General features: G+C 63.3%; 52 protein-coding genes, 1 tRNA gene, 1 other RNA gene and 4 pseudogenes (1 of these 58 only partly in view). 24 read left to right on the top strand and 34 right to left on the bottom strand.

Going from position 1 to position 56,817, the window contains the following annotated elements; genetic code table 11:
- Positions 1-192: 192 nt before the first annotated feature.
- A pseudogene (locus CLV78_RS05415) lies at positions 193-420 on the top strand (ParB/Srx family N-terminal domain-containing protein); the annotation flags it as partial.
- A 54-nt stretch (positions 421-474) separates the two neighbouring features.
- Here the strand turns inward: CLV78_RS05415 and CLV78_RS05420 are convergent.
- The 28 genes and pseudogenes from CLV78_RS05420 to mbfA form a co-directional block, all read right to left on the bottom strand.
- Positions 475-1,181: pseudogene (locus CLV78_RS05420) on the bottom strand (IS6 family transposase).
- 240 nt (positions 1,182-1,421) lie between these two features.
- Positions 1,422-2,663, bottom strand: coding sequence for a UbiD family decarboxylase (locus CLV78_RS05425; protein ID WP_342751797.1), 1,242 nt, complete (start codon positions 2,661-2,663; stop codon positions 1,422-1,424).
- A gap of 45 nt (positions 2,664-2,708) precedes the next feature.
- Positions 2,709-2,960 carry a UbiD family decarboxylase domain-containing protein gene (locus tag CLV78_RS24850; RefSeq protein ID WP_158263444.1) on the bottom strand — a complete coding sequence of 84 codons (252 nt, stop codon included), beginning with the start codon at positions 2,958-2,960 and terminating at the stop codon, positions 2,709-2,711.
- A 29-nt stretch (positions 2,961-2,989) separates the two neighbouring features.
- A complete protein-coding gene (locus CLV78_RS05435; protein WP_106203787.1) occupies positions 2,990-3,661 on the bottom strand; it encodes a UbiX family flavin prenyltransferase in 672 nt (223 codons plus the stop codon).
- Entirely contained in the window at positions 3,658-4,335 is a 678-nt protein-coding gene (locus tag CLV78_RS05440) for a DUF120 domain-containing protein (protein WP_106203788.1), read from the bottom strand. Before CLV78_RS05440 ends, CLV78_RS05435 begins: the two co-directional genes overlap by 4 nt.
- A gap of 64 nt (positions 4,336-4,399) precedes the next feature.
- Positions 4,400-5,107 carry an IS6 family transposase gene (locus CLV78_RS05445; RefSeq protein ID WP_106203789.1) on the bottom strand — a complete coding sequence of 236 codons (708 nt, stop codon included), beginning with the start codon at positions 5,105-5,107 and terminating at the stop codon, positions 4,400-4,402.
- 31 nt (positions 5,108-5,138) lie between these two features.
- Positions 5,139-5,591 (bottom strand): hypothetical protein, encoded by a 453-nt coding sequence (locus CLV78_RS05450; protein ID WP_106203790.1) that lies wholly within the window; start codon positions 5,589-5,591, stop codon positions 5,139-5,141.
- Positions 5,588-5,962, bottom strand: a complete 375-nt coding sequence (locus CLV78_RS05455; RefSeq protein ID WP_106203791.1) for a hypothetical protein — start codon at positions 5,960-5,962, stop codon at positions 5,588-5,590. The genes CLV78_RS05450 and CLV78_RS05455 overlap by 4 nt, the downstream gene beginning before the upstream one ends.
- Before the next feature lie 243 nt (positions 5,963-6,205).
- Complete coding sequence (locus CLV78_RS05460) at positions 6,206-6,592, bottom strand: hypothetical protein (RefSeq protein ID WP_106203792.1); 387 nt, start codon at positions 6,590-6,592, stop codon at positions 6,206-6,208.
- Positions 6,593-6,808: 216 nt separating this feature from the next.
- Positions 6,809-7,045, bottom strand: coding sequence for a hypothetical protein (locus CLV78_RS05465; protein WP_106203793.1), 237 nt, complete (start codon positions 7,043-7,045; stop codon positions 6,809-6,811).
- 71 nt (positions 7,046-7,116) lie between these two features.
- Positions 7,117-7,680: a hypothetical protein gene (locus CLV78_RS05470; protein WP_106203794.1), complete on the bottom strand. Its 564-nt coding sequence runs from the start codon at positions 7,678-7,680 to the stop codon at positions 7,117-7,119.
- Positions 7,680-7,832 carry a hypothetical protein gene (locus tag CLV78_RS23810; RefSeq protein WP_158263445.1) on the bottom strand — a complete coding sequence of 51 codons (153 nt, stop codon included), beginning with the start codon at positions 7,830-7,832 and terminating at the stop codon, positions 7,680-7,682. The genes CLV78_RS05470 and CLV78_RS23810 overlap by 1 nt, the downstream gene beginning before the upstream one ends.
- A 244-nt stretch (positions 7,833-8,076) precedes the next feature.
- Positions 8,077-8,277 carry a helix-turn-helix transcriptional regulator gene (locus tag CLV78_RS05475; protein WP_158263446.1) on the bottom strand — a complete coding sequence of 67 codons (201 nt, stop codon included), beginning with the start codon at positions 8,275-8,277 and terminating at the stop codon, positions 8,077-8,079.
- Positions 8,278-8,587: 310 nt separating this feature from the next.
- Entirely contained in the window at positions 8,588-9,466 is an 879-nt protein-coding gene (locus CLV78_RS24900) for a heparin lyase I family protein (RefSeq protein WP_106203796.1), read from the bottom strand.
- 439 nt (positions 9,467-9,905) lie between these two features.
- On the bottom strand, positions 9,906-10,454 hold the full coding sequence (locus tag CLV78_RS05485) for a hypothetical protein (protein ID WP_106203797.1): 549 nt from the start codon (positions 10,452-10,454) through the stop codon (positions 9,906-9,908).
- Positions 10,441-11,658: a tyrosine-type recombinase/integrase gene (locus CLV78_RS05490; protein ID WP_106203798.1), complete on the bottom strand. Its 1,218-nt coding sequence runs from the start codon at positions 11,656-11,658 to the stop codon at positions 10,441-10,443. The genes CLV78_RS05485 and CLV78_RS05490 overlap by 14 nt, the downstream gene beginning before the upstream one ends.
- 248 nt (positions 11,659-11,906) lie before the next feature.
- A tRNA-Ser gene (locus tag CLV78_RS05495) sits at positions 11,907-11,996 on the bottom strand.
- 81 nt (positions 11,997-12,077) lie between these two features.
- A complete protein-coding gene (locus CLV78_RS05500; RefSeq protein ID WP_106203799.1) occupies positions 12,078-12,797 on the bottom strand; it encodes an alanyl-tRNA editing protein in 720 nt (239 codons plus the stop codon).
- Complete coding sequence (locus CLV78_RS05505; protein ID WP_106203800.1) at positions 12,794-15,268, bottom strand: DUF3772 domain-containing protein; 2,475 nt, start codon at positions 15,266-15,268, stop codon at positions 12,794-12,796. The genes CLV78_RS05500 and CLV78_RS05505 overlap by 4 nt, the downstream gene beginning before the upstream one ends.
- Before the next feature lie 3 nt (positions 15,269-15,271).
- Positions 15,272-16,306: a cysteine synthase A gene (locus tag CLV78_RS05510; RefSeq protein ID WP_106203801.1), complete on the bottom strand. Its 1,035-nt coding sequence runs from the start codon at positions 16,304-16,306 to the stop codon at positions 15,272-15,274.
- A gap of 821 nt (positions 16,307-17,127) precedes the next feature.
- Positions 17,128-18,246, bottom strand: coding sequence for an NUDIX domain-containing protein (locus tag CLV78_RS05515; protein ID WP_106203802.1), 1,119 nt, complete (start codon positions 18,244-18,246; stop codon positions 17,128-17,130).
- Between the two features lie 67 nt (positions 18,247-18,313).
- A complete protein-coding gene (locus tag CLV78_RS05520) occupies positions 18,314-18,757 on the bottom strand; it encodes a TrgA family protein (RefSeq protein ID WP_106203803.1) in 444 nt (147 codons plus the stop codon).
- A 299-nt stretch (positions 18,758-19,056) separates the two neighbouring features.
- Positions 19,057-20,502, bottom strand: a complete 1,446-nt coding sequence (locus tag CLV78_RS05525; RefSeq protein ID WP_106203804.1) for a cryptochrome/photolyase family protein — start codon at positions 20,500-20,502, stop codon at positions 19,057-19,059.
- 118 nt (positions 20,503-20,620) lie between these two features.
- Complete coding sequence (locus CLV78_RS05530) at positions 20,621-21,847, bottom strand: aminotransferase class V-fold PLP-dependent enzyme (protein ID WP_106203805.1); 1,227 nt, start codon at positions 21,845-21,847, stop codon at positions 20,621-20,623.
- 79 nt (positions 21,848-21,926) lie between these two features.
- Positions 21,927-23,567, bottom strand: coding sequence for a BCCT family transporter (locus tag CLV78_RS05535; protein WP_106203806.1), 1,641 nt, complete (start codon positions 23,565-23,567; stop codon positions 21,927-21,929).
- 186 nt (positions 23,568-23,753) lie between these two features.
- The gene (gene acuI / locus CLV78_RS05540) at positions 23,754-24,740 is read right to left on the bottom strand and encodes an acryloyl-CoA reductase (RefSeq protein WP_106203807.1); all 987 of its coding nucleotides are present in this window, start codon (positions 24,738-24,740) and stop codon (positions 23,754-23,756) included.
- Between the two features lie 47 nt (positions 24,741-24,787).
- Entirely contained in the window at positions 24,788-25,483 is a 696-nt protein-coding gene (locus CLV78_RS05545) for a DinB family protein (protein WP_342751798.1), read from the bottom strand.
- Positions 25,484-25,496: 13 nt separating this feature from the next.
- A complete protein-coding gene (gene mbfA / locus CLV78_RS05550; RefSeq protein ID WP_106203808.1) occupies positions 25,497-26,474 on the bottom strand; it encodes an iron exporter MbfA in 978 nt (325 codons plus the stop codon).
- 72 nt (positions 26,475-26,546) lie between these two features.
- Between mbfA and ssrA the strand changes: the two genes are divergently transcribed.
- Positions 26,547-26,899, top strand: a transfer-messenger RNA (tmRNA) gene (gene ssrA / locus CLV78_RS05555).
- An 89-nt stretch (positions 26,900-26,988) separates the two neighbouring features.
- Here ssrA and CLV78_RS05560 read toward each other — a convergent pair.
- Together CLV78_RS05560 and CLV78_RS05565 are read right to left on the bottom strand one after the other, a co-directional pair.
- Positions 26,989-27,168, bottom strand: a complete 180-nt coding sequence (locus tag CLV78_RS05560; RefSeq protein WP_211300952.1) for a hypothetical protein — start codon at positions 27,166-27,168, stop codon at positions 26,989-26,991.
- Positions 27,169-27,280: 112 nt separating this feature from the next.
- Positions 27,281-27,743: pseudogene (locus CLV78_RS05565) on the bottom strand (hypothetical protein); the annotation flags it as partial.
- Positions 27,744-28,495: 752 nt separating this feature from the next.
- Between CLV78_RS05565 and CLV78_RS05570 the strand changes: the two are divergent.
- Positions 28,496-29,419, top strand: a complete 924-nt coding sequence (locus CLV78_RS05570; protein ID WP_106203810.1) for an HNH endonuclease — start codon at positions 28,496-28,498, stop codon at positions 29,417-29,419.
- A 104-nt stretch (positions 29,420-29,523) separates the two neighbouring features.
- Here the strand turns inward: CLV78_RS05570 and CLV78_RS05575 are convergent.
- Positions 29,524-29,814 (bottom strand): annotated as a pseudogene (locus CLV78_RS05575) (transposase); the annotation flags it as partial.
- A 324-nt stretch (positions 29,815-30,138) separates the two neighbouring features.
- On the opposite strand from CLV78_RS05575, the gene CLV78_RS05580 reads away from it, so the two are divergent.
- The 8 genes from CLV78_RS05580 to yghU all read left to right on the top strand — a co-directional run bounded on the left by CLV78_RS05580 (position 30,139) and on the right by yghU (position 40,658).
- Positions 30,139-31,410 carry a hydroxymethylglutaryl-CoA reductase gene (locus CLV78_RS05580; RefSeq protein ID WP_106203812.1) on the top strand — a complete coding sequence of 424 codons (1,272 nt, stop codon included), beginning with the start codon at positions 30,139-30,141 and terminating at the stop codon, positions 31,408-31,410.
- A complete protein-coding gene (locus CLV78_RS05585; RefSeq protein ID WP_106203813.1) occupies positions 31,407-32,321 on the top strand; it encodes a UbiA family prenyltransferase in 915 nt (304 codons plus the stop codon). The genes CLV78_RS05580 and CLV78_RS05585 overlap by 4 nt, the downstream gene beginning before the upstream one ends.
- A gap of 3 nt (positions 32,322-32,324) precedes the next feature.
- Positions 32,325-34,781 carry a PEP/pyruvate-binding domain-containing protein gene (locus tag CLV78_RS05590; RefSeq protein WP_106203814.1) on the top strand — a complete coding sequence of 819 codons (2,457 nt, stop codon included), beginning with the start codon at positions 32,325-32,327 and terminating at the stop codon, positions 34,779-34,781.
- Positions 34,768-35,859 (top strand): BtaA family protein, encoded by a 1,092-nt coding sequence (locus CLV78_RS05595; protein ID WP_106203815.1) that lies wholly within the window; start codon positions 34,768-34,770, stop codon positions 35,857-35,859. The genes CLV78_RS05590 and CLV78_RS05595 overlap by 14 nt, the downstream gene beginning before the upstream one ends.
- A complete protein-coding gene (locus CLV78_RS05600; protein ID WP_106203816.1) occupies positions 35,859-37,190 on the top strand; it encodes a hypothetical protein in 1,332 nt (443 codons plus the stop codon). The genes CLV78_RS05595 and CLV78_RS05600 overlap by 1 nt, the downstream gene beginning before the upstream one ends.
- On the top strand, positions 37,187-38,035 hold the full coding sequence (locus CLV78_RS05605; RefSeq protein ID WP_106203817.1) for a hypothetical protein: 849 nt from the start codon (positions 37,187-37,189) through the stop codon (positions 38,033-38,035). The genes CLV78_RS05600 and CLV78_RS05605 overlap by 4 nt, the downstream gene beginning before the upstream one ends.
- A complete protein-coding gene (locus tag CLV78_RS05610) occupies positions 38,019-39,461 on the top strand; it encodes an AMP-binding protein (protein WP_106203818.1) in 1,443 nt (480 codons plus the stop codon). Before CLV78_RS05605 ends, CLV78_RS05610 begins: the two co-directional genes overlap by 17 nt.
- A 327-nt stretch (positions 39,462-39,788) precedes the next feature.
- Entirely contained in the window at positions 39,789-40,658 is an 870-nt protein-coding gene (gene yghU / locus CLV78_RS05615; RefSeq protein ID WP_106203819.1) for a glutathione-dependent disulfide-bond oxidoreductase, read from the top strand.
- 74 nt (positions 40,659-40,732) lie between these two features.
- Here the strand turns inward: yghU and CLV78_RS05620 are convergent, their stop codons facing one another.
- Together CLV78_RS05620 and fabD are read right to left on the bottom strand one after the other, a co-directional pair.
- Positions 40,733-41,419 (bottom strand): haloacid dehalogenase type II, encoded by a 687-nt coding sequence (locus CLV78_RS05620; protein ID WP_106203820.1) that lies wholly within the window; start codon positions 41,417-41,419, stop codon positions 40,733-40,735.
- A 203-nt stretch (positions 41,420-41,622) separates the two neighbouring features.
- A complete protein-coding gene (fabD, locus tag CLV78_RS05625) occupies positions 41,623-42,564 on the bottom strand; it encodes an ACP S-malonyltransferase (RefSeq protein ID WP_106203821.1) in 942 nt (313 codons plus the stop codon).
- Between the two features lie 214 nt (positions 42,565-42,778).
- On the opposite strand from fabD, the gene CLV78_RS05630 reads away from it, so the two are divergent.
- The 11 genes from CLV78_RS05630 to CLV78_RS05680 all read left to right on the top strand — a co-directional run bounded on the left by CLV78_RS05630 (position 42,779) and on the right by CLV78_RS05680 (position 53,407).
- Positions 42,779-44,230: a pyridoxal phosphate-dependent decarboxylase family protein gene (locus CLV78_RS05630; RefSeq protein ID WP_106203822.1), complete on the top strand. Its 1,452-nt coding sequence runs from the start codon at positions 42,779-42,781 to the stop codon at positions 44,228-44,230.
- A gap of 210 nt (positions 44,231-44,440) precedes the next feature.
- Positions 44,441-44,797, top strand: a complete 357-nt coding sequence (rpsF, locus tag CLV78_RS05635) for a 30S ribosomal protein S6 (protein ID WP_106203823.1) — start codon at positions 44,441-44,443, stop codon at positions 44,795-44,797.
- Positions 44,798-44,826: 29 nt separating this feature from the next.
- Complete coding sequence (gene rpsR, locus CLV78_RS05640; protein WP_005608650.1) at positions 44,827-45,054, top strand: 30S ribosomal protein S18; 228 nt, start codon at positions 44,827-44,829, stop codon at positions 45,052-45,054.
- Positions 45,055-45,066: 12 nt separating this feature from the next.
- Complete coding sequence (rplI, locus tag CLV78_RS05645; protein WP_106203824.1) at positions 45,067-45,690, top strand: 50S ribosomal protein L9; 624 nt, start codon at positions 45,067-45,069, stop codon at positions 45,688-45,690.
- A 180-nt stretch (positions 45,691-45,870) separates the two neighbouring features.
- Positions 45,871-46,554, top strand: coding sequence for an HAD family hydrolase (locus CLV78_RS05650; protein ID WP_106203825.1), 684 nt, complete (start codon positions 45,871-45,873; stop codon positions 46,552-46,554).
- Complete coding sequence (locus tag CLV78_RS05655; protein WP_106203826.1) at positions 46,551-47,513, top strand: sugar-binding transcriptional regulator; 963 nt, start codon at positions 46,551-46,553, stop codon at positions 47,511-47,513. The genes CLV78_RS05650 and CLV78_RS05655 overlap by 4 nt, the downstream gene beginning before the upstream one ends.
- 112 nt (positions 47,514-47,625) lie before the next feature.
- A complete protein-coding gene (locus CLV78_RS05660) occupies positions 47,626-48,927 on the top strand; it encodes an ABC transporter substrate-binding protein (RefSeq protein ID WP_106203827.1) in 1,302 nt (433 codons plus the stop codon).
- Positions 48,928-49,083: 156 nt separating this feature from the next.
- Complete coding sequence (locus CLV78_RS05665; RefSeq protein ID WP_106203828.1) at positions 49,084-49,950, top strand: carbohydrate ABC transporter permease; 867 nt, start codon at positions 49,084-49,086, stop codon at positions 49,948-49,950.
- A 10-nt stretch (positions 49,951-49,960) separates the two neighbouring features.
- A complete protein-coding gene (locus CLV78_RS05670; protein WP_106203829.1) occupies positions 49,961-50,791 on the top strand; it encodes a carbohydrate ABC transporter permease in 831 nt (276 codons plus the stop codon).
- Between the two features lie 11 nt (positions 50,792-50,802).
- Positions 50,803-51,807, top strand: a complete 1,005-nt coding sequence (locus CLV78_RS05675; RefSeq protein ID WP_106203830.1) for an ABC transporter ATP-binding protein — start codon at positions 50,803-50,805, stop codon at positions 51,805-51,807.
- Positions 51,808-51,928: 121 nt separating this feature from the next.
- Complete coding sequence (locus tag CLV78_RS05680) at positions 51,929-53,407, top strand: mannitol dehydrogenase family protein (protein WP_106203831.1); 1,479 nt, start codon at positions 51,929-51,931, stop codon at positions 53,405-53,407.
- Positions 53,408-53,714: 307 nt separating this feature from the next.
- Here CLV78_RS05680 and CLV78_RS05690 read toward each other — a convergent pair whose 3' ends face one another.
- A complete protein-coding gene (locus tag CLV78_RS05690) occupies positions 53,715-54,716 on the bottom strand; it encodes a LacI family transcriptional regulator (RefSeq protein ID WP_106203833.1) in 1,002 nt (333 codons plus the stop codon).
- 211 nt (positions 54,717-54,927) lie between these two features.
- On the opposite strand from CLV78_RS05690, the gene CLV78_RS05695 reads away from it, so the two are divergent.
- Together CLV78_RS05695 and CLV78_RS05700 are read left to right on the top strand one after the other, a co-directional pair.
- A complete protein-coding gene (locus CLV78_RS05695; RefSeq protein WP_106203834.1) occupies positions 54,928-56,175 on the top strand; it encodes an ABC transporter substrate-binding protein in 1,248 nt (415 codons plus the stop codon).
- 97 nt (positions 56,176-56,272) lie between these two features.
- Positions 56,273-56,817 carry the 5' portion of a carbohydrate ABC transporter permease gene (locus CLV78_RS05700; protein ID WP_106203835.1) on the top strand. The gene runs 334 nt beyond the window's last position, so only the first 545 of its 879 coding nucleotides appear in the window; the start codon lies at positions 56,273-56,275; its stop codon lies off the right edge, out of view.

Raw genomic sequence — 56,817 nt, forward strand, 5'->3', positions numbered from 1 at the left:
ACCCCGCAGCTTCGTTCAATCCGGCTTCAATGAGGTCCGCGACACCACTTGGCGTCGATCTCACGCACGCGGACCTCACGGAACCCTCCAGATTCCTGACCGGAATCCACCCGGAATCCACTTTGGTCAAATCCACCACCCGGAATCCTCCCGGGGAATCCACCCTGACAACGACCCAGAACGGACATCCGCATGGACCTGGTATTCTCCCCCGACCGGATCGAGACCTGGCCGGTCGAAAGGCTGCGCCCCTATGCCGGCAACGCGAAGATGCATGGGTCAGACCAGGTCGCGAAGATCGCGGCCAGCATGGCGAAGTTCGGCTGGACCGTTCCCTGCATGGTCGCTGACGACGGCGAGCTGATTGCCGGGCATGGCCGGGTGCTGGCAGCCTCAATGCTCGGCCTGAAGGAGGTGCCGGGGTGCTGTCAGACTAGTTCGAACTCGTCTCTACAAGGGCAGGATGGCTGGTCCTTATGCCGTGCCGAGTTGGCGCCACTCGGCGAGAGTGCGGCACGGTTCTTCTTGAAGTTGGCTCGTGAGTAGAAGCTGCGCTCCGAGTTGAAATGGTTAAAGACAGAGGCGTGGACGGCGGCGAACATCTGCAGACTTCGCATTCGCCGGAAGCGTTGCATTGCCCGTTCTCGTCGTCGGAACGGTAGGTGCGAATTCTCAGCCCCGTTGTTCAGCCAACGGCCGGTTTCTTGCAGCGCCGAAGCGCCAATCGCCTTCAAGGCCGCCCGGTAAGAGCGAAGCAAATCAGTGACGATGGTCTCCGGCCGACAGTAGCGGCGCATTGTTTTCTTGAGGAATTTCAATGCCGCCTTCTTGTTCCGCCGCTTCGTCACGAAACTTTCCAGGACCTCGCCTTCGTGGTCGACGGCCCGCCAAAGGTAGTGGCGCTCGCCATTGATCTTCACGAATATCTCGTCCAGATGCCATTGCCACTGCGGCCAAGAACACAGTCGCTCGGACCGTTTCTTACGGATCTCGGCAGCGAAAATCGGACCGAAGCGACGCAACCAAAACCGGACCGTTTCGTGGCTGATTTCGACACCGCGCTCGTGCAACAAGTCTTCGACGTTCCGAAGCGAAAGTGGGAAACGGATGTACAGCATCACCGCCAGGCGGATCATTTCCGGGCTGCTTTGAAAGCCCTTGAACGGGTCAAGTTTGGTCATGTTCCGACGCTACGAGACCGCCCTGCCCGTCTCAACCGTAATCCTTCTGACAAGACCTCACCGCCAGGCGGATGATCTCCTCGCTCGTGTTGAAGTATTTGAACGGGTCACATTTCTTCATTCCGGGACGCTACTCAGCCCCCTGCCCCGCCGCAAGCCAGGTTGCTCTGACATCACCCACCAGCCCGCCTCTATCGCGCGGACCGGCCGCCGATTGCGACTCAGGGTCTCTTGTCCTGATCAGTCGCTATCAAATCCCCAACGCTCCAGGTTTTTGAGCACTTTTTCCTGAAGGATTGGCGGGTAATTATCCTCAAACCGCATGATTAACGGTCGGTTGAAGCCCATACGTTCCTTCGACGCCAGGCAACTGTAGATGCAAAGGCCACTTGACGTATGGGACAGGTGCTCATTGACATTCGTATAGGCTTCGAGGCCCGTTCCGTAGAAGCCCTTATAGTCGAAGAAATAGGTGCCGTCCCTGGCATGATTGCGGGTCGCGAACGCCCATGAGATGAGATCGGGGCGGGACGGATCGATATCCTCTCCGACGACGATTATTTTCGCGACAGTGTGGCCAACATGTTTGTTCTTCTCCCAGAACACTTCGGCGATCTTCTTTATGAAATCATCGGTGTTCAACCCGGTCCGTTTGTGCCAATCGCTGTGGACGCGGACGACGGTCCAGTGCAGCGCGGACTCGAAGGTCATCAGGGCGTCGATGACCGGGAGCCCGGCATCCTGCAAAGTGTCGGTGATATCGGCGCCGCCGAAGAAGCCCATGCAGATATGGGTGGTGTCCGTCGGCACGCCAGGCAGGGCGAGCGGTAGGATCGGGTTGTTTCGAAACGTCACTGCCGTGATTTTCATTACAGGAGCGGGCCCTTTGGCATCCTCAAAAAGGTAGCCAGGAAACTCGCCAAACGGACCATCGATCTTCTTGTCGGTAATCGAGACCGTGCCCTCGATCACGATTTCGCTGTCCGCTGGAACGAGCAGTTCATTTGTTTCGCATTTGACCATATCTAGGGGAGCGTCCATCAGGGCGCTTGCAACGTCGTACTCGTCAACCCAATCGGGAATGCGCGACGCGGCCTGCGTCGCGACGGCCGGGCTGACGCCCAGCGCGATCGCGAAAGGCATGTCTTTGCCCTCCTTGTCCCACATTTCGTGGATGATGCCGTTATGCTGGGTCTTGCGCAACCAAAGCCCCGTCATGGTGTCTTTGTCGACGATGCACCCGCGATTGGTGGACCAGTTGGTCCATTTCCCATCCGGAGTTTGGCAAATATTGATCCCCGCCTGGTTGATATACCGCGCGCTGTCGCCGAGGCGGCCGAGCGGCGTCGGGAACTTGTTAAGATCGATGTCGTCGCCGAACCACTTGTTTTCCTTACACGGCGCGTCGGCCTCGCTCACAATATTCGGATCGTGCCGCTTGCCTGTCTTGACCGCGTCCCTGTAGGCTTCCAGCATATCCATCAGACCGCTGTCCGGCGGCATCCCGAGCATAACGGCAAGCCTGCCCTAAGTCTGGCCCGGCGTACCACTTTTGGCCATTCCGAAGCACGCTGCACGGAACCCGTCCGGGCTATCCTTGATCTTGTTGAAGATAGGTCCGGGCAAGCACTGCTCGGTGCAGCGGCGCAGGATGGCTCCTTCTTCGTAGTTCCAGTCAACCTCATCGTCGATCTCGCGCATTTCGCCCATGCTTTTGAGCTGGTCGAGATAGTCGCGGTACGTCCGTGGGATAGCGGTGCGATCAATAGTGAGTGACACTACGGCCTCCAATGTCATTTCATCTTACCTTAAGTATCTGTGGTTGCTTTTGGATGTTGTGGGCTGCTTTGGTCCTCTGACACAGGCTTGCCCGTGGCAGCTTCTGGTTGTGAAAGTTTCGAGCCCTCAAAATGTGGATATGGCCCCTCCCAGCGTTTAAGGAGGCCCGCATCAATATCGAAGAGATCCAGCACCCGTCCGACCCCGTGATTGACGATATCGTCAATGGTCTTTGGGCGGTTGTAGAAGGCCGGCATCGGCGGGGCGATGATCGCACCGAGTTGAGCTGCTTCAAATAACAGCTTGCAATGACCGACATGCAGCGGCGCCTCTCGGGGCATCAGGACTAGCCGGCGCTTTTCCTTGAGCACCACATCGGCCGCGCGCGTGACGAGATTGTCGGTCATTGAATGTGTTATCGCCGACAAGGTACGCATAGAGCAGGCGGTAACGATCATACCTTCCGTCTGGAATGAGCCGCTTGAAATCGCCGCAGCCTGATTGCCACTGTTGTGTACGACATCCGCAAGATCCTCGACGTACTTCGCGGTGAAATCGGTCTCGATCTCGATGTTCATACGAGCGTACCGGCTCATCACGAGATGGACTTCGTAACCACCGATCGCCTTCAGGACTTCGAGAAGGCGAATGCCGTAGATGACGCCGCTCGCGCCAGCGATACCGACAATTATCCGTTTCATGCGTCCGTACGCTCCTCTTTGGAAAACTTGTTCTCGGACGGATCGAGGACCTCGATGTCCACAAAGTCTCCGTCGCTCTTCTTCAGCAGGTCACGCAGCCTGGCCGGCGCAATGAGTTCGATCTGCAGGCGTGGATATTGCGGGACTTCGGGAAGAACGATGGCGCCTGACACCCTCCCGTCGATCAAAACCGGGTAGCAGCGCGCATCGCAGTCACGCGGTCCGTCATGTGGGTTTTCAATCCGGATTCCCGGCGTGCCGCGTAGGTTCAGCCAATTCGAGGTCGAGTCCAAATCGTCTTCAACCATCAGGTTCAGCGTCCCAGGAAACGGGTCCATCCCCAGCTTTTCGACGAACTGGGCACGCGCCCAGTCAAGCTGGGTGAAATATTGTCCCCGCCCATGACCACTTTGTATGCCGCCGCGCATGTGTCTCCATTGCGAAGAGGACGGCCGCAGCCATTCAAGATAGGTCACGGCCACACCGTCGGGATCACGCAATTGAAAAAGTCGCGCACCCCAAGACACGGTGACAATTCCCGGTGCTTCAATTGAAACTGCGTCGCGCGCACTTTCAATATCCGCGACCTCGACCACAATGTGGATCCGGTCTGCTGGTGAGCCGAGGTTCAGCGACCTGCGCTCGCGCCGATTGTCGAGGATCTCCAGACGCATGCCATCAAGGTGGTGCTGGCAGACAAATTCTAACCAGTCTCCGAATGGCCAGTGAGCATGTCCCTTATGCAGCGCAGAGTTGGCGCCACTCGTCGAGAGCAGCGGCACGGTTCTGCTTGAAGTTTGCTCTGGAAGAGAGGCTACGCTCCGAATTGAATTGGTTGAAGACAGAGGCGTGGACGGCGGCGAACATCTGCAAACTTCGCATCCGCCGAAAGCGTTGCATTGCTCGCTCACTTCGTCGAAACGGCAGGTGCGAATTCTCCGCCCTGTTGTTAAGCCAGCGGCCTGTTTTCTGCCGATCGGCCGCACCGATCTCCCTCAGCGCAGCACCATAGGATCGGAGCCGGTCAGTGACGATGACTTCTGGACGGCCGTAGCGTTTCATTGATTTTCTCATGAATTTTAATGCCGCTTTCCGGTCCCGCGTTTTTGTCACGAAGCTTTCGAGCACCTCACCCTCGTGATCGACCGCCCGCCAAAGGTAGTGGCGTTCGCCGTTGATCTTCACGAAAATCTCGTCCAGATGCCATCGCCATTGCGGCCAGGAGCGCATCCGCTCGGCGCGTTTCTGGCGGATCTCAGACGCGAACATCGGTCCAAACCGATGCCACCAGAAGCGGACAGCTTCATGACTGACATCGATGCCGCGTTCGTGCAGAAGATCCTCGACATTTCGCAGCGATAGCGGGAACCGCACGTACATCATCACCGCGAGGCGAATGATTTCAGGGCTCGTCTTGAAGTACTTGAACGGGTCGCGTTTCGTCATCCGGAGACGCTACCCAGCCCCCTGCCCGGCTTCAAGCCAACTTCCTTTGACAACACCGGTGTTGCCCGATCCAGTCGGGTGTCAGGGTGTCACTGTTTCCGACGATGAAGTCCTCGGGCGGATGGTAGCCGCGTACAGAGAGATCACTCGCAAATCCGGGGTCGATGACAACCTCGTCGGGTGTCTCTAGCCAGACATGGAAATCTTCGGGCCTTGTAAGTCCGACAGGGACGTTCGGGGCGATATCCGCTACATCTCCGCATGCGAGCACAAGGGCCTCGTCCGGCGCGTGAAGGTACAGCACCACCGCGTCACCAACGACGGGAGTGGATATCTTCCCAAGGCAGGACAGCGCGAGCGAACTGACCCCTGCCAGATAGATGCAGTTCCCTTCATGTCCGACCCTGTCAGGGTGCTGCTGGGCCAATGACATGCGCGCCACCTCTACCGCGCGTCGAATATCGATCAATGCATTCTCGCTCATGCCGCCACCTCGCTTTCCGAGGCCATGGCCTGCAGGTTCGCAAGATGCGTCCTCGCGTCAGCGAGGTGCTGCTCGTGGGCCTCTCCTATAGAGCCAGCGGCTGCACGCGCTGCGGCGATGACGAGGTCCCGCTCACCGGCGAGATCGTCGTGCTCTTCCGGCCACGGCAGGCCAAGGCCTCCCATGTGGGTGGGGGCCAGTTGATAGAGCAAGGTACTCAGGGTCTGCCGGACGTCTACGCCGCAGGCAGGATAGTCCGCGACGAGGTCACGGAGTGCGGAGGTACGGAGGGCGACCCCTTCGATACGGTGGTCGGATCGAGGGGGTCTCGATGCGGACGGCGTGCTGTCCGTGGTCTTGGTACTTTTCATGGATCATCACCCAGTTCATCGGGGATCGACGGCCAGCACCGCGTTCGGCCTCCTCCCGGATGTTGAAGGTTGCGGTGCTTTGGGTGGTGATCGGGTCGGCCCAGAGCGGCTGCTGCCGGGGCGAGATGTTGTGTTGTCTTTGCATTGTCACACTATGTCCTGTATTTCTTGGATGTCTGGCTTCATCACCCGGATTTTGGCCCGGCTCCCGCTTCATTGCGGGGCCGGGCTTTTCTGTTTCGTTCATTGGGCGGTCTCTGGCCCCGGTGTCGTCACGACCTTCGCATCGGTCAGGTCGATATCGAGCGTCTTGGCGACGAGGCCGAGGATGGCCTTCCTGCCGCGTCCTTGGGTGCATTTGGAGCAGACCGATGCGTAGAGCGCTCCGTTCGCCCCGCTGATGGGCACACGCACGCCAACGGTTGGGAAGCGCGACCCTTCGTAGGGTGCCTTGCAGCAGCAGCAGCAGGCGGCGGCTCCGTCCGTCTGGCCGGAGGCGATGGCTCTGGAGATTTGCTGGATCAGGAGGGCGTTCTGCATTGATCCTGCGCCGGTCAGGATGGCTGTTGGGTCGAGGTTGAATAGTTCCATTCCGGAGGCGGTCGGTGGGTCGATCTGTTCGTGGCGCATTCGCCTGTCTCCATCGTTGTGGTCGAGCCTGTGCGACCGGTTCTGACGGATCGGCTGGTGGTGACTGGCCTGCGCGAACTGGCCCGTGCGATCCTGCGCTTTTGTGGAGATTTGCCAGATCGGGTTTCTCGTGAGACCCTGTGCTCATCTCCGCTTCAGGGGTCGGGACCGGCGGCAAACGGTCTCAACAACACCGCCGGTCCCTGCCGCTGGGTATCAAGCGGCGTTCTGTTGTGCCCTGAGGAGGTCTGCCCCGAGCACGAAATCCTTCGACTTGATCTTGGTGATGGTCAGCCCCCGGTCGAGCGCCCATGCGTTGAAGAGGGGCTGTGGCAGGCGCAGGAGGGCGGCACATTCCTTGCGGGAATAGTAGCTGTCCAAATTAATCCGGCCTGAGGTCGGCAGCAGGTCGTCGGGCGGGAGGATTTCGACTTTGCCGGTCATCTGGTTCATGCTGCTTCTCCTTGTCTGTCTTGTTGGTCAGTCTGCGACGGATCAGTCTTAAGGTTCGACCCCACCGAACCTTAGTTTTTCTCGCCGTAGTCCCTGATGCGCCGACGCAGCAGGTCTGTGGCCCGCTCGGCGGCGGGCGTCATCTGGTCTCTACCGGGCGGAACCCAGTTCGCCATGGTCCGGGCTGCGGCCTGAACGCGCGCCTCACCTTCGCCGCCCTTGGTGGGCAGCCAGACGTGGGTCCACTGCTCGATATCGGATATCCCCGCTGGCCAACCCTCGCTGGTCAGGACATCGGCGACCGCCTGACGCGCGGGTGTCGCCCTCTCACCATTGGCCCTGAGGACGACGACGGCGGCGAGTGCGTAAACCCTGACGGCAATCTCCGCGATCTTGAGGGTGCTCCCTCTGTCCGATGGCATCTGCAGTTCGGCCTGCAGTAAGATCAGCGGTTGCATCAGGTCGCTCAGTGCGAGGGCTGGGCTGGTCGAGTTCACGTAGTGGAGCATGTAGGCCAGTGCCAGCGAGCGGCGCTGACGCTCACTCATGTCCTGCCGCTTCAACCACTGCAGGCTGAGGACCAGTTCCATCATATCCAGATCGTGCCGGATGATCTCGGTCGGTTCGTTGCCCATCACTCTCCTCCCACCAGCGCTCTCAACCGGGCGATGCTCGGTTCGACATGGCCGAACCACTCGCGGGTCAGGCGTTCGTTGTCGCCGATGAACTCGTCAATCTCGGACAGCCGGTCGAGCAAGAACCGGGCCTCTTTGGTGATCGCATCCATGTTGTTGGTCTCCGTTTTCAGTTCATCCTCGTGTGCGAGGAAATCCAGCGGCCATCAGGTCGACCTCCTGACCCGACCCTGCCGGGTATTTTCTCTTTCCGGGCAGGTCTGATCCCGCTAGTGAGGCTGTGCCCGGCTGCTTCTTCTGTGACGGTCGGGTGTGGTAGCTGGGTGTGGTAACCCGGCAAACACGCTGGGGGTGGTTCCCCGGCGGACACCCGGCCCCTTCGGGGGTCGGGTGTTTCTAAACAGCAGCCCGATCCCGACTTTCCAACCACGCATCGACCTCGTCCTCGAACCAAGCGTTCAGGCTGGAGGTCACCTTGATCGGCTTGGGGAAGTCGCGATCCTTGATCGCCTCGTAGATCGCACTGCGGGAAAGGGTCGTCTTCGCGCTGACCTGCGGCAGGCGAAGCATCTGGCGTGGTTCATTGGCCTCGGACATTTCGGGTTCCTCCTGTCGGTAGTAGTGTCCATGTGGACACTCAACTGGACCCGGAGGCGGGTGCATTTCGATAGGGCCGTCAGGTTGATGCACCCACTATTTGCTCTCAGGGCAACAAAAGACCCAACCGAAACGCCAGTCCCTACGATTGATGTTGAAAGCGCGCGTCCGGTGACCCGTCGCGCGTTTCGGCTTTGCCGACTTCGCGGTCATCAGCGGAGTGCGTCAGATGATTGGCGCTGAGCCCATCGCGGCCGTTGAAACATGACAACGCTTGCGCAATCCTGCTTAGTTCGGCCGATCACTTGATCTAGCGCACTCCCAAAGCAGCCTTGCTGACAGGATATCTCGCAGAAATTTTTGAGAAACTCTTGGAGGCCACAATATCGTCAAACCAAGCAGTGGACGCTGTCGTGGTTCTACCAACGCCTTCGTATCGGTAGATAAATAGATTTGTGATGATCTTTGAACCCGCGTCTGCCGCAAGCGTTGCCCCGGAAAAACTGTAGACGAGCTTTCCATTGTGGAGGACCCTATAAACTCCGTCGCTTCCTCTTGACCACTTCGCATAGATTACGAACTCATGCCAACGATCAAATGTTGGTCCCGGAACATAGGTATTCTTGGGGCTGCCGTGATCATACCTTCCGTTAACGCAACGGTGTTGTATGTGAAGGGCTTTCCTCGGAATACTGTATTGGATATTGAAGCACGCGCCACTCCCATACTGGTAGTTCTGATACAGATTGACCTCCGGATGGTAGTTTTGAAGGGCTGAAAAGTCCCGGCTCAGCAAAACTGAAAAGGCATAGAATGACGATTTTGCCGTGGACCCTTGCGTAGTGACTTCAATACGTTCGTTCCTCAACTTGCAGTCGTCCCAAGAACCGGGCCCGGCGCTGCGGCCGCAGTCACCCGGTTGGATTTGAAAACGAATAGATGACTTGCCTGACCGCACCCGAGCGGGGTCCGTCTCGACGACGATCCTGCCTGGTCGGAAGTTCGCTGCTTTGCCGTGTTTCGGTTTCAGTCCTGAGAAGTTCTCTTTGGCCAACTGATGACTGAACTTCAATCCACCATTGGAAGAAACTGTCCCCGGAGGCGGAGCGGTCTCTGCTACTCCGACCGCTGTGCCGAAAACCGACCCTAGTACAACTATCAAACACGCAATCAAAATGATCCTTCGCATATTCGCCTCCGCTGGTAACTAAGGAGAAACCAAATTCGCACTCTAATACCTAATGCCCCCAATGCTGGGGATACACGCAGCATAGTCGAAACCTTTTGAAAACCAAAAGGTTATTCGCCCCAAATTTCTGTAGGTCATTTCGAATAGAGCACATATCGGAGCGGAACTTGGGAAAAAAAAATGGGGCACCGACCAGCGGCGCACGTGCAGGATGTTCCGGATCGTTCGTTGAACCGCCATTGCCGGAAGTCTTTCCAATGTCGGCTTTTCAGTCAGCGGACTTCCGGAAGAAACCGTCGAGAGAGATGTCAGCCAAGGCGGATCTGGAGTGCGACCAAGCGCCAAGTTCACAGTGAAGTGGGCCCGCCAAACCAATGGCGGGCCGGTTGTTTTCAGCTTGTACCGCGAGCGTTGGCACCGAAGCGGGGTCTCTCGTTACCTATGTTGACTTACCTCGTTGAAGCGCGGATTTGATAGCTGATCGGCCAGTGCTGTCGAACCGTTCTGCAAGTGTTGGGTCGCGCTTCAGGACACACCTAGCCGCCTGCATCAGGCTTCCGCCTTTCTCCTGCTGGAACCTTTCTGCGGCATCACGAAACTGGGCATCCCGATTTGATCCGGGGTGGCCCGACTTGCCGGGTCGCTTGCGTGCGACTTTTTCGTTCCTGACCGTACTGAAGGCCTTGCGGCCATGAGCAATGTGAAGGGCGGCCCCAACGGCATCTCCAGCGGCGAGGAGCCTCCGGGCGATGCTTGCGCCCCTGCGTGCGGAGAGCCACGCAGAGCGGCTCTCCACGGCCTTGGGCGTGCGGATCGTAGCCTCTGGCCCGATCAGATCCGCGAAGAACCATTCAGCCTCGCCGATATCGGCATCCAGCAGATCGATCTCCCGCTTGATGTCGTCGGACCAGTCGATTGGCTCATTGTAGATCGCCTCTGTCTCGGCGATGGCTTGCCGGGTCTCGTGGTCGAGTTCATTCAGCAGCATGGAGCAGCCCTCCCTCGTTGACCTGAGCGGCGACGAAGCCCTCCCACGCCTCCATGAGAGGACGGCGCTGATCGAGGAAGTCCGACCGGCGGTATGCCCGCTCCACGGCATTGCCGATGGTGTGGGCAAGCTGGTCCTCGACATGGTCTCGCGAGTAGCCTGAGCCGTTGGCCCAGTCGCTGAACGTCGAGCGCCATCCGTGGGGCGTGTAGTTGCCCAGTCCCGACCGACGCATGGCCTGCGCCATGGTCATGTCGGAGATTGGGCGGCCCGAGGTGCCGGGATGAACCAAATCGGTGCCAGCGAAACGGTGCTGCGCGAAGAGGTGCGCCTCCAGCAGTGGCGTCAGCGGGATGCGATGGTCGCGCCGCGCCTTCATCCGGTCCGCCGGGATCAGGATGTGGTCGTCACGGATGTCCGACCAGCGCAGGTTGCGCGCCTCGCCAGAGCGGAGGCCGGTCAGGATAGCGGTGACCATGGCCGCGTAGCCCATGCCGTTGTCACGCTTCACCCAGAGCCTCAGAAAGGCGTCAGGGGCGTCGGTGACCGGCACGGCGGCATGGTGCTTCACAACCCGGACCTTGGCCTGCTTGGGCAGCAGGAAGCCCAGCTTGCCATCCATGTCGGCGGGGTTCCGACGATCCCGATCCTCTTTCGCGTCGGCGAAGGCGAGGATTTTCTCGATCCGCTGACGGACGCGAGAGGCGGTCTCCATCTTGGCCATCCAGATCGGATCGAGGCAGGTGTGGATGTCCGACGCGGTGATGTCGGCGCAGGTCATCGGCAGTAGGCTGGCAGCGTGCATGCGCAGGCTGTTCTCCCACTGGGTCTTGGCCTTCCGGTTGGTGAGGGTCTTCAGGTGCCCGGTCAGGAACTCCTGCATGGCGGTCTCGAAGGTCATGGCCTTCACCTCGACCGGCGCGACAGCGGCGGCCTTGGCTGCTTCCTTGGCGACCTTGGGGTCACCGCCGGTGGCGATGATCTCGCGGTTGCCTGCAGCCTTCTGGCGAGCGGTGGAGAGGGTGACGGACTGGATCGAGCCGAGGCCGATCTCCTTCTTCTTGCCGCCGAAGGTGTAGCGGAAAATCCAAGAGCGGCTGTTTCCCTTGGCGCGGAGGTAGAGGCCGCCGCCATCGCTGTGCATGCCATTGGGCAGCGACTTGATGGAACGGGCGGACAGTTGATTGAGTGCGGTTACACGCATTGTGTTTCTCCTGTGATGAGGCCGCTGGTGAGGCGGCGTGGTCTGGTGCCGATGATCGGCGTTCTTTGTTTTCTTCCCTACGGGGTCACTAAACCGGTCGAGAGAGGCTCGTTGGTTGGACGAGCCTGTCCTTACCGAAACCTTACCGAGGGTTCGCGTCTGGACGGTAGGGTACGGACATCCACGGACATACGGAAGGCCCAAAAGCCTTATTTTACTGGATGTCTGGATATGCTTGGATGGGTATCTGGCGGAGAGACAGGGATTCGAACCCTGGAGACGGTTTCCCGCCTACACACTTTCCAGGCGTGCGCCTTCGACCACTCGGCCACCTCTCCGGTGCCGCACGGTCTATCCAAGAGTCGGGGAGACATGCAAGGGGGCAACGGCGTTTTTCGCGCCCCGGAGTGCAAGTTTTTTCAGCTTTGCAAGAGCATGTTCACACGGCGGTTCCTGGCCCCCTTTTTCTCCACTTTTCCAAGGGCAATGCGCCCGATCTCCCCGGTGCGGGCAACATGGGTGCCGCCACAGGGTTGCAGGTCGACCTGGGCGGCCCCTTCGCCGATGCGGATCAGGCGCACGCGCCCCTGCCCCTTCGGCGGCTTGACCGACATGGTCTTGACCAGACCTGGGTTTGCGGCGAGTTCCTCATCCGTAATCCAGTCCTCGGTGACTGGCAGATCGCGATCGATCAGATCCTGCAACGCGGCCTGAACGGCCTCCTTGTCCTCAAGTGCCTCCGGCATGTCAAAATCCAGCCGACCCTTCTCGGGAGAGATCGACCCGCCGGACACCGGCAGCGGGATCACGACGGATAACAGGTGCAGACCGGTGTGCACCCGCATGTGTCGGTATCGGCGATCCCAGTTCAGAACCTGGCGCACCTCTGCGCCGACCGGCGGAAGCGCGGCCGCCTCGGAAGGAACCAGCACGATGCTGTCCCCGTCTCCCTTGACAGCCGTGGCGATCTCCAGTGTCCCGCCGTTCCAGTGAACCGCACCGCTGTCACCGGGCTGACCGCCCCCCTTGGGGTAGAAAACACTAGCATCGAGCACGATTCCGCCTTCCGGGGTGTGCTCCAACACCGTCCCCGCGGCCTCGCGCGAATAGGCATCTTTCCGAAAAAGGGGCTCGGTCATTCGTCGTCCTCGCTGGGTATCTCCGGGTTTGCATCTGGCTCGATGGGCGCGGTGGACGCGATCTCCGCCGCGGGGACCGGCACGGACCCGCCCCCCAGCGCCTCGGGATTGCGCAGCCAGATGTCGCGCTGCGCAAACGGAATCTCTATCCCGGCCTCGGCCAGCCGTTCGGCGATCCGGTGATTCAGCTCCGTCCGCGCGCCAAGGCCGAAGTTGATGTCACGCAGGATCACACGGATCTCGAAATCCAGCGAATCCGCACCGAACCCCTGGAACACGACCGTCGGCGGTGGATTGACGATGACCAGCGGGTGTTCCTCGGCCACTTCCTGCAGAATCTCCGCAACCTTGCGGGTATCTGTGCCATAGGCAACGCCCACCGTCAGGATCAGGCGACCTGTCAGGCTGCCACGGGTCCAGTTGGTGACCTGTCCGGTGACAAGGTCGGAGTTGGGCACCACAACATTCGTGCGGTCGAAGGTCTCCACCGTTGTCGCCCGGACCGAGATCTTTCGGACCGTGCCCATGACACTTCCGACCTCGATCCAGTCGCCCTCTGTCACCGGGCGCTCGATCAGCAGGATCAGACCCGAGACAAAGTTCTGCACGATGTTCTGGAGGCCGAAGCCGATCCCCACCGACAGCGCCCCGGCGACAATCGCGAGGTTTGAAAGGTCGAGACCGGCGACGGAGATGGCCACCATGGCCGAGGCGAAGATGCCGACATAGCCGAGGCCGGAATCCACGGCGTTCCGCGCGCCCGGGTCCAGCGATGTGCGGGGCAGGACCGAACTGCGCATTGCGCCCTGAATGATCCGGGTCAGGAGGTAGCCGCCAAGGAACACGATCACGAAGATCATGAACACAGAGGGCGAGATACTTGTGTCGCCGACCTTGAACCCTTCGCGGACCGTCGCCCAGATCTCCGTCAGATCGGCCCAGCGCGCACCCCAGATCAACGCAAAAAACGGGAGCGACGCGATCATGATCGCGAAGTTGACAAGGACCGCCGCAAGCCCCGTGCCCGTGCGCCCTGCCGGGGCAAACATCTGGAACAGCCCCATCGAAAGCCGCTGAAGGAACGTCACAAGCGCGAGCAGCGCAATCGACAGACCCGGCGCGAGCGTCAGGGAGACCGCCGCGCGCGTATATCCGAGAACCGCCGCAATCGGACCCAGAAACGCGAGCACCAGGCAGATCCTGCCGACGATGTAGATCATGCTCTGCAGGAAGCCCCTTTCGTCCACCTCGTCCCGATCATCTTGTGTTTCGAACGCGTGCTGCTCGCCGCCGCTTGCGATCAGCAGGCGGGCGATCCCGGCGAGGCACAGCGCGGTCATGACAATGACCGGGAAAGCGAAGACAGCGCCCGTTGCTGTCCCCAGCGCAAACAGATCCGTCAAGTTGGAGATCAGGATCGCCAATGCGACCATGACGCCCAGAGAGTTGAAGTAGAACCGACCCCGGACGCGTTCACGCGGCGGGAGATCCAGCGTCCGCGGCCAGTTGTCCATCTTCGGGAAGGTCTGCCCGCCAAGCCAACGCGCACCGAAAAACGCCGCCCCCATGAATGGCAGGGTCAGCAGAATCTCTTCGCCGCTGGACCCGAACATGGATGTCAGTTGGAGCGCGGCAACCAGAAAGGCGATCCCGATCATTGGCAAGAGCACCTGCCCCACCGAGATGATCATCGCCACGACAAAGAGCCGCTCGCTGCCGGGGCGGTTGGCCACCAGCCAGTCCACCAGCTTCTGAAACCAGCCCCGGCCACGGACCAGCAGCAGCCCGGCAAGCGCGACGAGGATGGCAATACTGGGCAGGTTGTCCAGAAACAGGACCCTGTCACTGCGCAGGTTCAACGAGGACGACACCTCGCCGATCAGGATGCGTACGATCATCCGGGCATCTTCGAGCGCCTTGACGACATGTGTCGGGTTCACCGGGGAAGGGCCGCGTTCCAGCATACGCTGTTGCTGGCGCTCCCGGAGCAGGTGATCGACCTGCGAAATCAGGCCGCTGGCGCGGGCATGCGCCTCGATCGCGAGGAGTACGGGCTTTCGAAGCGTCTGGTATTGCGCGTTCAGTTCGGCACGGCGGTCGGACAGATCCACGCTTTCGGCTTGGCCTTCCGCCGGCGTACCGAGTGAGGCTATCTGCGCCTCAAGCGTTTCGATACGGTCGGAGTTTCGTCCCTGCTCCGCCTGGAACAGGCTGCGCCAGTCTACCAGTTCGGTGCGTAACTCCTCGAAGGCTTGATTGGAGGCCTTCGCGTCGTCCAGCGCCCGCTCGGCTCGGCGCGCGGTGCGTTCCCAGGCCTCGAAATCCTCTTCCGTCAGTGGCGCCTGCGCGTCCTGCGCGTGGGCTGCTGCCGGGCCTAGGTGCAACGGCGCGGTACCCGGCCCCGCAGGCAAGCTCCCCAGGACAGAGAGCGCCAGGGCAAGCACCAGCAGCCGGGACAGGAGCCAATGCATCGCTCAGACGTCCTCGAAGACCGACGGCAGCTCCGCCGACGGTTTGGCGAGCCAATGCGGCACCGGAAGTCCCTTTTCTCTCAGGAAGTCCGGATTGAAGAGCTTCGACTGGTAGCGCGTACCGAAATCACACAACACGGTCACGATCGTATGGCCCGGTCCCATTTCCTTCGCCATGCGGATGGCGCCCCCGACATTGATCCCGGACGATCCACCGAGGCAAAGACCCTCGTGTTCCACCAGGTCGAAGACGATTTGCAGCGCGTCGGAATCGGGAATCTGGAACGCCATGTCCTGCATGAACCCTTCAAGGTTCGCGGTGATCCGCCCCTGACCGATCCCCTCGGTGATGGAACTGCCCGTGGCCGCAGCGGTTCCGGTGGTCAGCAGCGAGAACATGCCCGAGCCCATCGGATCGGCTAGGCCGATCTTCACGCCCCTCGGCTGCAACGCCTCTGCCACCCCGGCGATTGTGCCACCGGAGCCGACGGCACAGATGAACCCGTCAACCTTGCCGCCGGTCTGTTCCCAGATCTCTGGCCCGGTTCCTTCCACATGGGCCTGCCGATTGGCCACGTTGTCGAATTGGTTGGCCCAGATCGCCCCGTTGGGATCGGTCTCGTTCAATGCCGCCGCAAGGCGACCGGAGTATTTCACGTAGTTGTTCGGATTCTTGTAGGGAACCGCCGGAACCTCCACCAGTTCGGCACCAGCGAGCCGGATCATGTCCTTCTTTTCCTGGCTCTGCGTCTCCGGGATCACGATCACCGTCTTGAACCCCATCGACGCCCCGACCAGCCCGAGGCCGATACCGGTATTGCCCGCAGTTCCCTCCACGATCGTGCCACCGGGGCGCAACGTGCCCTTCGCAATGGCATCGCGGATGATGAAAAGCGCCGCGCGGTCCTTCACCGAGGACCCGGGGTTGAGGAACTCCGCCTTGCCAAGGATCTCGCAGCCCGTGGCCTCGCTGGCCGCGCGAAGACGGATCAGCGGTGTGTTGCCAATCGCATCCGCGAGATCTTTCCTGATGGTCATGACCGGTATCCCTTCCACAAATGAGCCTGTCCCTTGCTAGCGGAGGGCCGTGTCGTGTCAACCGCCGCAGGCCCCTCACATGCAGGATCAACAATTTGTCAGCGCAAACCGTCCCGCACGCTGCGGGCCTTGCTGTCATGCGCGTCCGTGGCAGTTGAAGCGCAACGTTCGACATCGGGAACAGAGAGGCGCTGGCATCCGTACCTGTAGCGGTCCGTTGGTGGCGACGCTCTCGTGGAAAAGCAGGCTCCAACCGGCGCATCTGGTGGCCAAGACCGATCTGGCCGACAGCCACCGCTGCCACTGCTCTCACACACCCAAAGGTGTTGGTGCGTTCCTGTGCACCGGCGCACGCCTTAGGCCCTGTCGGACCTGAGTTCGACACCGATCGTCCGCGGCGATACTCGCACCCATACATCAAGCGCTATGTGCCCTTCGTCCCGTCCCCTGGCAACGGTCCGGGTCCAACCGAATCCAGCCTTGCCGCAGCGACACCTCTCGGCGACAAGGCAGACCGCTTGGGCGACTTGCACGCCAACACCTCCTGCCGCCCCGAGCCTCTTCAATGCGGTGCCAAAGCCCGAGCACGGCCCGATCCAACGTCAGTGTTCTCCCGGCCCTAGCAAGGCATGTCGGCCCACCGTAGGTGCCACCCCCAACCCGAGTAGCGGCGCCAGCCGCGTCGAGGGGCGGGAGCCTTCCGCCACGGCTCGGATACTTTTCGGTAGCGGGACAGGATGAAGGTTTCGGCACCTCCAACGGGGTGACCGGCAGCCGTTCCCGAGCGCACGGCGCGACCCGCACTGCATGGGTCAGTGCAATCACCCGGCCCGCAGGGCGTCCCGCTTTCTTTCAAGGTGAAGGATCAGCAGAATGAGCGGGCCGACGTTGATCTCCCCGCTTTCGACCAGTTCCAGTGCCCGGTCAAAGGAGATCACGTGACTGCGGATGTCCTCATCTTCCGACGGCAATCCTCCAAGCCGCGCAGACCCATCGGGCAGGTCCGCCACGCCGATATACCCAAACAGATACTCGGTCTTGGCCCCCGGGGTCGGATAATACTGCGACACCAGATGCAGCGCGCCGAGTTCCAATCCAGCCTCCTCCAGGGATTCCCGCCGCGCCGCTTCCTGCGGCGTCTCGCCTCCGTCGATGCGGCCGGCGATCGCCTCCAGCATCCAGGGTTGGGTGTCGCCACGCGCAAACGGACCGGCGCGGAACTGCTCCACCAGCAAAACGCGGTCCCGCACGGGGTCGTAGGGCAGCACCGTCACCGCGTCGGCGGATATGAAGGCGGTCCGGTTCATCTCCCGGCTGCGCCCGCCGGCAAAGGTCGCATGGCTGAAATCGTATTCCTCGACCGAGAAGAAATTCGAATAGACGAGTGAACGGCGCCGCAGGTCCACGTCCTCGGGGCGCGCGGTGCGCCGCAGGGTCGAGGGGGCCACCTGACGTGCATTTAGCCGCGCCTGACCGCGCGCGCGCATCGGGCCGAAACGGCGGGCCACCTCGGAGGCCGGTCGAACCTCCATGTCGTCCATGATCTCCTGCACCGTGACGAGGGTCAGCTCCCCCCAACGCGCGACCCACTCGGCAAGGTCCCACCGGTCCCCGGCAAGCTCCTCCCCGCCCCGGCCACGATAGAGCCGCGCCCGTGCCGGGCCGGCGTCGGTTTCCACGTCGACCTCCGCCGGCAGGGCGTCGAAACTGTTCTGGTAGTATTCCAACCGCGACATCGCCTCGTCCGACGGCATCTCGAGCAGCAGCCCGTCTGTCACCTCTCCCGGCGCCTCGATGAGCAGCGGAATGTTGTCGCCCCGCGTCCAGTGCACTGCGTGATCGGGCAGCCGCGCCGGGGTCAGCCGCAGCGGCTCCCCGCCGGTCACCACAGTCAGCAGTGGTGAATGGCACAGCATTCCATAGAGAAAGATCCCGTCCATCTGGTCAGCCCCCGATTGCCGTGCCGGACCTTTCGTGTTCAGGCCCCGCGGTTCGGACCCGGTCGCCTCAGGCCCAACGTTCGTCGGCCCATTCCGCCAGGAACGCGGCGAGAACGCCGCCCGCGAGCAGCACAATGGGCACCTGAGGATCGCTTATCATCAGGCGGAAATACTCTGCAACGAGATCCATCATCCCGACAAGCGCGGCGGTCGGCCCCTCGTAGTGCATTTGCGTCGAACGTTCGACCATCTCGATCCCTGCCCAGATCACGAGCACGTAGAAAAGGATCACCGCAACCGTCCGCACACCGGATCCCGCGGCCGCGTAGTACCCCTTGCCGGCCAGCCGCCCCATGACCATCCAGCCACAGAGCAACCCGACGAAGGTGTTGACCGGGGTCAGCATGCCCGCATTCGTGCCTTCCGGCAGCAAGGGCTTGAACACCTCGGAGGCAAAGAAGGCCACGAGGGCAAATGCGATGGATGCAAAGAGCTTGGCGGCTGTGGGCATGGGAGCGTCTCTTCCGGGTCTGTCGTTCGGGTCGGCGGGTTAACCGTGTCCGAGTGACATCACAGCTTCCGGACGAAAATATGGCAACGCAGAAGCAGGGAAGCCCCCTTCATGCAGCGGTTGTGACCTTCCGGCCACGGTCCCGGCACCTGCGTCGCTCCACGCGCCTCGCGCCGCCATTCCTGCCTACCCGACCCGTTCTGCTAGCCCAAAGGCCACGGGCTGCCGGTCACGGCGTCGCATAACGTCGCGGTCCGTGCGGACTGCCCATCCAGCGATGGATTTTCGGGACGGCACCGCTAGCCGGCGGCACTGTCGCTCCCGGATCTGTCCCGGAAGCTTTCGTAGGCCGCAAGGGCCCGCGCACGCCCCTCTGGCAACCCTACCACCGGATCGGGATAGGCATCCTCGGGGGACATGTTCCAACTGCGTGGCAGCGCCTCGAAGACCTCCAGCGCCAAAGGCGACGGGTCCGGCGACATCTCGGCGATCCATGCAGTCGTGTACTGGCCTTGCGGGTCGAATTTCTGCTTCTGGGTCTCGGGATTGAAGATGCGGAAATAGGGCGAGGCATCCGGCCCGCAGCCTGCCACCCATTGCCAGCCCATCGCGTTCGAGGCCGCGTCAAAATCCACCAGATGCTCGGCAAACCAGCGTTCGCCGATGCGCCAGTCGGTCAGCAGGTGCTTTGTCAGGTAGCTCGCCGCGATCATGCGCGCCCGGTTGTGCATGGTCCCCGTCACCTGCATCTCCCGCATCGCCGCATCCACGAACGGCACGCCGGTGCGACCCTGTTTCCAGGCCAGAACCTCCGGCGTATCGCCGGACCTGTTCCACGGGAAATCCTCCCATTCCGGGCGCCAGCACCGGTCGGGCAGCGCCCCGTCATGAAACAGGAGGTGACCGGCAAAATCGCGCCAGGCCAGTTGGCGCAGGAAGGCACTGGCACCGGAATTGCCCGCCGCCTCCTCGGCCATGATCGCGTGCCAGCACTGGCGCGGGCTGATCTCACCCAGCGACAGCGCCGCACTGAGGCGCGACGTGCCGGGCGCGCCGGGAATATCCCGGCGGTCAGGATAGGCCGCCAGCCCGTCGTGGCGGAACTCCGACAGACGGTCAAGTGCCGCGGCCTCGCCCACGCGGACATGCCGCTCCAGAACCGCAGCGCCACGCTGCATCGCCCGCCCCAGCGCCCAGGCCTCCAGCGCCTCGCTCTCCGGCCAGACCTCGGGCGCCGGCAGGCGTGTCGGGGCCGACAGGGGCGCGGGGATCTCCTGCTGCTGAAGCGCGCGCCAGAACGGTGTGAAAACCCGGAACGGTGTTCCGGCGCCGGTCGCGATCTGCCAGGGGTCGACAAGATACTGACCGGAGAAGCTGCGCGCCTCGATCCCGAGCGCCTTGAGCGACTGCTTCACAACCTCGTCGCGTGCCCGTGCCGCAGGGTCATGAAGCCGGTTCCACATCACAGAAGTCGCCCCGGTCTCCGCGATCAGCGCCTTGAGGACCGTCATCACCGGACCGGATCGCAACACCAACCGCCCACCGACATCGCCCAGACGCCCCGACAGGGCATCCAGCCCCTGCCCGAGCCGCCACGACGGTGCGGCGCCTAGATTCTCGATCAGACCATCACGGATAAAGATCGGGATCAGCGGACGTCCCGTCTGAAGCGCGGCCTGAAGCGCGGCGTTGTCGTGAAGCCGCAGATCGCGGCGAAACCAGAGTAGGATCGGTGCGTGTGTCATGTCCCGGATCTAGCGCAGGAATTGCCGCGGGAAACCACCCTTCCCCGGAAGGTGCGGCGCCCGAAGCCGGAACTTCGCCGGACCGCAAATCTCCCCGGGGCGCGGCCACCCGCGCCGGTCAGAGCACCTTGTCGAGCGCGGCGAGAAGTTGCTCGATCTCCGCCTCGCTGGTGTAGTGCACGAAGGACAGCCGCAGCACTCCCCGCTCGGGCTCGATGCCAAGTGCTTCAAGCGGGCGCACACTGTAGAAGCTGCCTGCCCCGGCCATGATGCCATGCTGCGCCAGTTCCCGCGCCACCGGGGCGGGATCCCGGCCGAGGTCCACGGCGACAGTCGGCGCCCGCCGGGATGCATCCCGGGGACCGATCAACCGCACATCATGGCGGGCCGACAGATAGTCGAGAAGCGGTTGCCCGATGCGCGCCTCGTGGGCGCGCATCAGGTCATGCAGGACAGTCGCAGTCTCGGCCGGATCTGCCGCGGCGATTCCGTGATGTGCGGCCAGTGCGTCGTAGTAATCCGCGATACCGGCGCTGGCAGCGACCTGGGCATGGTCAGGGCCCGCCGGCGTGAAGCGCTTGTAAAGCGTATCCGCGTTGAAGAAATGCCCCTGGTTGGGCAGTTCGAAACCGAACTGGCGGCGGATCGTCATGATCCCCTGGTGGGGCCCGTAGGTCTTGTAGGCGGAAAACAGGTAGACGTCCGGACCCAGCGCCCCGATATCTGGCATTCCGTGCGGCGCGTAGGAGACCCCATCCACCACCGTGAAGGCCCCCGCTGCGTGGCACAGCGCGGTGATCGCCGTGACGTCGTTGATCTCGGCCACGACATTGGAGCAATGCGGGAAACAGACCAGCCGGACGTTCCCGTCCTCCAGCAACACGTCGAGATCGGTCGGATCGAGCGATCCCGTCTCGCTGTCCACCCGCCACTCACGCACTTCGATCCCCTCGTCGGCGAGCCGGCGCCAGGGGCCCGAGTTGGCCTCGTGGTCCTGATTGGTGACGACTATGGCCTCCCCCGGCGTAAGCCAGCAGCGCACCGCATTGGCCAGGACGTAGGTGTTCTGCGTGGTCGAGGGGCCGAAAGAGAGTTCGTCCGTCTCCACCCCCAGAAGCGCGGCAAGCCGGTCCCTCGCCTCGTCCATCTCCGCGCCCGCCGCCTCGGCCGCCGGGAAGGGGTGATAAGGTTGCACCTTCCGGGCGTGGTAAAATCGCGTCAGCCGGTCGATCACCTGCCGGCAGGTGAAGGAGCCGCCGGCATTCTCGAAGAAGGCCTGTCCCTTCAGCGAGGGTTCGGAAAAGGCGGGAAACTGTGCCCGCACGAAATCGATATCGAGTGTCATGGCGACAGTTGTCGCAAAAAGGCCCCGCCGCGCAAGCGCCGGGGCCGGATTTCTTTCGTGGGTTTCCCCAACGACAGGGCTACTTCGGCTCGCTCATCAACCCACGCAGAATTGCAACACACATCAGCAGAAGCACGAAGGCAAAGGGCAGCCCGGTGGAGATCACCATGGCCTGCAAGGCGCCCAGCCCACCGCCGAGCAGCAGCGCGATGGCAACCGCGCCTTCAAAGGTGCACCAGAACACCCGCTGCGGCACCGGGGCGTCGATCTTGCCACCGGCGGTGATCGTGTCGATCACGAGGCTGCCACTGTCCGAAGAGGTGACGAAGAACACGATCACCAGCACGATGCCAAGCGTCGAGGTGATCGCCGACATCGGCAGGCCCTCCAGCATCGCAAACAGGGAGATCGGCGGGTTGTAGCTGTCGATCACCTGCGCCTTCACGGCGCTGTTCTCGGGGTCGGACAGCACCTGCTCGATCGCGGCACCGCCAAAGACGGCCATCCAGAGGACACAGACGATCGAGGGGATGATCAGCACGCAGATGATGAATTCCCGCACGGTGCGACCACGGCTGACGCGGGCGATGAACATGCCGACAAAGGGCGACCAGCTGACCCACCAGGCCCAGTAGAAGGACGTCCAGCCTTCTACGTAGCCCGAATCCTCGCGCCCGACCGGGTTCGACAGGGGCACCAGCTCCGTAAGGTAGGTGCCGAAACCCGCGACGAAGTCGGAGAGGATCACCCCCGTCGGCCCGACGAACAACACGAACAGAAGCAGCACCGCGGCCAGCACCATGTTGATCTCGCTGAGGACCTTCACGCCGCCATCCAGCCCGCGCAGCACCGAGATCAGCGCCACGATCGTGATCAGCGTGATCAGGATCACCTGCACGTTCACGGAGTTCGTCACGCCAAAGACATGCTCAAGCCCCGCGTTGGCCTGCTGCGCACCGAACCCCAGAGATGTGGCGAGTCCGAAGAGCGTGGCAAAGACCGCCAGCGTGTCGATGATGTGCCCGGTCCAGCCCCAGACGCGCTCGCCGAAGATCGGGTAGAAAGCGGAGCGGATGGTCAGCGGAAGGCCCTTGTTGAAGGTAAAGAGTGCCAGTGCCAGCGCAACGACGGCATAGATCGCCCAGGGGTGCAGGCCCCAGTGGAAAATCGTTGCCGCCAGCCCCATGCGCCGCGCGGCATCCACGTTTTCCTCGATCAGGCTGCCGTCCTCTGCAAAGGGCGATGGCACGCCAAGCGGTTGCGATACCGCCATGTGGTACACAGGCTCCAGCACGCCGAAGAACATCAGGCCGATGCCCATCCCCGCAGCGAAGAGCATCGCGAACCAGCCAGCATAGCTGTAATCGGGCGTTGCATCCTTGCCGCCGAGGCGAATGCCGCCCCATGGGCTGACGACAAGGAACAGGCAGAACAGCACGAAGATGTTGGCCGCAGTGAGGAAGAACCAGTCGAACGTGCCGGTCAGCCACGGGCGCAAGGCCCCGAATGCCGCCGCGGCCTGATCATGAAACACGAGCGCGTAGAACACGAAGAGCACGATGGTGACGCCGGAAATCGCGAAGACCGGGTTGTGGATATCGAAACCGAACGGACCGACCGCGCCTTCGACGTTGTCCTGCCCGATCTCGTATTCGGTGTCGATGATCTCGACCGGCCCTTCCGGCTCCGGAATGCCCTGGGTCGTGGTTTCGTCCGTCATGGCTTGGCCTCCACTCGTTGCCGCAATTCAATCGCTGCCGGTCCGTGCTCTGGCGCAGGAACCGGCGTGTCGCAAGATCACTGTGGGAGCCAGCCTAGTAGAAACGAGCGAAAAAAACGACCGTGCCACGGATATTTGCGGCACGGTCGCGTTGAATGGCCACTGGCGGGCGGAAATCCAGACCGGTCAGGCGTTGACGTCGACGACCACGCGGCCACGCACCTGGCCCTTGAGTATATCCGCGCCCAGCTTCGGCAGGTCCGCGAGCGTGGCCTCGACCATCATCCCCTCCAGCTTGTCCATCGGCAGATCGCTGGCGATCCGCTGCCAGGCCTGCAGCCGGTTCTCGTAGGGTTGCATCACCGAATCGATGCCCAGCAGGTTCACCCCGCGCAGCAGGAACGGGATCACCGTCGCCGGGAGTTTCGCCCCTCCCGCGAGGCCGACAGCCGCCACCGAGGCGCCGTAGTTCATCTGCCCCAGAACGCGAGCGAGCATGGCGCCGCCGACCGCGTCGACACACCCCGCCCAGGTCTCCCGCTCCAGCGGGCGCTTCACGGTTTCGGCCAGCTCGTCGCGGGTAACGATCTTGGATGCGCCAAGATTGGCAAGGTATTGTGCCTGTTCGGGGCGCCCGGTAACGCCGGCCACCTCGTATCCGAGATTTCCGAGGATCGCCGTCGCGACCGAGCCGACACCGCCGGCAGCACCGGTGACAAGCACCTCGCCCTGCCCCGGTTTCAGCCCGTGCGCCTCCAGCGCCATCACCGCGAGCATGGCCGTGAAGCCTGCGGTGCCGACCGCCATGGCCTGCTTCGTGCTCAGCCCTTCGGGCAGCGGCACCAGCCAGTCGGCATCGACCCGGGCTTTCTCGGCATAGCCGCCCCAGTGCACCTCTCCGACGCGCCAGCCCGTCAAGACGACCTTGTCGCCGGGCGCATAGCGGTCATCCCCGCTGCTTTCCACGGTGCCGGCGAAATCGATTCCCGGAACATGGGGGTATTCGCGGACCAGACCGCCCCCGGGGCCCACGCACAGCCCGTCCTTGTAATTGACGGTCGAATAGTCGACCGCGACGGTGACATTTCCCGCCGGCAAGCGGCCCTCGTCGATTTCCTGGATGGCGGCGCTGGTGCTGCCATCCTCGGCCTTTTCCACGATCAATGCCCGCATCGGGTGCTCCCTGGTTGATGGCCCGCAACGCGGGGCCGGTCACGTCGTCATTCCTCCGGCATGAACACGAGATCCGTGGCTGCCGTCTCCGCCCCCGCCGCTGTCAGCATCGCATGGACCTGACCGCGGTGGTGTGTCTGGTGATTGAACATATGGGTCACGCAGGTTGCAATGGGCTTCACGATGTCTTTCCCCTGCAATCCCGAATACCAGACCAGATCCCCACGCAAGTTGGCCGGCCTCAAGCGCTGCGCCCACAGCCGTATCCGGCCATCCGCACGGGCGCGGTCGCCCGCCCAGCAGGCCAGCGTGGGACACAACGACAGGTTCTCGGTCATCGAGCCTGCGGGGGCCTCCCACCCCGCCAGTCGGGACATCCAGAGCCGGTCGGCCCAGAGCAGGTGATTGAGCGTGGCGAGGATCGAGCCGAAAAAAGCGCCGCGGTCCCGCGTGAGCGCATCGCTGTCCAACGCCGCCGCCGCCGCGCCCAGCGCCGTGTTCTGCCACTCGTTGTAGCGGGCCATTTCCCTGACAAACTCGACCGAGACCATCGCGCAGGCTCCCTCAAGACTGGTATTCGCGCGGATATTTCGAGCGGGCGCAGCGCCGATGTCAACGGTTTTGCCGCAGGGCAGCATGGGCAGGCCGGGAACAGCGCGGCATCGGGTGGCAGGCACCGACCGGCCAAGCTCACGCTCTCCGCAGAGGAACCGCAGCATCGTGGACGCCGGACGGCCCGACAAGCGCGCTCCTGCTCTACCCGCTGCCGATCAGGATCCCCGCCGCCAGGACAAGACCGCCGCCGAGAACGACCTGCAACGCGGCTCTCCAGAAAGGTGTCTGCATGAACCGGTTCTGGATCCAGGCGATAGCCCACAGCTCGATGAACACGACGACCACCGCGATCGTGGTCGCGGTCCAGAAATCCGGGATCAGGTAGGGCAAGGCATGGCCCAACCCGCCAAGCGTCGTCATCACGCCGGACGCAATCCCCCGTTTGACCGGGCTGCCCCGGCCCGACAATTCACCGTCGTCGGAGGCAGCCTCCGTGAAGCCCATGGAGATCCCGGCGCCGACCGAGGCCGCAAGTCCGACCAGGAATGTGCTCCATGTGTCGCCAGTAGCAAAGGCCGCCGCGAAGATCGGCGCAAGGGTCGACACCGAGCCATCCATCAACCCGGCAAGCCCCGGCTGCACCCAGGTCAGGATGAACTGGCGCCGCTCGTGGTGGTCTTCCTCTGCGAGGGCCTCGTCGGTCAGGTGAAGCTGTGCCAACTCACCTGCCCTTTTCTCATGTCCGGCTTCCGCCGCGGCCAGATCCCCCAGCAGGCGCCGCGTTTCCGCGTCCGTCACACGGGTTGCGGCCTTTTCGTAGAAACTGCGGGATTCGTACTCCATCTCCGACAGGATCTCCCGAACCCGCGACAATGACAGTTGATCGAGCAGCCATTCCGGCTTCCGGTCGTAGAATCCGGCAACGTGGGCGCGGCGTATGAGTGGAATGGACTGGCCGAAACGGATTCGGTAGAGCGCAATCAGGCTCTGGCGATGCCGGTCTTCCTCCGCCGCCATGTCCATGAACATCGCCGCCGTAGACGGATAGTCCTTTTGCAGGCGCGCCGCGAAATTGCGGTAGATCCGCCCGTCGTCTTCCTCCGAAGAAATTGCAAGCGCGAGGATTTCCGCCTCCGAAAGATCACGGAAATGCATCTTGTTCGACAGGAATGCGGGCATGGAGACCTCACCCAAAGCTGTGTTTGAAATACACCTACAAAATGGATGCGCAGAAGAAAACGCTACCTGTTGCCGCTTGAACCGCGCCGACAATGCGCCTAGATTTGATATGTTCCCTCGGGAACTATGGCGATAAACGCGCTCGTAATAAGCGGCTCGGACCCGGGGGCGGTACCCGGCGGCTCCACCAAACATCCCTTGTTGGGGGATCATGGGGCCGAAATAGGATCGACGGACGTCTAAAGGGGTTAGCTTTCGCTCGGTGAGGTACCACCGTTACCGGTCCGTTATGCATAATTGCCAACAACAATCATGCTCCGGTGGCCGTCGCTGCTTAATGCAGTTGACCAAAACCGAAATTTAAGCCCAGTCCTCTAGCAAGGGCTGGCGGGGTTCGCAGGCACCTGGCAACAGAAGCCTGCACTACTCCCCACAAGCGATAGTTTTCATTGACTTAGTAAACTAGATAGCTGGTGCAATCGGACCATTTGCAGACCCGGACCCCAGCTAGTCGCTAGCGGCGATCCTTCTTCCTGGGGATGTTCGGGAGCGGCTCTTCGGCGTCGATCTGCGCGCTTTCCCGTTCGCCCGCCTCCGCCGATGTCGTGTAGTACTCCAGCCGGATTCGCCACGCCCGCATCCGATCGCGGACGAGCTCCTTGATCTCGTCATCCAACTGGCGGTTCAGGGCCATCTGGCGATACACAGTCAGGGCCACAGTCGCGAGCAGAGTCCGCGAGTGCAGGTCCAGCAGGCTCTGTTGCACAAATCCGATGACGGTCGGACTTCCCCTTTCCCAAACAGACTTATCCCTTGGCCTCAGCGACAGGTGTGCCGAGGGCGGTATAGCCGTTGAGCACGGCAATTCGGACCTGTAGTTCGGGAACCTGGCGGTCAAAGTCCCGCGCCATGAGGCGTTGTCCCAGATATTTCACGCAATGCATCCACGGACCGGCAGTGGTTTGCTTGCAAACGATGAGAGCGACCCACGCTGCTGCTGGTGACCTCGACAACCCTGACCTCCAGCGTTTCTTCGTTGATCCGGAGGTGAATCTTGCGCCAGATCCGCCGTTTCCGGCCACCCGCTGCCCGGCAGTCGAAACGCAGTTTCGATGAGAGGGAGGTTTGCGGGCGTTCCATTCGCCTTCACCCTCAACCTCTAACCCGGTGCTGTCCGCAACCCGGCTGGGTATTGTACAGCAATGCCCGAGAGGAGATCAGCAGGGGCCCCTTCGAAACGCGATATGGGATGTTCACCGCCAGTGTTCGAGTGAGCTTTCGCGGCCCCACAGGGGCCACGGTCCCTGCCTAACCGATGTTTGAGGTTATATTTTTTGCCTCTCGCGGTTGCGGATTTGAGCGCGGAACTCCTGTGTTCGACCTCGCGGTCGCGAGCCTTTCGCAACTGTAATTTGCTAGGAGTGGCAGTCCGTAGGGGAATCTGAGCAGGCGTTCAAAGGCCATTAAATATGGCTCCAGGTGTCCCACGGACCATCGAATGCGGTGTAATGAGATCAATGGCTTGGAATGGCCGTGCCCCACGGCTGCCTGACGACGTTGCGAAGAGGAAGGTCGCCATTGTCGTGGAGTAGCATCGCGATCGGAGCAGATGCCTCCGTCTTGCGATTGCTATGACCGGAATAGACGAAGCCCCGAAGCCTGCGTGGCATTCTGGTCTTCTCGTCAGATCGGCCCTAGAAGCGGACGGTGTCAACTTTTTGTTTCGATGACGGGCGATAGGAGCTCTATCGGAGCTCCCTGAGAAGTCAGGGTCACGGCAATTTCCCTCGGGACCTTGTTCTCACTGTGTCTGTTCAGCCCACCGCATCGTGCTCACCCCGGATGAAACGGCCCAGCACGGCTTCGCCGCCCGGATTGAAACCGACTTTGCGTCGCTCCTCGCCTCGGAACTGTCCGCAGAACTCGGAACGACTTCCGCCCATCTCGATTGCCGACGGTCGCGCCGGTTATACCGCACGGAAAAGGCTTGCGTTTTTGCGTGCAGGCGCTTTCCTGGCGACATGGCGAAACTGGTTCTCTTACACAAGGCAGACTCGATTTACGAGGATGAGCCGGACCGCGTCTACGATTTCCCCAAGAACTACCTGAAAGCCATTGAGGCCGCCGTAGGAGACTGGGTCGTCTACTACGAACCGGTTAAGGCGGGGCCTCGAGGGTATTTTGCCGTTGCGAAGATCTCGCAGGTCATCCCGAAGCCGGGAACGGAGGGGCGCTTTCTTGCCCTGATCGCGCCAGGCACCTTTCTGCAATTCGACAGTGAGGTTCCACGTTTGCTTAACGGCCGACCGCTCGAAGCCGCGCTCACCGAACCCGATGGAACACCCAAGCGCGGAGGCCTCGTCCAAAGCGCAGTGCGGGTCCTGCCCGAGCAGGAGTTCGCCAGGATCGTCAGCCTCGGCCTTCCGGAGAACCTCATCGATATGGAGGCCACCCGTTACGACCCACCCGGAGACCACATCCTGGAACCGGCGGCGACATTCGAGCGACCTGTTCTGGAACGCCTGACGCGCCGCCCCTATCGCGATGTCGCCTTCCGTCGGAAAGTCCGCGCAGCCTATGACTACCGCTGCGCCATGTCCGGGCTCCGATTGCGCAATGGCGGTGGCCGGCCTGAAGTTCAGGCCGCCCACATCCGGCCAGTGGAGCATCAGGGCAGCGATTCCGTCCGAAATGGACTTGCCCTCTCCGGAACCCTGCACTGGATGTTCGACCGTGGTCTCATGTCGGTGGCAGATGATTGCCAGACGATCCTGGTCTCCCGCAACAAGGTCCCCGGAGAGGTCGTGGATCGTCTCCTGTCCCCGACCGGCAAGCTGCTCACACCGGAGGACCCGCGAAACATGCCGCACCCGGAGAACCTCCGCTGGCACCGCGAGAACGTGTTCGGCAATGTGCAATCTGACGAACCCGCCCCCTGGGAGTAGGTGCGATCGGGGCACCTGACCGGAAGCGCCATTCACCTGCAATCTCGAAAAAAATCTCGTTGCTGGAAGTGCAAACAACGCTCGAGCGTTGGTCCCGTCTCACTCCGACGCCTGCACAGGGCGCTGTAGTTCGGCACCGGCCAGTCGAGGCCGATCAATCTCAACAGGTTGCCGACGAACACGCCTCGCCAATGATTCTCGGACCAGTGGCGCTCCCATGGCTCAATCTGGCGCAAGGCCATCCCGTACAAGACCTTCATCGTTGGACAAGTCTGAACCGCGGCGTCGGCGTATGTCTTCTGTCGACCGAGGTTGCCAGTCGGCAAGGCACCCCACGACATCTCGAGGTCGAACAAGGTTGTTGGAGATCCGCGCTCAACAAGTTCGCTCGCCATTGTGCTCGAACCAAGCGTTCTCTGAGGGCAGGTACGAACCCGGAACGCCAGTGCTGGTCGCATCCGATCGTCTGGCCCGATCCGATCGAGTTCGAGAACTGCACCACGGAGCCCATCATGCTTTCGTCCAGTTGCGCGGACGTGTTGTACACGATCAGTTCCCTGACCTCGATCCCCGGATCATAGACCGCCTTCAAGGCGTCGCCCGGGCGGAAACAGCCTTGGCGCGAGAGACGGATTGTCTGGCTCCGATCCGAGTTGTACGCTCACCTTGGAAACCCGGCGTGCTGATTGTTGCCCGCCTGGCTGGCGGAGTTTTGAGTTTTGATTGTCCCGAACCATGTACTCGAAATGCTCAAACGGGTGCGTGCGTTGTATTATCAGGATGGCCGCGAAACCCGCATGCTGCCCGACGATGCGGCGCATTCCCCGTTCCGCGGCGCGCAATCGGCTTCGGCGGCATCGATCACCGGGTTGTGGGAAGCGCTGCGCAACCAGGGCAAGGCCCGGGGGCGAAGCCAGTCCATTCTGGCGGATCCCGAGACGCTGGCGAATGCCGAGACCTACTCCGGCAATATCGAGAACATGATCGGCACCGTGAAGGTGCCCGTCGGTGTGGTGGGGCCGCTGCGCGTGCGGGGTCTGCATGCCGATGGCGACTTTCATCTGCCGCTGGCCACGACCGAGGCTGCACTTGTCGCGTCCTACGGGCGCGGGGCCCTCGCCGCCACACGGTCCGGCGGCATCAGCACCGCGGTTCTCTATGAAGGCGTGCTCCGGTCCCCGGCTTTCGTCTTCGACAGCCTGTTGAACGCGGGGCGTTTCGTCGACTGGGTGGTCACACAGGTCGACGACCTGCGCGCCGCGGCCGAGGCAACAACCGCCCACGGTCGGCTCGTCTCGCTGGAGCCGATCATCGACAACAATGTCGTGTTCCTGCTCTGCCGCTTTACGACCGGCGAGGCGGCCGGACAGAACATGGTGACCATCGCAACCGATGCCCTTTGCAGGAAGGCCGTTGACGATTGCCCTGCCAAACCGCTGCGATGGTATGTCGAGGGCAATTTCTCCGGCGACAAGAAGGCGACATCGCTCGGGACGCTGACCGGGCGCGGGCGCAAGGTCAGCGCCTCGGTGACACTGCCCGAGCAGGTTGTGCAAAAGGTGCTGCGGACGGACATCGACGCGATGCTGGACTATGGTCGGGTCGCGGGGCTTGGTGCGCTGCTCTCAGGCCAGTTCGGAGCTCAGGCCCACTATGCCAACGCGCTGGCAGCCTTCTATATCGCCACCGGCCAGGACGCCGCCTGCGTGGCCGAGAGCGCGGTGGGGTTTACGCGGATCGAACGCCGCGAGGACGGCCTGTTCTGCTCTGTCACCTTGCCGAATATCCTCGTAGGAACGGTCGGCGGGGGGACCGCATTGCCAAGCCAACGCGCCGCACGAAGTCTTCTCGGCCTCGAGGGGCCGGGCAGCGCGGCGGCGCTGGCAGAGGTCACCGCGGCGCTCTGCCTGTGTGGAGAGATATCCATCGTGGCCGCCATGTCCGCTGGCCATTTCACCTCTGCCCACCGCAAGCTGGCCCGCACGCGATGAGCACGGGGCTGGCACGGCGTCTCTGGATCTATCAGGCGGAACGGTTCCCACTCGCCCGAACGGTGCCCCTGCTTGCGGTCTTCTCCGCCGCAAGCATCAATGTCTCGGCGATGCTCTCAGGACGTCCGCTGCCCGGTCCCCTCGCCTACCTGGTCGCGGCACTGCTGGCGCTCGGCATCTTCTTCCAGATGCGGGCCTGCGACGAGGCCAAGGATCTGGAGGACGACCGCCGCTATCGCCCGGAACGCCCCATCCCGCGCGGATTGGTGAGCCTTCGCACCGTGCTCGCGCTCGCGGCGGGCGTGGGAATCGGGATGCTGGCACTCGCATGGTCGTGGAACATGGCGACGCTGGGCTTGCTGTGCCTGAGTTGGGGCTGGCTGGCCCTGATGACGGTCGAGTTCGGCGTGCCGGACTGGCTCAAGGCACGCCCGATGACCTACCTCCTGAGCCACATGCTGATCATGCCGCTGATCGACCTGCTGCTGACCGGGATCGAGTGGACCGCAGCCGGGGCAACGCCCTCCCCGGCGCTCGGACTGTTCCTTGCGTTGAGTTTCGTCAATGGCTGTGTGCTGGAGATCGGCCGAAAGGTCTGGGCACCGGTGAACGAGCGCGACGGCGTGGAGACCTATTCCGCGCTTTGGGGGCCCCAGCGTGCGGCGCTGATCTGGTTGGCAACCGTAGTCGTGGGCTTTCTCCTGTTGGCCGCTCTCGGGCGGGCGCTTGGCGCTGCCGTGGCCGTCACAACCGTCGGCGGGATCGGGGTTGTGATGGTCGGCATGTGCGCGATGCGGTTCCGGGCCAATCCTGATCCGGTTTGGCAAGGGCGCGTGGACATGGCCTCCGGGCTTTGGGTACTGGTGTGTTATCTTGCGGCCGGTTTCCTTCCCCTGGCATTCGGAAGGTAAAACATGAATCTTGTCTTGCAATCCACTGAAATAACGCTGGAAACCGCAGGCGGAAAAGGTGCTTCCCTGCACCGGCTTGCGGCTGCCGGTTTCGACGTTCCGGCCTTCTTCGTGGTCTCGGCAGAGGCATGCAGGCACCACGATGGTCGCGTCGTCCCGCAGCCATACCTGGCGGCGGCCCTCTCGAATGCACTCGACCAACTGGGGCCCGGCCCCTACGCGGTGCGGTCCTCCGGTCGGGCCGAGGATGGTGCGGCTCACAGCCACGCCGGGCAGTTCCAGACACGGCTCGACGTGCCTGCCTCCGGCGTCGGGGCAGCAATTGCAGATGTCTGGGCATCGGGGTTTTCCGAGGCGCTGGACAGGTACCGGGAGGCAACGAATGCAGCCCCGGCCGAGGCGCCAGCGATCATCGTGCAACAAATGGTGCCGGCCCGTGCCGCAGGCGTCGCCTTCTCCGCCGATCCGGTCACCGGCCTTCGGGACCGCCGGGTCATCTCGGCCATTTCCGGACTGGGCGAGGCGCTGGTCTCCGGCGAGGCCGACGGCGAGGACTGGCAGGTCGCCACCACCGGCGACATGCTCGCAAGCCCCACCGCGCCAACGGTCCTCACGACCGAGGAAGTCGTGGAGATCGCCGCCCTCGCCGCCCGCACGGAGGCGTTTTTCGGCACGCCACAGGACATTGAGTGGGCGATTGACGACACCGGGCTTCACCTGTTGCAATCCCGCCCGATCACGACGCCGCTGCGCCCGCAACCGACGCCGGACAATACCCTGATCGTGCTCGACAATTCCAACATCGTGGAAAGCTACCCGGGCATTGTCAGCCCGCTCACCTACAGTTTTGCCTGTTTCGTCTACGGCCGAGTCTACCGGGCCTTCGTGGCGCTACTCGGGGTCGGCCCGGCCGAGGTCAACGCCAATGCGCCTGTCTTCGACAATCTGCTCGCGCGGGTTGACGGGCGGGTCTACTACAACCTCGGCAACTGGTACCGTGCGCTGGCGCTGCTGCCCGGGTTTTCTCGCAATCGGGACCACATGGAAACCATGATGGGCGTCGACGAGCCGCTTCCGTCCGAGTTGCGCGACACCATCGGGCCGCCACCGGCCACCGGGATGAAACGGCTCGCCGAAGCGGTTCGAACCCTGCGCGTGACGGCGGGCCTCGGTTGGGCCGCCCTTCGCCTGCCGGTCACGAAACGGCGGTTCGAAACACGGCTGCAGACGGCACTTGCCACTGGCAAGGCGCCAGACCGCGCCAACCTCACTGAACTGGCCGCGACCTGGCGCGCCATCGAGGCAGACCTGCTCGACCGTTGGGATGCCCCCCTGATCAACGATTTCCTCTGCATGATGGCCTTCGGCGCCTCTCGCAAGCTGCTGGAGGCCTGGGCCGGACCAAAGGGCGTGGCGCTGCACAATGACGTCATGATCGGTCAGGGCGATATCGTCTCTGCCGAACCGTCAAGGCGGATCGCGGAGATGGGCCGGATGGTGGCCTCGGCCGGTCTGGCGGGTAATCTCGTCCGTGATGGCCGCGCGGCCCTCGCCGGGCATCCGGATATCGAAACGGCCTTCGACGCCTATATCGCGCGGTTCGGCGATCGGTGCACACAGGAGCTGAAGCTGGAATCGATCACACTGGACGAAGATCCGACGCAACTCCTTGCGGCGATCGCGGCTAGCGCGGCGCGTCCCGCGGCCCCGGCGGCCGACCGTGCGGAGCCCGACTGGAACGCGGTGATACCCGACCGGCCGGGCCGGCGCCGGTTGGCGCGCTGGATCACCGGCTATGCGAGGGCCCGCGTGCGCGACCGGGAGAACTTGCGGTTCGAACGGACCCGCATCTTCGGCCACGCGCGGCGTGTGTTCCTCGCCATGGGGCGCGAATTCTGGGCCTGCGGACGGCTGGACGCGCCGCGGGACATTTTCCACCTGACCGTCGACGAGGTTCTGGGAGCGATCGAGGGCAATGCCCTGTCGACCGACCTTCGCGCGATTGTCGCGTCCCGCCAGGCGGACCACCGGCGGCACGAAGACCGGCCCGACCCGCCGGAACGGCTTGTCGGGCACGGGGCGGCGACGCTGGTGAGAACGCGCCCGGGCGAGGAACCGCCAGCCGAAACCGGCGATGCACGGATCGGCACCGGCTGCTCCGCCGGTCGCGTGACCGCGCCGGCACGGGTGGTCCGCGACCCTCGGGTGGAGCACCTCGCCTCCGGCGAGATCCTCGTCGCCCGAAACACCGATCCAGGCTGGATCGCCGTCTTTTCCAATGCCGCAGCCATCGTCGTCGAACGCGGCTCGTTGCTGTCGCATTCCGCCATCGTCGCGCGGGAACTGGGCATTCCCTGCGTGGTCGGCATCAAGGGGGCGACAGACTGGGTGCCTGACGGGGCCCGCCTGACGGTCGACGGGGAAACCGGAGAGGTTCGGCTGGCCGATGACACGCAATGACATAGCCGACCGCGCCCGTTTCGATATCATCCGATACGCCCAGCTCTGGGAGGATGCGGACGTTCTCGTCGCCGCGATGCACCCCGGATCCGGACAGCGCTTCCTGTCGGTCTGCTCAGCGGGTGACAACGCACTGGCGCTATTGACGCTGGACCCAGAAAAAGTCACGGCGGTCGATCTGTCGGTGGCGCAACTCGACTGCCTGCGCCTGCGGATCGGTGCCATGCGGGCGCTGGAGCAGCCGGAATTCCTCGAACTCATGGGATCACGTCCAAGCGACCGCCGCGGGGTGCTGCTCGACCGGGCGCTTGCCGAACTGCCCGAAGAGGCACGTCTGCGGTGGGGGAATCTGCGCCCCGAGGTCGTGGCCCACGGAGCGGGTGGCGTTGGCCGGTTCGAACGGTATTTCCGGATCTTCCGGAAACGGGTTCTGCCGCTGGTGCATTCGCGCCGAACCATCGACGATGTCTTTGTCGCGCGACCACCGGCCGAACGTGCGCGGTTCCTCGACGAGCGCTTCGTCACCTGGCGCTGGACGCTCATGCTGCAACTCTTTTTCTCTCGGTTCACAATGGGACGGATGGGCAGGGACAAGGCATTTTTCGATCATGTGGAGGGATCGGTGGCCGAGCACGTGGCGCGCCGGATCCGCCACGCAGGCGTGACCTGCGACCCCGCGGAGAACCCGTACCTGCACTGGATCCTCAAGGGCGGACACGGCGCGGCGCTGCCTATGCCGTGGCGCCCGGAGCAATACGAGATCATCCGGAACAGGCTGGAGCGAGTGGAACTCGTGCATGGACCGCTGGAGGCCTGCGGCAACACGCCGGTCGATGGTTTCAACCTGTCGGACATCTTCGAGTACATGTCCCCCGCAGCCTCCGAAGCAGCCTATACGCAGCTTCTGGCCCGTGCGACGCCGGGCGCGCGGCTTGTCTATTGGAACATGATGGCGCCGCGCCGGGTGCCGGAAGCGCTGGCAGACAGGGTCACGACCCTCTCGGATCTGGAGGATACGCTCAAGCAACAGGACAAGGCCTTCTTCTACTCCGATTTCGTGATCGAGGCGGCGCGGTGATGGCAGTGCTGGGACCAGTGGTGATGGCCGCCCTGTCGATCGCGGTGCTGCTGTGGGTCATGGCGCAGGTGCGCCGAAATGCGGAGGTGAACGGCTGGAGTGCCGAGGTGCAGCGCAAGATCATCCACGTTGCCACCGGACTCTACGCAATCTGCCTGCCTATCCTGTTTGCGGAGGACTGGCCTGTCTATCTTCTGCTCGGCCTGACGGTCGTGGCGATGGCCGCGATGCGGCTGCCGGCACTGCGCTCCAGTGGCGCGAGCGCCGCGCTGCATTCGGTCGACCGCCAGTCCTACGGGGATTTCCTGCTCGCGGCAGCGGTGGCGCTGGTCTTCCTGCTCAGCCACAGGGATCCGCTGCTCTACGTCCTGCCGCTCGCGGTCCTGACGCTGGGCGATGCCGCCGCGGCGCTGGCAGGCAGCGCCTATGGCAAGCGGTTCTTCGCTGTCGAGGACGGGCATAAGAGCCTTGAGGGCAGCGCCGTGCTGTTCCTGGTGACGGTGATCCTTTCGATGACCTGCCTGCTGCTGTTGTCGGAGATCCCGCGCGTCAATGTCGTGATCCTTGCCTTCCTGATCGCGACCTTTTCCACGTTGGTTGAGGCCGACAGCTGGCGCGGTTTCGACAACCTGTTCCTGCCGCTCGCGGTGCTGATCATCCTGCGCGAGCACGCGACGGGCAGCACGATGGACCTGGCGATTCTGTTCACCACCTACCTCTGCGCACTGGTCCTGTTTCATGCAGCCGCCCGCCAGTTCGGCATGACCAACCATGTCGCGCGGGTCTACCTGGCGGCAATCTTCCTGTTGCTGTCGGTCACCGCCACGCAAAACGTCGTGTTTTGCGTTCTGATGTTGTTGCTGCACCTCGTGGCCGAGCGAAAGGCGCCCAGCGCCAGCGCACACCCCGAACTGGATGCGGTGACGACGCTGGCGGTGCTGAGTTTTGGCTGGCTGGCCGCAGGCAACGCGACGGGGTTCAACGCGCTTGACGCGTTCGGAGCGTGCCTTGCCGGGGTCTGCATGGGGCTGGCGATGCTGGCAATGTCAGGTGAAAGCGTCCGGCTGCGCATGGCGGTCTTCCTCGGGCTTGGCCTCGCGATGCCGCCGCTCTGGATCTGGCTGATGGGCTTCAACCCGCCGGAGAAACACTGGATTCCCCGGGCCGGGTGGATCATGGCTGCCAATGTCGGGCTGGTGGGTCTTGCCACGCTTTCCCGGCCCGCCGCCTTTGGCCGCCACCGAATGACCCGGATCGGCGCGCTGGCTGTCCTGGCGCCGGCGTTTGCCTATGCCACATACGCCGCAACTTTCGAGGGAGGATTGCCGTGACACAGGCCTTCAACCAAGGAACTGCCAGCGTGACGTTGTTTCCCGAAGCACCGGACTGGGACGGTGCGCCGACGATGGCCTTGGGCAAGTTCACCTGCAAGTCGGCCGAGGATGGCGCGACGGTTCTGACCGAGGCAAGCGAAGCGGCCCGCCGCGCGGGCGCCCGCAGACTCCTCGGTCCTATGGACGGCACAACATGGAACAGCTACCGGCTGGTGATCGAAAGCGACGGCTCCGCGCCATTCCTGATGGAACCGACCTCCGGCCCGTCGGACATTGCGGCCTTCGAGGGGGCCGGGTTTGCCCCGATCGCCCGGTATTTCTCCGCCGGGGTCGCGCTCGCCGACATGCGCAACCCACCTCCCGGGGAGACCGACATAGAGGTCGCGCCGTGGGACGGCACCGACCCGGAGGCGCATTTCTCGCAGGTCTACGACCTGTCCCTTTCAGCCTTTGCGGGCAATGCCTTCTACACGCCGATCTCGCGCGAGGCCTTTCTGGGCATGTACCTCCCCTACGTGCCGGTTCTCCGAAAGGAGTTCGTCCTGTTTGCCCGCAACGCCCGGGGCAGCCTCGTGGGATTTCTCTTCGGCATTCCGAACTACGCGGCCGGTCCGAGCCCGGATGCGGTCATCCTCAAGACCTACGCCAGCCTGCAACATGGCGCCGGGCAGGCACTGGCGCACGCCTTTCACCACGCGGCGCTTGATGCCGGTTTCACAACGGCGATCCATGCGCTGATCCACGAGACGAATACCTCCGCACAGCGAAGCGCACAGCTGGGTGCCCATGTGTTCCGTCGCTATGCACTGATGGGAAGGCGGCTCGATGACGACGCTGGTTGAGGCCTTCGCTGCGAGGGTGGCCCACAGCCCCGACGCCCCGGCGATCCTCGATCCCTCGGGCGACGTCACGACCTATGCCGCGCTCGACCGCCGCTCCTCCGCTTTCGCAGCGCGGCTCGGGTCCCGTGGTTTGCAAAAGGGGGACCGGGTTTTGGTGGCCGCGCCCGTCACCGCAGATCTCTACGTGATCCTGGCCGGGATCTGGAAAGCAGGGCTGGTGGCGGTTTTTCCCGAACCGGCGATGGGTCTGCAGGGGTTACTGCATGCCGTGCGCACGACCCGCCCTGCGGCGCTCGCCACTGCGGGGCCCTACTGGTTGCTACGCCTGTTGCCCGTGCTCTGGCGTGTGGCCTTGCTGAGAGTTGAACATGCCGGGCCGGAGACCTGCCGCCCTGTCGATCTCGAGCCCGGCGACCCGGCACTGATTTCCTTCACCTCCGGGTCCAGCGGCGTGCCCAAGGGCATCCAGCGCAGTCACGGCTTCCTGATGGCACAGAACGCGGCCGTGGCGCCGCTGCTCGCCTCGGATCGGCCGGAGCGCGATCTTGTCGGGTTCCCGGTCTTCGTGCTGGTCAACCTTGCAGCCGGGCGCTGCTCCGTTCTGCCCAACTGGCCCCTGACCCATCAGGACCGTGCGGACGCAGGGGCACTCCGCGCGTGGATGATCCGAAGCGGCGCGAACCGCCTTCTGCTCCCGCCTTCGATCTGCGAAACGCTGGCGCAAACCGGCGTGCCGCCGCAGGTCACGACGATCTTCACCGGTGGCGGGCCCGTCTTCCCCGATACCATCCAGCGCCTTTTGGCGGGACGGCCGGACCTGCGGATTGTGGCGGTCTATGGCTCGACCGAGGCCGAACCGATTGCGGAGATCGGGACGGAGGCGATTTCCGACGCCGACTGGGCCGAGATGGAGGCCGGCGGCGGGCTCCTTGCCGGTCCCCCGGTGCCCGGCATCGCGCTGCGCCTCGTGGACGGAGAGATTCAGGTCGCCGGAGAGCACGTCAACAACGGCTATATCGACCCGGCACAGGATGCGGGCCGGAAGATCCACGAAGACGGGCGCGTCTGGCACCGGACCGGCGATGCCGCTCGGCTCGACGACCGGGGGCGGCTGTGGCTTCTGGGCCGATGGCAAGAAGGGGGGCTCTCGCACCCGATGCCGCTTCAAGTGGAAACCGCGGCCCGCCACTGGCCCGGGGTGCGCCGGGCGGCGCTTGTCCGCCAGCACAGCAAGCCTGACGTGCTGGCAATCGAGGGCGACCCGCACCAGATCGAAGACTGGCGCCGGACCGCCCGGGCGCATGGCGTGGACCGGGTCGTGTGTGTCGAGCACATCCCCATGGACCGGCGACACGCTTCCAAGGTTGACGAAAACCGACTCCGCCGTCGGCTCGCACGTCAGATCGGGACCGGCGGAGCGGCATAGCCGGCATCTCGCGCGCGCGACATGGCAAGAACAGCACTGATCGAGGGGCTTTGGTGCAGCGGCGGCTTCGGCCTAAAGGGGCCTCGCCCTGCCCCGATCGTCGCGCTTCACCCCGCCTGTGGAACGGCTCGCACGACCGGCAAACGGCCCACTCGTTTCGCATGCGGTGCTGCACAGGCCCTGTGCGGCACCGCTCCGGTTGTATCCCGGCCGCTCCGGCATATTTGTTCGAAAACGCCTTGAGGTCGCCATTCGCGCGGCTGAAAACGGCACCAAAGCAACGGACCCCACAGCGTGGGCCGAGCAGCAAAGCAAAAGGATGACCCCATGCCGAAGGATTTCTACGAGCCGCCCAAAATCTGGACCTGGGACGCGGAAAGCGGCGGCGAATGGGCCAAAACCAACCGCCCCACTGCCGGTGCCACGCACGAGAAGGTTCTGCCGCGCGGAAAACACCCGCTTCAGCTCTATTCCCTCGCCACACCCAACGGCCAGAAGGTCACCATCATGCTGGAGGAGCTGCTGGCGCGCGGCGTAACCGGCGCGGAATATGACGCCCACCTGATCCGTATCAGCGGCGACCAGTTTTCCTCCGGTTTCGTCGAGGTGAACCCGAACTCGAAGATCCCCGCACTGTTCGACACCGACGCCGACGTGCGTGTGTTCGAATCCGGTGCGATCCTCCTCTACCTGGCCGAGAAATTCGGGCATTTCCTGCCTGAAGACCCCGCCGCCCGCACCGAGACGCTCAACTGGCTGTTCTGGCTTCAAGGTTCCGCCCCGTATCTCGGCGGTGGCTTCGGGCATTTCTACAAATACGCTCCCGAGAAGTTCGAATACCCGATCGACCGCTTCACGATGGAGGCCAAGCGGCAACTTGATGTTCTCGACCGGCGGCTTGCGGAGGTTCCTTATCTCGGCGGCGAAGCCTATTCCATCGCGGATATGGCCACCTGGCCCTGGTACGGCAACGTGGTGCTGGGCGATGTCTACGACGCCGCCGAGTTCCTGCAGGCCGAAAAATATACCAACGTGCTCCGCTGGGCGAAGGAGATCCGCGCCCGTCCCGCTGTCGGGCGTGGTCGCATGGTCAATCGCACCTGGGGCGATCCGTCCGAGCAACTGCACGAGCGCCACGACGCATCCGACTTCGACCTGCGGACGCAGGACAAGCTGGAGCAAACCGAGGACGCGTAACCTCGGCGAACGTCACCCCGCGACGCCGTTCCCTCAAGGGACACGGCGTCGCCGATGGCAGGTTCTGTGCCCGCTCAGGCTGGAAAGGCGGCCATCATCTGCCTCGCCAGCCCATCGAGCGTTGAATCGACCTCATCCGGTACCGGCACGCCTTCGGCGGGCAGCAGGGCGTTGCCCGGGCGTGTGACCAACGCCGCACGGCACCCTGCAGCTTGCGCGCCGATGGTGTCCCACAGGTGGCAGGCTACAAGGCACAGATGTGCCGGCGCGCCTTCCAACGCCTCGGCCACCTGTCCATAGGTCTGCGGTGCGGGTTTGAACTGCCGAACCCCGTCGACGCTGAAATGCCGCTCGAAATAGTCGGCGATCCCCGCCTTCTCCAACGGCGTCGGAGAGCCCGCCGGCGCAGAGTTCGTCAATGTCACCAACCGAAACCCGGCCTCCCGCAGCATGGTCAACGCCGGGGCAACATCCGCGTGGGCCGGCATAGCCCCCATGAGCGTTTTCATCTCCTCCAGGTCCGTGGAATCGACGGCCACGCCCCGGATTTCCGCCACCATCTTCAACACCCCGGCCCCAAGCGCACCGAACGGCGTGTATTTGCCGGACAGAGTCATTGTCTGTGAATAGAGGATCAGCTGCGCGAACCACTCTCGCATGACGTCGCCATCGCCGAACAGCCGCGCAAACAGCGGTTCCAGCGTGGTGATGTCCAGAAGGGTCTCGTTGACGTCGAAGACAAGGATCGTTTCGCGTGGCATCGGATGACCTTTCCCCATGCGGTGAGTGGCGCCCGGCCACAAGGCTGCGCCGGACGCGAGGGAAAAGCAAAGGAAAGCTGGCGGCAAACGTGGTACGAAGGCACGCCCGCTGGCGCCGCCGTTGTACACAGGAGTTGCGCCGGACACGGGACGCGATGACGCGGCGGATTGAGCCCGCCGCTTTCAGCTTCGATTGGCGGGCCTCAGCCCGCCAGGGTCTCTGCCGCGGCCTTCGCCTCTTCAGGCGTGCCGACGGTCCGCGTTGCAACGGCGCGATCGATCCGCCGGATCATGCCTACGAGTGCCTTGCCGGCGCCAATCTCCCAGATCTCGGTGACTCCTTGCCCCGCCATCCAGGCTACGGATTCGCGCCAGCGCACGGAGCTTGTCACCTGTTCGACCAGCAGCTTGCGGATCACCTCGGGGTCGCTCACCGCCTCCGCGCGGACATTGGCCACAACCGGCACCTTCGGCGCGTGGATATCCACCCCCGCCAACGCCTCTGCCATTGCATCGGCTGCCGGTTGCATCAATGCGCAGTGGAACGGGGCGCTAACCGGCAGCATGACGGCGCGCTTGGCGCCTTTGCCCTTGGCGATCTCCACCGCCCGTTCAACGGCTGCCTTGGTGCCGGACACCACCACCTGCGCGGGGTCGTTGTCATTGGCCGCCGCGCAGACATCACCCTGCGCCGCCTCCGCTGCGACCTCCCCCACGGCATCGAAGCCGAGGCCGAGGATCGCGGCCATCGCGCCCTGACCAACCGGCACGGCCTGCTGCATCGCCCGCCCGCGGGTCCGCAGAAGCCGCGCGGTGTCGGTCACGCTCAGCGCCTCTGCCGCGGCGAGCGCCGAGTATTCGCCGAGCGAATGGCCGGCCACGAATGCCGCTGCGTCCAGCCCGACGCCCTCCGCCTGTAGCGCCCTGAGCGCGGCCACCGATGTCGCCATCAGCGCGGGCTGGGCATTCTCCGTCAGCGTCAGCGTCTCTATATCGCCGTCCCAGATAAGGTCGGAGAGCTTTTGGCCGAGCGCTTCGTCCACCTCGTCAAAGACTGCCTTCGACTCGGGACAGGCTTCCGCCAGCGCCTTGCCCATGCCGATCGCCTGTGCGCCCTGCCCTGGAAATACAAATGCCCGGCTCATGCCATGTCCCTTCCGTTGCGTTTTCAGTCCTTTGCTTCAGTGCCGTTTACTCGCAAGTCGGCTGCCCGACAAGCGCGGGCCCGGCGGGCTGGCTGCGGCGCACCCGCACAAGGCAGGCACGGCGTGCCGCCCTTCCCGCAACATCGTGGGCCGTATTCTCCGGCTGGACAGGATCGGCACCCTTGGGCAGGGTGCAGCGACCAAAGGAGCGCTTATGGCCGAGAACGACACCCGCCCCGACAGCCTCGATCCCGCCGACTGGCCCCGGTTCCGGGCCGAGGCCCACGCCATGCTCGATGCCGCAATCGACCGGATGGAACAGGCGACCGAAGGACCTGTCTGGCAGGCCCCGCCGCCGGAACTGCGCGCGGCGATGCAGACGCCCCTGCCTCGTGCCGGCCTCGGCGCGGAGGCCGTCCAGACCCAGCTTCGCGACTTGCTCCCCTACGGCGTCGGCAATACGCATCCGCGTTTCTTCGGCTGGGTCCATGGCTCGGGAACGCCCTCCAACCTGATGGCGGACATCGCGGCTGCCGCACTCAACGCCAATCTTGGCGGGCGCGACCATGGCGCGATCCATGTCGAACGGCAGGTGATCCGCTGGTGCCGCGCGCTTTTCGGCTTTCCTGCCTCCGCCAGCGGCCTCATCGTCTCGGGCACCTCCATCGCGACGATCATCGCCCTGAAGGCCGCCCGAGATCGCACCATCGGAGCCGAGGCGCGCACGAAAGGTCCGCAGGCACGGCCGCTGACCGGATATACCTCCGCCCAGACCCATGCCTGCGTCGCCCGCGCCTTCGACATGCTGGGGCTGGGCAGCGATGCCCTGCGCCGTATTCCCACGAACGGCGCGTTCGAGATCGACATTGATGCACTGCGCGCGAGCATCGCGGCCGACCGCGCGGCTGGCAGCATTCCCTTTGCCCTCATTGGCACGGCGGGCAGCGTCAACACCGGGGCGATGGACGACCTTGACCAGCTGGCCGGGATCGCTGCCACGGAGTCCCTCTGGTTCCACGTCGATGGGGCCTTCGGGGCGCTCGGGATCCTCACCGAGACACTCCGCCCGCGCCTCGCGGGGCTGGAACGCGCCGACAGCCTGGCCTTCGATTTCCACAAGTGGATGCATGTGAACTACGATGCCGGTTTCGTGTTGATCCGGGACGAAGCGGACCACCGCGCAGCCTTTGCGGACCGGCCCGACTACCTTCAGGGGGCCGAGCGCGGACTTGCCGGCGGCAACCCGTGGCCGGTTGACTACGGGCCGGAGCTGTCGCGCGGCTTCCGCGCCCTGAAGGTCTGGGCCCAGATCGCCGAACATGGAACAGACCGCATCGGCCGGCTGATCGAGCGCAATTGCGCGCAGGCCCGGCAGTTGGCCGCGCTCGTCGACGCGCATCCCCGGATGGAGCGCCTGGCGCCGGTCGCGCTCAATATCTGCAACTTCCGTTTCGCGCCCGAGGGGGTCCCGGATCTCGACGATCTGAACAGAGAGATCGTCACCCGGCTGCAGCTTCACGGCCTCGCCGCGCCGTCGACCACGACGCTGAATGGCCAGACCGCCATACGGGTGAATATCACCAACCACCGCACCCGCGACAGCGACCTTCCGTTCCTCGTGGAGGCGGTCGAGCGGACCGGGAACGACCTCCTGTCCGCGCGCTGATCACCTTCGCTTCCGGAACCTGTCGCCGAGGCGGTGGGCTCGCCGCTCCACGCCGGGCAGCGCGGCCCCCTTGCCCCTTGCAAACCCGCCCCATCCGGCGTAAAGCCCCCCATCTTCGCAAACACATGTGACCAGCGGCACCTCTCGTGGATGGGCTGCGAAGATTTCGCCCGCCCTATGAAGGCCGCTTTAGAAATGACAGGAGCACACATGCCGCTTTACGAGCATGTCTTCATTGCGCGTCAGGACCTGTCCAACGCGCAGGCCGAGGGTCTCATCGAGCACTTCTCGACCGTCCTCTCCGACAACGGCGGCCAGGTCGTCGAGCAGGAGTACTGGGGCGTCAAGACCATGGCCTACAAGATCAACAAGAACCGCAAGGGCCACTACGCCTTCCTCAAGACCGACGCTCCGGCGCCGGCCGTGCAGGAGATGGAACGCCTGATGCGCCTGCATGACGACGTGATGCGCGTGCTGACCATCAAGGTCGATGCGCACGTGGACGGTCCGTCCATCCAGATGCAGAAACGTGACGAGCGCGAAGATCGCCGTCGCGAACGCCGCTAATTCGAAACCTGAGAAAAGGAGCATAAACCATGGCTGCAAAACCATTTTTCCGCCGCCGCAAGGTCTGCCCGTTCTCTGGTGAGAACGCGCCCAAGATCGACTACAAGGACACCCGCCTCCTGCAGCGCTACATCTCTGAGCGTGGCAAGATCGTGCCGTCCCGCATCACCGCCGTTTCGGCAAAGAAGCAGCGTGAACTGGCCCGTGCGATCAAGCGCGCCCGCTTCCTCGCCCTGCTGCCTTACGCCGTGAAATAAGGAGACCGATCAATGGACGTCATCCTTCTGGAACGTGTGGCCAAGCTTGGCCAGATGGGCGAAGTCGTTTCCGTCAAGGACGGCTATGCCCGCAACTTCCTGCTGCCCCAGGGCAAGGCCCTGCGCGCCTCGGACGCCAACAAGGCCCGTTTCGAGGCCGAGAAGGCCCAGCTGGAAGCCCGCAACCTCGAGTCCAAGGCCGAAGCCGAAAAACTCGCCGCGACGCTCGATGGACAGCAGTTCATCGTGATTCGCTCGGCCTCCGACGCTGGCGCGCTCTATGGCTCCGTCACCCCGCGTGACGCCGCCGAATCCGCCACCGCCAATGGATTCTCTGTCGACAAGAAGCAGGTCACCACGGCCAAGCCGATCAAGGAACTCGGCCTGCACGAAATGACCGTGACCCTGCACCCCGAGGTCATGGTGACGATCGTCATGAACGTCGCTCGCTCCGAGGAAGAAGCTGAGCTTCAGGCCTCCGGCAAGTCCATCCAGGAACTGGCCGCCGAGGAAGAGGCGCAGAACGAGTTCGAGATTGCCGAGCTGTTCGACGACATCGGCTCCGCAGCCGAAGACGACGAGGACCTCCGCGGCGCAACCGCCGAGGAAGCTCCGCAGGATCCGATCGAAGACTGATCGGGCCAAACGCCTTTCAAGGGGCCGTTCCGAAAGGAGCGGCCTTTTTTCGTGGGCAGTTGACGCCCCATTGGCTGCGGGCTGCGGAACCGCGGATGCAGAAGTGGCGCGCCAAACGCTTGACCTCCCCGCCCGCCGCCATCACTCGTAGGGCAACCGTGACCGAAGCAGGCGGGCCCCATGACCGATTACGAACTTGTTATCTTTGACTGCGACGGCGTGTTGATCGACAGCGAGTTGATCTCTGCGCGCATGTTGGTGGCGGAACTTGCCAATTGGCAGGTGGACGTCGACCTCGCTTATGTCGTGCATCACTTCCTTGGTCGCAGCTACCCGGTCGTCATTTCCCAGATCCGCAAGGAGTTCGGCCTGGAGTTGCCGCCCGAGTTCGAGGCCGACTACCGCGCCCGGCTGCTTGCCGCCTTCGACGAGGAGCTGGAGGAGATGCCCGGCGTCCGGGAGGTCATCGCGGCATTGGCCGTTCCCTGTTGCGTGGCGACCAGTTCCAGCCCGCCCCGGGTGGAGCGGGCCCTTGAGATCGTTGGGATGTCAGGTCTGTTCGGCGACCGTGTCTATACTGCGTCGGAAGTATCGCGTGGCAAACCCGCGCCGGACCTCTTCCTGCACGCCGCCGCGAAGATGGGGGCCGCGCCAAAGCGGTGCCTGGTGATCGAGGACAGCCTGAATGGCGTCCGTGCCGGGCTTTCCGCGGGTATGACAGTTTGGCAATTCACCGGCGGCAGCCACATGTCCGGCGTCGCGCTTGATGCGCCTGACCTGCCGCAGGCACACCGCCGGTTTGCATCCTTCGGCGATTTCTTTCACCCTGCACCAAGCCTCGAAAGGACCCGCCCCATACCATGAACCTGGCCAAACCAAGCGAATCCGACACAACTCCGCTCGATGAAGCCGCCCGGGCTGCCTGGCTCTACTATGTGGGCGGCAAGACACAGGATCAGATCGCGCGCGAACTCGGGATTTCCCGGCAGCGGGCCCAAAGGCTGGTGTCGAAGGCAGTCGCCGAAGGGTTGATCAGCTTCCGGCTGGAACACGGGCTCTCCTCCTGTCTTGAGCTGGAAGCCGCATTGACGCGGCGCTTCGGGCTGGAGCTGTGTCGCGTGGCCCCAAGCCTCGGCGCCGGTGTAGATCCGACACGGAGCATTGCCTCCGTGACCGCAGTCGCACTGGAGCGGTTTCTGTCGGCAAGCGAGCCGATCGTCGTGGCGCTTGGCACCGGGCGTACGCTTCGGGCAGCGGTGGAGAGCCTGCCAGCCATGGATTGTGCCCACCACAAGCTCGTGTCGCTCAACGGGAACATCTCGCCGGACGGAACAGCCTCGCACTATGACGTCATCATGCGGATCGCCGACAAGGTGCACGCCCCGCACTATCCGATGCCGCTACCGGTGATCGCCGCGTCCGCTCGGGAGCGGGACATGTTCCACGCGCTGGAGCCGATACAGCGCACGATGGAGCTCGCCCGGAATGCGGATGTCACTTTCGTGGGGATCGGCCAGATGGACGAAGGTGCGCCATTGCTCAAGGACGGGTTCCTCTCGGAGGCGGAAATTGCCTCCATGCAGGAGGCCGGCGCGGCCGGTGAAATCGTCGGATGGATCTTTGACGAATCGGGTCGGTATCTCGATTTTGGCCCGAATCTGCGTGCAGCGGGTGTCCGGGTCGACGTTCCGACCGCCAACATCGTGATCTCCACAGCCGCCGGAGCATCGAAGGTCACGCCGCTACATGCCGCATTGAAGGGCAGATTAATCAACGGCTTGATCACGGATGAGCCGACGGCTCGCGACTTGCTGGACAGATAGAAACCCGAAATTCGTGACCTGCAGGCAACAGCACTGTTGACAGAACCGCGCCTATGAGTGAGCATTACTTCACTAGATGAGCATATGCTCGTAAATGCTTAGGAGGAGAAGCATGTCCCTCAAGGTTTCCACCTTGCTCAGCGCCTGCGCTGTTACCGCCCTGACAACTGCTGCCACCGCAGAGACGATCACGATTGCGACCGTGAACAACGGCGACATGATCCGGATGCAGGGTTATACCGACGATTTCACGGCCAAGACCGGCCATGAGGTCGAATGGGTGACACTGGAAGAGAATGTTCTTCGCCAACGTGTGACCACCGACATCAGCACCAAGGGCGGTGCTTTCGACATCATGACCATCGGCATGTACGAGACTCCGATCTGGGGCGCCAATGGCTGGCTGGTTCCGCTCGACAACCTGAGCGAGGCGTATGACGCGGCCGACATCCTGCCCGCGATGGCGGGTGGCCTGTCGCACGACGGCACCCTCTACGCCGCACCCTTCTACGGCGAAAGCTCGATGATCATGTACCGCACCGACCTGATGGAAGCTGCGGGCATGGAAATGCCGGATGCCCCTACATGGGAGTTCATCCGCGAAGCCGCTGCCGCGATGACCGATCGCGACAACGAGATCAACGGCATCTGCCTGCGCGGCAAGGCCGGTTGGGGTGAGGGCGGCGCCTTCATCACCGCGATGTCCAACTCCTTCGGCGCCCGCTGGTTCGACGAAGACTGGAAGCCCCAGTTCGACACCCAGCCGTGGAAGGACACGCTGGAATTCTACGTCGGCATGATGAACGAATCCGGCCCTCCGGGCTACGCCACCAATGGCTTCAACGAGAACCTCTCGCTGTTCCAGCAGGGCAAGTGCGGTATGTGGATCGACGCAACGGTCGCGGCGTCCTTCGTGACCAACCCCGACGATTCCACGGTCGCCGACAAGGTCGGCTTTGCGCTGGCACCGGACAACGGGCTCGGCAAGCGGTCCAACTGGCTCTGGGCCTGGGCGTTGGCGATCCCCGCCGGCACCCAGAAGGCTGACGCCGCGCTTCAGTTCATCGAGTGGGCCACGTCAAAGGACTACATCGAACTGGTGGCCGCGAAAGAGGGCTGGGCCAACGTTCCTCCGGGCGCGCGCACATCGCTCTACGAGAACCCGGAATACCAGAAGGTTCCGTTCGCGAAAACGACACTGGACTCGATCCTGTCGGCTGATCCTGGCAGCCCGACCGTGGACCCGGTTCCCTATGTCGGCATCCAGTTCGCGGCTATTCCGGAGTTTGCCGGCATCGCCACCGAGGTCAGTCAGGAATTCTCGGCTGTCTATGCCGGTCAGCAATCCATCGACGAGGCCCTTGAAAAGGCGCAGGCGTTGACCGCCGACGCAATGGAAGCCGCAGGCTACTGATACGGCCCAAGGTTCCGGGGCGGCCAACAGGCGCGCCCCGGAACCACCTCCCCGTCCGGAAGGCTGTCTCCATGTGGCGCCCGGACACCCATTTGCCAACGTCCACTGCCAACCGTCCCGGGCTGATCGATTCTCGCCCTCAGAGGAGGTGATTCCATGGCAACCCAGCATTCCCGCGCAGCGGCGCGCATCATGATGGCACCGGCGGTATTCCTGCTCCTGGTCTGGATGCTCGTACCGCTGACAATGACACTCTACTTCTCGTTCAAGAAATACCTGCCACTGCGTGGCGGCGATCTCGGCTGGACGGGGTTCGACAACTACGTGCGTTTCGTGACCTCCAGCTCGTTCTGGCCAAGCGTCCAGACGACGCTCGTGATCGTGGGCGGCGTCCTCTTCATCACCGTGATCCTCGGGATCATGCTGGCGGTGTTGCTCAACCAGCCGATGTGGGGTCAGGGAATCGTTCGGATCCTCGTGATTGCGCCTTTCTTCGTCATGCCGACGGTCTCGGCGCTGGTGTGGAAGAACATGTTCATGGATCCCGTCAACGGGCTGTTCGCGCATCTGTGGAAGTTCTTTGGTGCCGAACCCGTTCAGTGGCTCAGCCAGGCCTCTCTGCAATCGATCGTCATGATCGTATCGTGGCAGTGGTTGCCCTTCGCGACGCTGATCCTGCTCACTGCGATCCAGTCGCTCGACCGCGAGCAGTTGGAAGCCGCCGAGATGGACGGCGCCCAGCCGGTGCAGCGCTTCGCCTTCATCACCCTTCCCCACCTCGGCCGTGCCATCACCATCGTAATCCTGATCCAGACGATCTTCCTGCTGGCGATCTTCGCCGAGATCTTCGTCACCACCGGCGGCGCCTTCGGCACCCGGACGCTCACCTACCTGATTTTCCAGCGCGTTCTGGAAAGCCAGAATGTCGGGCTCGGCTCGGCGGGCGGTGTCTATGCAATCATTCTCGCCAACATCGTTGCGATCTTCCTGATGCGCATCGTCGGCAAGAACCTGGACGCGTGAGGAGGATATCATGGCCCGCGCAGTTACAACCAACCGCAAGATCATCAACACCACCGCCGCATGGGCGATCGGTCTGCTGATCTTCTTCCCGATCCTCTGGACCATCCTGACCAGCTTCAAGACCGAGGCACAGGCAATCGCCGACCCGCCGATCTTCCTTGGCTTCGACTGGACGCTGGAGAACTACGGCGTGGTCATGGAGCGCTCCAACTACATGCGCTTCCTGACGAACTCGATCATCATCGCCGGTGGCTCGACGATCCTCGGCATTATAATCGCTGTGCCGGCCGCCTGGTCCATGGCCTTCGTGCCCTCGAAGCGGACCAAGGACATCCTTCTGTGGATGCTCTCCACCAAGATGCTTCCGGCGGTCGGCGTCCTCTACCCGATCTACCTTCTGTTCATCAAGATGGGGCTGCTGGACACCCGCTTTGGCCTGACCATCGTGCTGATGCTGATCAACCTGCCGATCATCGTCTGGATGCTCTACACCTACTTCAAGGAGATCCCCGGCGAGATCCTCGAAGCGGCAAGGATGGATGGGGCAAGCCTGCGCGAAGAGGTGCTCTACGTGCTGACCCCGATGGCCATCCCCGGCATCGCTTCCACACTATTGCTGAACGTGATCCTGGCCTGGAACGAAGCCTTCTGGACGCTCAACCTGACTGCCTCCAAGGCCGCTCCCCTGACCGCTTTCATCGCCAGCTATTCGAGCCCGGAAGGCCTGTTTTTCGCCAAGCTCAGCGCTGCCTCCACCATGGCCATCGCGCCGATCCTGATCCTCGGCTGGTTCAGCCAGAAGCAACTCGTCAGCGGCCTGACCTTCGGCGCCGTCAAGTAAGGAACTGAAAAATGGGACATATTTCGCTCAACCAAGTCACCAAGTCCTTCGGCGACGTGAATGTCATCCCGCCGCTGGACCTTGAAATCAACGATGGCGAGTTCGTCGTCTTCGTCGGCCCCTCGGGATGTGGCAAATCCACACTTCTCCGCCTGATTGCCGGTCTCGAAGACGTCACCTCCGGTCATATCGAGATCGACGGCAAGGATGCCACCGAGGTGCCCCCTGCCAAGCGCGGGCTGGCGATGGTCTTCCAGAGTTACGCGCTCTACCCGCACATGTCGGTGCGCAAGAACATCGCCTTTCCGTTGCGTATGGCGAAAGTCGACCAGGCGGAGCAGGATCGCAAGATCGAGGCGGCTGCGAAGGCGCTGAATCTCACCGACTATCTTGACCGGCGCCCCGGCCAGCTCTCAGGCGGTCAACGTCAGCGGGTGGCAATCGGTCGCGCCATCGTACGGGAACCGGCAGCGTTCCTTTTCGACGAGCCGCTGTCGAACCTGGATGCCGCGCTGAGGGTCAACATGCGTCTGGAAATTTCCGAACTGCACCAGACACTCGACACCACGATGATCTACGTCACCCATGACCAGGTCGAGGCCATGACCATGGCCGACAAGATCGTCGTGCTGCGGGCCGGCAACATCGAACAGGTGGGTTCGCCGCTGGAGCTCTACCGCGCGCCGCGCAACAAGTTCGTCGCCGGCTTCATCGGCAGTCCGAAGATGAACTTTCTCACCGGGGCGACGGCGGCGGCCCATGGCGCACATACCATCGGCATCCGCCCCGAACACATCGAGATCTCCCGCGAGGCTGGCGCATGGAAGGGCAAGGTCGGCGTTTCCGAGCATCTCGGTTCCGACACTTTCTTCCACATCCCGGTGGCGGACGCCGAAGATACCCTGACCGTGCGCGCCAGTGGTGAACTGGGTCTCGAACGCGGGGAAGAGGTCTTCCTCTCTCCGATCATGGAACACCTGCACATGTTCGACGCGCAGGGCCTCGCGGTTCGCTGAGCCTGCGTGCCGGGCGCCCCCTCGTCCTCCCGCGGCGGGGCGCCCATCCGGACCACGTCCCGGCCAAATCCATCGTCGCGCGGCGCGACCTGCACCGGCGGCACAACGATGAGCTTTCACCATGAAACTTTCCACCGAAACACTGTCAGACCTTCCCGAGCAGATCGCGCGCCCGAGCTACGACCGCAGCCGGGTGACCGCAGGTATCCTGCATGTGGGCCTGGGGAATTTCCACCGGGCGCACCAGGCGGTCTATCTGGATGATCTGTTGAACCGCGGTGGGTCCACGGAATGGGGCATCCTCGGTGCCGGTGTCATGCCGGCGGATGCGACGATGCGTGAAGGGCTGAAAGCCCAGGACTGCCTCTACACGGTACTGGAGCAGGATGCCGCCGGCGATCGCTGTCGCGTCATCGGGGGTATGACTGACTTCGCGCCGGTCGCCGCCGGACATGCGGGCATTCTGCGCGCAATCCGCGGCGCCGAGATCCGCATCGTGTCACTCACCGTCACCGAGGGCGGGTATTTCATCGATCCCGCAACCGGTCTCTTTGATGCAGGCCATGCTGCGATCGCGGCCGACATCGCAAGTCCGGAGACACCGACCACGGTTTTCGGGGCCATCGTCGCCGGTTTGCGGTGGCGGCGAGATACGGGAATGGCGCCCTTTACCGTGATGTCTTGCGACAACGTTCCCCACAACGGCGATGTGGCCCGTGCCGCCGTCATTGGCATTGCCGAGGGTCAGGACCCGGCACTGGCCAACTGGATCGCCGCGAACGTCGCATTTCCCAATGGCATGGTGGACAGGATCACCCCGGCCACGACAGACGCCCGCCGCGCCCATCTGCGCGACGCGTTCGGGATCGAGGATACGCAGCCGGTCTTCTGCGAACCCTTCCGCCAGTGGGTCCTGGAGGACAGGTTCAGTGATGGCCGCCCTGCTCTCGAAGAGGTGGGGGTCCAGTTCGTCTCCGACGTCACCCCCTACGAGCATATGAAAATCCGCATCCTGAACGGTGGGCACGCAATGATCGCATATGCCAGCGCGCTCATGGGGTTGCACTATGCGCATGATGCGATGGCCAACCCGCAGGTGCGCGGCTTCCTCGAGAAGGTGGAACGAACCGAAGTCATCCCCATCGTTCCGCCAGTCCCTGGAACCTCGTTGACCGATTACTTCTCGCAGATCGAGGAGCGGTTCGCGAACCCAAGGGTCGAGGACACGATACACCGGCTCTGCTACGACGGCTCGAACCGGCAACCGAAGTTCATTGTTCCTTCCGCCGCCGATTGCCTGGCTGCGGGCCGGGGCGTGCAGGGGCTTGCGCTGGCCAGCGCGCTTTGGTGCCGATACTGCTACGGCGAAGGGGAACGGCACGAGACGTTCGAGGCCAATGACCCCGCATGGGCGCGGCTGAAGGAGCGGTCGCGGGTCGCGCGGGATCGGCCAGCTGCGTGGTTGGAGATGTCGGACATCTACGGCCCGGTCGGCCAGTCCAAAGTGTTCCAGGATGCCTTTTCCGAGGCGCTCGGCGCATTGTGGGCAACCGGCACCGAAGCGACACTGCGGCGCTACATCGACACCGGGCTGTCCTAGCCGGCGAGGCACCGGATGGCTTCCGGCGCCGCAAATACCACCAAACCGGCCTCGCTGACGGCCAGCCACCTACCCTTCGTGTCCCTGCGGCGGAACCCGTTTCCGGTCGAACGGGCAATGGGGCAGTCCACACTGATCCGATCAAAACCCGACACCTGAGGCCCCTTCACGGCGTGACGCATAGACCGAGCTCTGGCTCTGTCCTGGCTCCGCATCCTGACCGTCGCACATCGTGGCGCCGAACCTGTGGCCCCCGGCAGCCTTCGGGTTGGGAAGGGCCAGCGGACCGCCCAAACGCAGTAAGGGATCAGACGAATTGGTAGTCCGGCTCCTGCAACGTCTGCGGGACGCCGTCCCCCGGCGCCGCAAGCACCGCGAGCATATGGCGCGCGAGCAATCGGCCGGCCTCTTCCACGTCCTCGTGGACGGCATCCGCAGTAGGATCGATCAGGGACAGGATCCCGGAGATCGACTTTGAAACCGCGTGTACATCCTCCCCGATTCGCAGGCCGGCCTGCTGAAAGCCGTTGCGAACCGCGAGGTAGGAGGCTTCCCCGGGACAGATGAAACCGTCCGGCCGGTCCGCTTCGCGTGCCACCCCTGACGCCCAGTCACTGATCTGTTCCGGCTTGCTGTCAAGCGTCACACTCTCGGGAATAAAGTACCCTACCCCGGTTTCGCGGACCGCGCGCATCAGCCCGTATCGCAGATGCTGGCGGAAGGTCAGCTTCTCCGGCGGCAGGATGGCGCAGACCCTGCGGCACCCTTTCTCCACGAGACGCAGCGCCGCGCGGTAGGCAAAATCCTCGTTGTCGAAATCCACCCAAGGATGCGGCTCGGTGAACTCTGTGCGCCCGTGGGAAACGAAGGGAAACCCACGTTCCAGCAAGAACCTCGCCCGGTCGTCGAAGGGCGCCGTCCGGGTGAAGATCACCCCGTCGGCCTGGCGATTGGTCACGATCTGCCGGATTGGCACGAGCGATTCCCTGTCCGTGAAATGCGGCGTGACAACGAGATTGTAGCCGCTGCCTTCTAGGGTCGTGGTCAACCCCACCAGCAAGGCGTTGCCGAATCCCAGGATCTCGAAGTGAGGGTCCAGCATCAGGTTGATGACCATCGTCTTTCCGGTGCGCAGCCGCCGCGCCGCCCGGTCGGGCTCATAGCCCACCGATCGCGCCACTTCCGACACCCGCTTGCGGGTCGCCTCCGCGATCTTGGGGTCATTGGACAGGGCGCGGGACACCGTTGCCACGGCGAGGCCGGAAAGCTCGGCGACGGTCTTCAGGGTAGGTCGGTCTTCAGTGCTCATGGTCGCGGGCCGGCCCGGACTTCGGGTCCTCAGGAAGGGCGCCCGGCATGTTAAAACGTTTGAAATACCGGAGCACACGGGAATGTCCGGTCAACTCTAGCGGCAAAATATCAAAAAGGAAGGGTGTTCGCGCCAACAGTGTTGACAAGCCAATTTGATTATAACGTTATAAATGCACGAGATCGCTCGCACGTTTCATCGGGAGGAAAAAATGAAACTCAAGCTTGCTCTGAAATCCACCGCATCTGTTGCCGTGCTTTGCGCCGCATCGATGGCGACGGCCGCCGAAGTGGAAGTGCTCCACTGGTGGACCTCCGGCGGCGAAGCCGCAGCGCTGAACGTGCTCAAGGAAGACCTTGAGGGCAAAGGCGTCACCTGGAAGGACATGCCCGTGGCTGGCGGATCCGGCGTCGAGGCCATGACGGTTCTGCGCGCCCGCGTGACCTCCGGCAACCCGCCGACCGCCGTGCAGATGTTGGGCTTCGACATCAAGGACTGGGCGGCGGAAGGCTTCCTGGGTGACCTCTCCGACGTTGCCGCCGCAGAAGACTGGGACGCAGTCGTGCCGCCGGCGCTTCAGGAGTTCTCCAAGTGGGATGGCAAGTGGATCGCCGCTCCGGTGAACGTGCACTCCACCAACTGGATGTGGATCAACAAGGACGCGCTGGACGCCGCTGGCGGCAAGGCGCCGGAAACCTGGGAAGAACTGATCACCGTGCTTGATGCGATGAAGGCCAACGGCATCGTGCCGCTGGCACATGGCGGCCAGGCCTGGCAGGACGGCACCGTGTTCGACTCGGTTGTGCTCGGCCTCGGCGACGACTTCTACAAGAAGGCGATCATCGAGCAGGATCCCGAGGCGCTGAGCGGCGAGATGATGGTCGAAGCGTTCAAGCGCATGGAAGTGCTCCGCGGCTATTTCGACGACAACTTCTCGGGCCGCGACTGGAACCTGGCCTCCGCCATGGTCATCAACGGCGAGGCCGGCATGCAGGCCATGGGCGACTGGGCCAAAGGCGAGTTCGTGAAGGCCGAACAGGTGCCGGGCGAGGACTTCGTTTGCATCCGCTTCCCGGGCACGCAGGGCTCCGTGCTGTTCAACTCCGATCAATTCGCCATGTTCGACGTGGCCGAAGAGCAGGTCGAAGCGCAGAAGATGATGGCCTCCGCCGTCATGAACCCGGACTTCCAGGTTGCCTTCAACCTTGTGAAGGGATCGGTTCCGGCGCGCACCGACATCGACGACACAGAGTTCGACGCTTGTGGCAAGAAGGGCATGGCCGACCTGGCCGAGGCCGCCGCGAACGGCACGCTGCAAGGCTCGATGGCGCATGGCCACGGTGCCAGCTCCAACATCAAGAGCGCCATCTTCGACGTCGTCACCGCGCATCTGAACGGTGAATACAGCGCCGAAGAGGCCGCCGAAGAGCTCGCGAACGCCGTCGAAGCGGCAATGTAAGCGCCTTCCCCGGGCGCGCGCATCCTCGCATGTCGCGCACCCACCAGCGACCGGCGGGCGCAATGCCTGCCGGTCCCTCCCACATATCGGTGGTTTCATGAGAGATCGACTACAGGAATGGGTGCCGCGCATCGTGCTCGCGCCCAGCTTCGTCGCCGTCCTGATCGTGGTCTACGGGTTCATCCTCTACACCGGATGGCTGTCGATGACCGACTCGCGGATGCTCCCCAACAACGAGTTCATCGGGCTTGAAAACTATTCCAAGCTCTTCGCACTCAAACACTGGAACATCGCCCTCACCAACCTGGCGATATTCGGCATCCTCTATATCGTCATTTCCTCCGTGCTCGGGCTCTTCCTCGCCATCCTGCTTGACCAGCAGATCCGCGCAGAAGGCTTTATCCGCACGGTCTATCTCTACCCGATGGCGATCTCCTTCATCGTGACCGGCGTCGCCTGGAAATGGTTCCTCGACCCTGGCATCGGACTTGAGAACACCATGCACCAATGGGGCTGGGAGAGTTTCGAGTTCAACTGGATCAAGGACCGCAACTACGCGATCTACACCATCGTCATTGCCGCGATCTGGCAAAGCTCCGGCTATGTGATGGCGATGTTCCTCGCCGGTCTGCGCGGCGTCGA

This window comes from Aliiruegeria haliotis (assembly GCF_003003255.1).
GTDB classification, from domain to species: Bacteria; Pseudomonadota; Alphaproteobacteria; order Rhodobacterales; family Rhodobacteraceae; genus Tropicimonas; species Tropicimonas haliotis.

What these genes read in the sequence shown, in the direction of transcription:
- CLV78_RS05425 (WP_342751797.1), bottom strand. Translation starts at nt 2,663, where the DNA reads ATGGATATGCTGGAAGCCTACAGGGACGCGGTCAAGACAGGCAAGCGG.
- CLV78_RS05435 (WP_106203787.1), bottom strand. Translation starts at nt 3,661, where the DNA reads ATGAAACGGATAATTGTCGGTATCGCTGGCGCGAGCGGCGTCATCTAC.
- CLV78_RS05440 (WP_106203788.1), bottom strand. Translation starts at nt 4,335, where the DNA reads ATGCGTCTGGAGATCCTCGACAATCGGCGCGAGCGCAGGTCGCTGAAC.
- CLV78_RS05445 (WP_106203789.1), bottom strand. Translation starts at nt 5,107, where the DNA reads ATGACGAAACGCGACCCGTTCAAGTACTTCAAGACGAGCCCTGAAATC.
- CLV78_RS05450 (WP_106203790.1), bottom strand. Translation starts at nt 5,591, where the DNA reads ATGAGCGAGAATGCATTGATCGATATTCGACGCGCGGTAGAGGTGGCG.
- CLV78_RS05455 (WP_106203791.1), bottom strand. Translation starts at nt 5,962, where the DNA reads ATGAAAAGTACCAAGACCACGGACAGCACGCCGTCCGCATCGAGACCC.
- CLV78_RS05460 (WP_106203792.1), bottom strand. Translation starts at nt 6,592, where the DNA reads ATGCGCCACGAACAGATCGACCCACCGACCGCCTCCGGAATGGAACTA.
- CLV78_RS05465 (WP_106203793.1), bottom strand. Translation starts at nt 7,045, where the DNA reads ATGAACCAGATGACCGGCAAAGTCGAAATCCTCCCGCCCGACGACCTG.
- CLV78_RS05470 (WP_106203794.1), bottom strand. Translation starts at nt 7,680, where the DNA reads ATGGGCAACGAACCGACCGAGATCATCCGGCACGATCTGGATATGATG.
- CLV78_RS23810 (WP_158263445.1), bottom strand. Translation starts at nt 7,832, where the DNA reads ATGGATGCGATCACCAAAGAGGCCCGGTTCTTGCTCGACCGGCTGTCC.
- CLV78_RS05475 (WP_158263446.1), bottom strand. Translation starts at nt 8,277, where the DNA reads ATGTCCGAGGCCAATGAACCACGCCAGATGCTTCGCCTGCCGCAGGTC.
- CLV78_RS24900 (WP_106203796.1), bottom strand. Translation starts at nt 9,466, where the DNA reads ATGCGAAGGATCATTTTGATTGCGTGTTTGATAGTTGTACTAGGGTCG.
- CLV78_RS05485 (WP_106203797.1), bottom strand. Translation starts at nt 10,454, where the DNA reads ATGCTGCTGAATGAACTCGACCACGAGACCCGGCAAGCCATCGCCGAG.
- CLV78_RS05490 (WP_106203798.1), bottom strand. Translation starts at nt 11,658, where the DNA reads ATGCGTGTAACCGCACTCAATCAACTGTCCGCCCGTTCCATCAAGTCG.
- CLV78_RS05500 (WP_106203799.1), bottom strand. Translation starts at nt 12,797, where the DNA reads ATGACCGAGCCCCTTTTTCGGAAAGATGCCTATTCGCGCGAGGCCGCG.
- CLV78_RS05505 (WP_106203800.1), bottom strand. Translation starts at nt 15,268, where the DNA reads ATGCATTGGCTCCTGTCCCGGCTGCTGGTGCTTGCCCTGGCGCTCTCT.
- CLV78_RS05510 (WP_106203801.1), bottom strand. Translation starts at nt 16,306, where the DNA reads ATGACCATCAGGAAAGATCTCGCGGATGCGATTGGCAACACACCGCTG.
- CLV78_RS05515 (WP_106203802.1), bottom strand. Translation starts at nt 18,246, where the DNA reads ATGGACGGGATCTTTCTCTATGGAATGCTGTGCCATTCACCACTGCTG.
- CLV78_RS05520 (WP_106203803.1), bottom strand. Translation starts at nt 18,757, where the DNA reads ATGCCCACAGCCGCCAAGCTCTTTGCATCCATCGCATTTGCCCTCGTG.
- CLV78_RS05525 (WP_106203804.1), bottom strand. Translation starts at nt 20,502, where the DNA reads ATGACACACGCACCGATCCTACTCTGGTTTCGCCGCGATCTGCGGCTT.
- CLV78_RS05530 (WP_106203805.1), bottom strand. Translation starts at nt 21,847, where the DNA reads ATGACACTCGATATCGATTTCGTGCGGGCACAGTTTCCCGCCTTTTCC.
- CLV78_RS05535 (WP_106203806.1), bottom strand. Translation starts at nt 23,567, where the DNA reads ATGACGGACGAAACCACGACCCAGGGCATTCCGGAGCCGGAAGGGCCG.
- acuI (WP_106203807.1), bottom strand. Translation starts at nt 24,740, where the DNA reads ATGCGGGCATTGATCGTGGAAAAGGCCGAGGATGGCAGCACCAGCGCC.
- mbfA (WP_106203808.1), bottom strand. Translation starts at nt 26,474, where the DNA reads ATGCCCGCATTCCTGTCGAACAAGATGCATTTCCGTGATCTTTCGGAG.
- CLV78_RS05560 (WP_211300952.1), bottom strand. Translation starts at nt 27,168, where the DNA reads ATGGCCCTGAACCGCCAGTTGGATGACGAGATCAAGGAGCTCGTCCGC.
- CLV78_RS05570 (WP_106203810.1), top strand. Translation starts at nt 28,496, where the DNA reads ATGGCGAAACTGGTTCTCTTACACAAGGCAGACTCGATTTACGAGGAT.
- CLV78_RS05585 (WP_106203813.1), top strand. Translation starts at nt 31,407, where the DNA reads ATGAGCACGGGGCTGGCACGGCGTCTCTGGATCTATCAGGCGGAACGG.
- CLV78_RS05590 (WP_106203814.1), top strand. Translation starts at nt 32,325, where the DNA reads ATGAATCTTGTCTTGCAATCCACTGAAATAACGCTGGAAACCGCAGGC.
- CLV78_RS05595 (WP_106203815.1), top strand. Translation starts at nt 34,768, where the DNA reads ATGACACGCAATGACATAGCCGACCGCGCCCGTTTCGATATCATCCGA.
- CLV78_RS05600 (WP_106203816.1), top strand. Translation starts at nt 35,859, where the DNA reads ATGGCAGTGCTGGGACCAGTGGTGATGGCCGCCCTGTCGATCGCGGTG.
- CLV78_RS05610 (WP_106203818.1), top strand. Translation starts at nt 38,019, where the DNA reads ATGACGACGCTGGTTGAGGCCTTCGCTGCGAGGGTGGCCCACAGCCCC.
- yghU (WP_106203819.1), top strand. Translation starts at nt 39,789, where the DNA reads ATGCCGAAGGATTTCTACGAGCCGCCCAAAATCTGGACCTGGGACGCG.
- CLV78_RS05620 (WP_106203820.1), bottom strand. Translation starts at nt 41,419, where the DNA reads ATGCCACGCGAAACGATCCTTGTCTTCGACGTCAACGAGACCCTTCTG.
- fabD (WP_106203821.1), bottom strand. Translation starts at nt 42,564, where the DNA reads ATGAGCCGGGCATTTGTATTTCCAGGGCAGGGCGCACAGGCGATCGGC.
- CLV78_RS05630 (WP_106203822.1), top strand. Translation starts at nt 42,779, where the DNA reads ATGGCCGAGAACGACACCCGCCCCGACAGCCTCGATCCCGCCGACTGG.
- rpsF (WP_106203823.1), top strand. Translation starts at nt 44,441, where the DNA reads ATGCCGCTTTACGAGCATGTCTTCATTGCGCGTCAGGACCTGTCCAAC.
- rpsR (WP_005608650.1), top strand. Translation starts at nt 44,827, where the DNA reads ATGGCTGCAAAACCATTTTTCCGCCGCCGCAAGGTCTGCCCGTTCTCT.
- rplI (WP_106203824.1), top strand. Translation starts at nt 45,067, where the DNA reads ATGGACGTCATCCTTCTGGAACGTGTGGCCAAGCTTGGCCAGATGGGC.
- CLV78_RS05650 (WP_106203825.1), top strand. Translation starts at nt 45,871, where the DNA reads ATGACCGATTACGAACTTGTTATCTTTGACTGCGACGGCGTGTTGATC.
- CLV78_RS05655 (WP_106203826.1), top strand. Translation starts at nt 46,551, where the DNA reads ATGAACCTGGCCAAACCAAGCGAATCCGACACAACTCCGCTCGATGAA.
- CLV78_RS05660 (WP_106203827.1), top strand. Translation starts at nt 47,626, where the DNA reads ATGTCCCTCAAGGTTTCCACCTTGCTCAGCGCCTGCGCTGTTACCGCC.
- CLV78_RS05665 (WP_106203828.1), top strand. Translation starts at nt 49,084, where the DNA reads ATGGCAACCCAGCATTCCCGCGCAGCGGCGCGCATCATGATGGCACCG.
- CLV78_RS05670 (WP_106203829.1), top strand. Translation starts at nt 49,961, where the DNA reads ATGGCCCGCGCAGTTACAACCAACCGCAAGATCATCAACACCACCGCC.
- CLV78_RS05675 (WP_106203830.1), top strand. Translation starts at nt 50,803, where the DNA reads ATGGGACATATTTCGCTCAACCAAGTCACCAAGTCCTTCGGCGACGTG.
- CLV78_RS05680 (WP_106203831.1), top strand. Translation starts at nt 51,929, where the DNA reads ATGAAACTTTCCACCGAAACACTGTCAGACCTTCCCGAGCAGATCGCG.
- CLV78_RS05690 (WP_106203833.1), bottom strand. Translation starts at nt 54,716, where the DNA reads ATGAGCACTGAAGACCGACCTACCCTGAAGACCGTCGCCGAGCTTTCC.
- CLV78_RS05695 (WP_106203834.1), top strand. Translation starts at nt 54,928, where the DNA reads ATGAAACTCAAGCTTGCTCTGAAATCCACCGCATCTGTTGCCGTGCTT.